A 48,890-nucleotide genomic window follows, 5' to 3' on the forward strand; every position below is an offset into this window, starting at 1 on the left:
GGTGTAGACATTCGATGAAGAGGCTTTCGCGCCGCCGGTTGTCCCGCCGGAAGCGGCTCCCCAGCCGTCATTTGTTCCTAACGTCTGCCGTCCCAGGTCAGCGGCATAGACGTCCGCAGGGATCATACATAAACAAACCGCCAGCATAAATAACATTTTTTTCATGAATTGAGCTCCTCCTGATTTTTCATTCCAATTTATTACAATTGAATTCTACCAAATCAGTTGAGAAACGGCACCGAAAATGTACAGCATGTGCCTTTCGGTTTTATTGCGGAAACCGCAAAAAAATCCCAAGGGACCGAAAACCCCTTGGGATCTGTTCAGCTTACGCCCATGATTTTACTTTTTCGTTATCCGTGACAAACAGAAGAACTTTTCCTTCATCTAAGCGCTTTTCAAATTGTGATGCTTCCTCTTCTGAAAAGCCGATTTCGTGAATTTTGTTGCGGAGCTCGTCGCCTTTTTTATTAAACATATTGCCGACCGCGTGTTTAATGCCCGTTTCTTTCGCTCCGATGGTATTGACATCAGTATTATCTGCCAGGCGGTCCGTTCTGTCGTCATCATGAGAAAGCACATATACGTCTTCTTTTGCGACACCCAATTGCTGAAGCTCTTTTACGTCCTGCATCAGTTTTTGATCATTTGTATATTCTCTTACTACCGGTTTCATTGATAAGTCCTCCCTTTTGTTTTTGTATATTGGATGTTTACCCGCTCAACCAAAGGTCAAACAAAAGAAAGAGAGTTCCGGGAAAAAACGGGCAGATTGTCGGTGGATATTTTCCGGCGGGACATGTTACAGTAGGGAAAGCTACATTTATCAGAAAAATAAAAATCTTCATGAGCCGATTAAGCAGGGAGGTGGTTCCTATTCATTACTTTTCACCGGAACAGCGATTTAACGCTTGGGTTGTCAGTGATTTAGTGAAGCAGGTATTCCGCCGGCATACCCGCTGCCCGGATGGAATAAAAGAGCTTACGGTCTTTGCTGAAGATACTTTTCATATTAATATCGATTTCGTTTTCTCTATCATTATCAATATCGGTGATATCGAATCCGTTCTGCCGAAAGAAATTGAAAATAAGCTGGGTTCTTATCTGACCGCGCTTCAGCCCGTCATTACCGCTGACATGCTTCATTCTTCAAAAACGAATGCCTATGAATATTTGGAACATGAGAAAAACACCGATGTGTACCGGTTATTCTTTTAAATACGCATATAAGGAAAGAAGGGCCCTGGCCCTTCTTTTTTTGTTGCCGGCGGACGGTTTGATTTTGTATTCGGGAAATGGTTCGTGTTACATTTGGAACAAACACTCATGTTGAAGGAGGATGCATCATGCCGAAAAATCAGCAGCAGATTCAATTGGCAAGACGCCCTAAAGGCGTTCCCGTCCATGACGATTTCCGCTTTGAAACGATTGCCGTTCCCGAACCGAAAGACGGCGAAGTGCTTGTGAAAACGAGTTATGTGTCCGTTGATCCGTACATGCGCGGACGGATGCAGGATACAAAATCATATGTAGAGCCGTTCGCTTTAGATGAAGCCATAACAGGCGGAGTGATTGCCGAAGTTCTGACAGACGGCGATAAGCTGAAAAAAGGAGATGTTGTGATCGGAAATCTCGCATGGCAGGAATATTCAGCCGTCAATGAGTCCGCCCTCCGCAAGTTGGATACGGATATCGCACCCGCCCAGGCGTATCTCGGCATTTTAGGGATGACCGGACTGACCGCTTACTTCGGGCTGCTCGATATCGGCCGTCCGAAAAAGGGCGAAACCGTCGTCGTTTCAGGGGCTGCGGGCGCCGTCGGCTCAACAGTCGGGCAGATTGCAAAAATCAAAGGCGCGCGGGTTGTCGGCATCGCCGGTTCTGACGAAAAAATCGCGTATCTGAAAGAGGAGCTTCAATTTGATGAAGCCATTAATTACAAAACGGCGGATGATATTCAAAAAGCGCTTGAACAGGCATGCCCTGACGGCGTCGATGTCTATTTTGACAATGTCGGCGGACCGATTTCAGATGCGGTGATAAACCTGCTGAATGAATTCGCCCGCATTCCGGTATGCGGAGCGATCTCTTCATATAATACCGAAAGTGAAGAGGAAGACATGGGCCCCCGCGTACAGCCGAAGCTGATCAAAACAAAAGCGCTGATGCAGGGATTCATCGTCGGTGATTATGCTGACCGCTTTTCCGAAGGCGCGAAACAATTGGCCGAATGGCTCAAGGACGGGAAGCTTCATTATGAAGAAACGATTACGGAAGGATTCAGCTATATTCCTGACGCGTTCCTCGGCCTGTTTAAAGGAGAAAACAAAGGCAAACAGATCATCAAAGTCAGTGATCTAAGTTAACATGATGATGAAAAAAGGAGGGCTTTGTCCCCTCCTTTTCTGCTTTTTCGCATCAGCCGCGAAGAATCAAAGTAAGAAAGCCGTCTTCATCAGGCTCCGTATCTTTCAAATTGAATCCCGCTGCTTGAAAGCAGGCTAAACTGATTTGATTGTCTTTTTTCGATGCTTGCCGCCCATTCCTACACGCTGGTAAACCCAGGATCAGTCAGCAGTTTTTGCAAGATCTGTTTTCCGTACCCTTGAAGCTGGTACAAAGGATTGACGATCAATCCGATATACGCCCGTTCCTCCACAAACTCTATAGAGACTATACCTGCCGGAAGCTGCCCGTCATATGCCATAATGACAGTATCGTCTTCATCTTTATTCAATCGTGCATACCACGCGTCTAATGGCAGCATCGCATCCATTCTCCGTCTGATGTTATCGTTCTTAAACCAGTGTTCGAGTATTTCCAGCCCACGTTCCTTCAATATTTGAAATCGGTCTATTGAACCCATCTTCCCACTCCCCCGCCTGAACCTTTTCTATTATTTCACAATAAAAAAGAAGGGCTTCCCGCCCTCCGTTTCTTATTTCTCAGATAATTTTCCGCCTGAATAAACGGCCTCTTTCAGCTCAATTCCGAGTGATTTGGCCATTTTTTTCAATTTGGATTCTTCCATCGGCGTGACAAGGCTGAGTACGGTTCCTTCTTTACCGGCCCGCCCCGTCCGGCCGGATCTGTGGATATATCCGTCTTCATTCGGGATGTCTGCGTGAATGACGTACGGAAGATCATCGATATCAAGTCCGCGCGCCGCTATGTCAGTCGCCAGAAGCAGCGGAAATTCTCCCCCTTCAAACGCTGATAATATCTTTGCCCGCTCCATTTTTTTCGCTTCTCCGTGCAGGATGCCGAGATCCACGTGATGATAGGCGAGTTTTTCCGCATAGACGCTTAAATTTCCGATATCTCTGACAAACACGAGCGCCTGCATGCCGTTCAGCCGTGACAGCTTTTGCAAAAGCTTTACTTTATCCCGCTGATCGCAGACGAGATATTGATGCGTGACGCGCGCTTTTTCCGCCGTATTCCGCTCCACTTTCAAAACGGCCGGTTCATGTGCGATGGCATTCAGCACCTCTTCTGTCTCCGGCTGCAGCGTAGCGGAAAAGCTTAAAAGCTGTCGGTCTTTCAGCGTCGTTTTAATGATTTTTTTCATCGTTTCGCGGTGTTCCTTCGTCACGAGCTGATCCGCTTCATCAAGAACGATCGTCTTGACTTCATGCATTTTCAGCTTTTTCGCCTGAATCAATTCGAGCACCCTGCCCGGTGTGCCTGCAATGATATGCGGTTTATTTTTGAGCTTCTCCACCTGCTTTTTCACGTTTGCCCCGCCGATCAAAGACAAAGCGCGAAGATCGGAGCCTTTTTTCCACTCCTGAATCACTTGAAAAATCTGCATCACAAGCTCGCGGGACGGCGCTAAAATGATCACTTGCGGATGTTTCTGTTCCGGGTTGATCCGCTCCAGAACCGGAAGCGTGTACGCCAATGTTTTTCCCGTTCCCGTCGGGGATTCGGCAATGACGTCTTTCCCTTCCATGATCACCTGAGCGGCTTTTTCCTGAATAACGGTCGGCTCCTGAAAGCCTGACGCCTCCCAGTTTTCGGCGATAAATGGTTGTGTATGCTGTAAAAATGGCCATGTTTGGGTCATGTCGTTCTCCTCAATTCTTAAAATCTACTCCATAGTATCTCAAATGCACGCGGCAAACGCAATTTTCTTTTTCCTTCCAAGCCTTTTAACAAACGGTCTCCTCCTTTATAATCATAAATGAGAAAGACACATGATAAAAAAAGCGTGTCTGATAACGATAGAGGTGTAATGATGAGTATTTTATCCGTAAAAGATTTAAGCCACGGCTTCGGTGACCGTGCGCTTTTTAACAATGTATCGTTCCGTCTTTTAAAAGGGGAACACGTCGGCTTAATCGGAGCAAACGGCGAAGGTAAATCAACGTTTATGAATATTATTACCGGAAAGCTTGAGCCTGATGAGGGTAAGGTTGAATGGGCGAAAAACGTGCGTGTCGGCTATCTCGATCAGCATACCGTGCTTGAAAAAGGAAAAACGATCCGCGACGTGCTGAAGGATGCGTTCCATTACTTATTTGCGATGGAAGAAGAAATGAACGAGATTTACAACAAAATGGGCGAAGCGGACCCTGATGAGCTTGAGCAGCTGCTTGAAGATGTCGGTGTCATTCAGGACGCCCTGACAAACAATGATTTCTACGTGATTGACAGCAAAGTTGAAGAAATCGCCCGCGGCCTCGGCCTGCAGGAAGTCGGCCTAGACCGCGACGTCACTGATTTAAGCGGCGGACAGCGGACGAAAGTGCTGCTCGCCAAACTGCTTTTGGAAAAGCCGGAAATCCTTCTGTTGGACGAACCGACGAACTACCTTGATGAACAGCATATTGAATGGCTGAAACGCTATTTGCAGGAATATGAAAATGCGTTCATCTTAATTTCCCATGACATTCCGTTTTTAAACAGCGTAATCAATTTGATTTATCATGTGGAAAATCAAGAGCTGACGCGTTATGTCGGTGATTATCATCAGTTTATGGAAGTCTACGAAGTGAAAAAACAGCAGCTCGAAGCCGCCTATAAAAAACAGCAGCAGGAAGTGGCTGAGCTGAAAGATTTCGTCGCCCGCAACAAAGCCCGCGTCAGCACGAGAAATATGGCGATGTCCCGTCAGAAAAAGCTTGATAAGATGGATATGATCGAACTGGCGGCCGAAAAACCGAAACCGGAATTCCATTTCAAGCCTGCGAGAACGTCAGGCAAGCTCATTTTTGAAACGAAGGACTTAGTCATCGGCTACGATACTCCGCTGTCACGCCCGCTCAATCTCAGAATGGAGCGCGGACAGAAAGTCGCCCTGTACGGCGCAAACGGCATCGGGAAAACGACGCTGTTAAAAAGCCTGCTCGGTGAAATCCAGCCGCTGGAAGGCACGGTGGAGCGCGGCGAGCATCAATACACGGGCTATTTCGAGCAGGAAGTGAAAGAAACCAATAACAATACGTGCATCGAAGAAGTGTGGAGCGAATTTCCTTCCTTTACCCAGTACGAAATCCGCGCCGCCCTCGCCAAATGCGGCCTGACGACCAAACACATTGAAAGCCGCGTCTCCGTTCTCAGCGGAGGAGAAAAAGCGAAGGTCAGACTGTGCAAGCTGATCAATTCAGAAACAAATCTACTTGTGCTTGACGAACCGACAAACCACCTGGATGTCGATGCGAAAGAAGAGCTGAAACGCGCGCTGAAAGAATACAAAGGCTCCATTCTGCTGATTTCCCACGAACCCGAGTTTTACATGGATATCGCGACGGAAACATGGAATTGTGAGTCTTGGACGACAAAAGTGCTGTAAACACAAAAAGGAACTCCCGCCCGTGCGGAAGTTCCTTTTTTTCTTAATGTCCGGCTTTTATTCCGGCGAGATGTTTGCGTCCCATGAGAAGGACAAGCATGCCTACAAAAACGACGATCCCGCCTACTGTATATGGAGTGCTTGCGGTGAAGTGTTCTGACAGCATTCCCGCAATCCACGGAGCGAGCGCACCGCCGATAAAGCGGACTGAGCTGTAGGCTGAAGACGCGATTGAACGTTCAACCGGCGCAGCACCCATCACAGCGGTTGTCATGATCGTATTCACCATACCGAGAACGGCACCGGCAACAACGATACATGTAATGATCAACGTCTGATGGTCAGTCCAGACCCCCATAATAACGAGAATGGCCGCAAAGGCGATAAAGAGAACGACGAGCGAACGCACTGTGCCCAGCGCTTTGTGCACGAGCGGCGCCGTAAAGACTGACGTAATTGCCAGGAATAACCCCCAGCCGAAGAAGACATATCCAAGGCCGTGTTCATCTAAATCCAGCACGAACGGAGAATAAGCAAGCAAAATAAAAAATCCAAAGTTGTATAAGAATGCAGATACTGCCATTGTCAAAAGGCCTTTATATTTGAGCGCCTTCATCGCATCAAACACACCGACGCGTTTCGCCGGTTTCGGCAGCTTCGGCAGCATGAGTGAAATCGCGCAAAGCGCTATAAACATCAGGACAGACACTCCGAAGAACGGAGCGCGCCATGAAAGGCTGCCTAGCTCTCCGCCGGCAAGCGGCCCGACGGAAATTCCCAGTCCGAGCGCGGCCTCATACAGAATAATCGCTTTGGCGCTGCCGCCGACAGATACCCCGACGATGACGGCAAGCGCGGTTGAAATAAAGAGAGCATTCCCAAGCCCCCAGCCGCCGCGATAGCCGACAAGCTGAGCGATTGAACTTGAGCTTCCGCCGAGAGCGGCAAACACGATGATAAAAATAAGTCCGAGAAGCAGCGTCCATTTTGCGCCGATCCGGCTGGAAATCGCGCCGGAGAAAAACATCATAAAACCGGTAACGAGCAAATAACTTGTAAATAACAGAGATACTTCACTAGGTGAAGCATGTAATTGTGCGGCGATCGCCGGAAGAATCGGATCGACAAGACCGATTCCCATAAAGGAAATCACACAGGCAAACGCAACCGCCCAAACGGCTTTCGGCTGGCTGAATAAGCCTGTTTTCTGTTGTGATGATGTATCCATTTGACCAAACCTCCTGTTTTATCCATTAAAAGAAACGCTATATCCATAGCGTTTACAGCAAAATCATTCGATTGATTGAATGGCGCGGTCAGCTTGTTCTTTCATTCCGTTAAGGCGCGTTTTAAAATGCTGAAATGTGCTGATCTTCTCATCAATCATCTCAAGCTGGTGGTTCAAAGCGTGCTGAATCTCTTCCAGCTTTTCTTTCCGTTCCTTCGGATCCAGTGACAACAAGTACCCCTCTTTGTTTAATTCCAGCTGACGGCTCATCTCCATAAACTGCTGAAGCTCCTGAAGGGAAAAACCGAGCACTTCTTTAGTGCTGGTGACTTTTTCGAGCTCCTCCATATCATCTTCAGAGTAAAGCCGGACGCCGCCTTCTGTCCGTTTAGGAGCAGGAATCAAACCAATCTCCTCGTAAAAACGAATGGTTCGTTTTGTCAATCCGCTTCGCTTGGCAACTTGATCAATCTTCATCCATTCCAAGGTGAATCCCCCTCTTGTCGTATCTGTTTCTATTATACACCATTTGAACCTTAACGTAAACGTAAACTTTTTATGCCGAATAAACTTGGCTTGGACGGAACCTTTGTCTTTAAAGCGCCGGGAGACATTTGTTTAAAACAAAAAGCCGGTATGACCCGCCTTCTTCTCGGGGGCCGTACCGGCTTTTCTTAATTCTCAAGTTCTTCAATCATCAGTGACAATTCGGTCCAGCGTTCCATCGCCGCTTCAAGCTCTTCAGCCGTTTTTGCCTGTTCGGCCATCAGTTCTTGTATCTTTCCGAAATCACTTCCCGCTTCAGCGATTTCCGCTTCCAGACGCTGATGCTTTTCTTCAAGGCCGGCGATTTTGTCTTCGATGCCGTCCCATTCGATCTGATCCTTGTACGAAAGCTTTTTGCGCTTTTTCTTCGGCTCTTCTTCCGCCTTTTTTTCTTCGGCCGGCTGTTTTACCGCCGTCTTCTTCGCTTTTGCTTGTTCCATGTATTCACTGTACGAACCTTGGAAACGGGAAATGATGCCGTGTCCTTCAAATACAATCAGGCGGTCCACGACGCGGTCAAGGAAATAGCGGTCATGGGATACGGTGATGACGACGCCCGGGAACTGTTCGATATAATCCTCGAGCACGCTTAATGTTTCTGTGTCCAGATCATTGGTCGGCTCATCTAAAAACAGCACATTCGGCTCCTGCATCAGTACATTCAGCAAGTACAGACGGCGTTTTTCCCCGCCCGACAGCTTTCTGATATATGTCTGCTGCATCGGACGCGGGAACAGAAAACGCTCAAGCATTTGTTCCGCGGTGATGACATCGCCTTCCGCCGTTTTGACGATTTCAGCTGTCTCTTTTATATATTCAATGACTTTCATATCGCCGTTCATTTCGCTGTGATCCTGGGTGTAGTAGCCGATCCGGACCGTCTGCCCGATGGTGATATTGCCGCTGTCAGGCTGAATTCTGCCGGCGAGGCTGTTTAAAAGTGTCGTTTTCCCGATTCCGTTCGGCCCGATGATGCCGATTCGTTCCCCCGGGATGACAAGCTCATTAAACTGGCTGATCAGCGCTTGGCCGTTATAGGTAATGGCGACGTTATCGGCTTCGATTACTTGTTTTCCGAGACGGTGGGAACCGATCGCGAAATCGAGTGATCCGGAGACTGCCGGCCCTTTTTGCTCCTTGAGCGCCTCCGCTCTGTCCACTCTCGCTTTTTGTTTCGTCGAGCGCGCTTTCGCTCCTCTTCTGAGCCACGCCAATTCGCGGCGCAGGAGGTTTTGGCGTTTTGTTTCTTTCTGCTCTGCCAGCGCCTCCCGTTCGGCCCGTTTTTCCAGGAATACTTCATAGTTTCCTTTATACGTATAAAGGCTGCCTCTCTCAAGCTCGTAAATTCTGTTCGTCACCCTGTTCAGAAAATATCTGTCGTGCGTGACAAGCATAACGGCGCCCGGATATTGCGATAAGTAGCCTTCCAGCCATTCAATCGTTTCATTGTCCAAGTGGTTTGTCGGTTCATCCAAAATGAGCAGGTCAGCCGGCTGGATGACGTTTTTCGCAATCGCGACGCGCTTTCTCTGGCCGCCGGACAGCTCGCTGACATCCTTCATCAGATCGGTGACGCCAAGTTTGGTTAAAACCGTTTTGGCTAACGTATTCGCCTCCCACGCATCATTCGCGTCCATTTGGGCCTGCGCATCAAGCAGGTGTTTCTGGCGCTGGCCATTTTCCGGTTCTTCATTCAGCGCCTGAAGCGCTTTTTCGTATTCTCTCATCGTTCTCATGACGGCTGATCCGCCGGAATAAATATGTTCAAGAACGGTTTGTCCGGCCGGAAGCTCAGGGTCCTGATGCAAAAACTCAATATGCACGTTTCCTGAAGCCGTAATCTCGCCTTCCTCCGTTGATTCAAGGCCGGCAATGGTTTTCAGAAGCGTAGACTTCCCCGTTCCGTTCGGGCCGATTAAACCGATTCTTTCATTCTCTTCAATATGAAAGGAGATATGGTCGAATAATGTCTTATCTCCGTATGTTTTATAAAGGTTTTCCGCTTTTATGATGCTCATGGTTCCTATCAATCCTCACGTAAGTTCATGTGTTCATTTTAAATCAGGCGCTGGAATAAAACTAGTAAAAGGACAGACAAATTTCTTGGAAGAGATCATTTTGTCCGAAGAATGTTTCCGCCTCTCCTTTTATACACTGGAGGGGAAGAGGTGATGACATGATCAGCGTCAGTTTGTGCGTTATCGTGAAAAATGAAGAGGAAGTGCTTGCGGGCTGTCTTGATTCCGTCAAAGACATTGCGGATGAAATTGTGATTGCTGATACGGGCTCGACCGACCGGACGAAAGAAATCGCGGCCCGTTATACGGATAAGATTTATGATTTTGAATGGATCGATCACTTTGCGGCCGCCCGTAATTTTGTGTTTTCGAAAGCGGAAATGGATTATATTCTGTGGCTGGACGCCGACGATATGCTGACGGAAAAGGACCGTGAAAAGCTGATTGAACTGAAGGCGTCGCTTTCAAAAGAGGTGGACGCGGTATCCATGTACTATCACGTCGGCTTTGATGATCGGGGAGAGGTCAGCTTCAGATACCGCCGCAACCGACTCGTCAAGCGTGAAAAAGGATTCCGCTGGATCGGAGCCGTGCATGAGTATCTTGAGGTATACGGAAACATCATAGAAACCGATATTGCCGTCACACACCGGAAATCCGAGAAAAAGCACTCGCCTCCCTCAGACCGCAACTTGAAGATTTATGAGAAAATGGCGGAAAACAGTGAAACGATGACACCGCGCGATTTGTTTTACTTCGCGAATGAATTAAAGGATCACGGCCAGTATCAGCGCGCCATCACGTATTATCACCATTTTCTTTCCACAAAACAGTGCTGGATCGAAGACGAGATCAGAACGTGCCAATATCTATCCGATTGCTACAGGGCGGTCGGCCATGAAGAGGCCGCCATGACGTCTCTCTTAAAATCATTTCTGATCGATTGTCCGCGGCCGGAGTTCTGCTGCAGGCTCGGCGACTATTTTGCGGAGAAACGGCAATACCGGCAGGGCGTGTTTTGGTATGAGCTCGCCCTATCCGCCAAAAGCAGTGATGCAGGCTTTACCCAGCTCGAATATTCCACCTGGTACCCCCATCTGCAGCTCTGCGTCTGCCACTGGCAGCTCGGCGACAGAGAAAAAGCGAAGATTCATAACGACAAAGCAGCCTCCTATCATCCGTCACATCCGAGTGTCCTGTATAATCAAAACGTCCTCGGCACATAACATCGAAAAAAAGAGCTGCCCCCGTATGAAGGGCAGCTCCTTTTTGATTACGCTGTCGGAATTCCTCCGCTTACACTGTAAATTTGGGATGTCACATAACTCGATTCTTCTGAGGCCAAAAAGACATAAATTCCTGCCAGCTCCGCCGGCTGTCCGGCACGCTGTAATGGAACGGCCGGTGTTTCCTTGCCGAATTTCGGAATGTTTTCACCGGGCTGTCCTCCTGAAATCTGCAGCGGTGTCCAGATCGGCCCCGGCGCTACCGAGTTGACTCTGATTCCTTTATTCGCCAGCTGCTTTCCTAGGCCGACGGTAAAACCGATAATGGCATGTTTCGTCGCGGCATAATCCAACAGCATCGGGCTTGGATTATACCCTTCTACGGACGTTGTCGTGATAATAGACGCGCCTTCCGGCAGATACGGAAGCGCGGCTTTGACGAGCCAATACAGCGAGAATACGTTGACTTCAAATGTTTGATAGATTTGTTCTGTAGTAAGATCGCTGATATCATCCACTGCCTGCTGTTTGCCGGCGACAAGAGCGAGCGTGTCAAGACCGCCAAGCTCTTGATACGCTTTTTCCGCCAATTCTCCGCAAAACGCTTCATCGCTTAAATCTCCCGGCAGCAGAACGGCTTTTCTTCCCTCTTTTTCAATTAACGCTTTCACTTCTTCTGCATCCGGCTGTTCCTCAGGCAGATAGTTAATGGCCACATCCGCCCCTTCCCGGGCATAAGCAATTGCGGCGGCCCGGCCGATACCTGAATCGCCGCCGGTGACGAGGGCTTTTCTTCCCTTCAGCTTGCCGGCTCCTTTATAGCTTGTTTCACCGCAGTCCGGCACAGGCTTCATCTCTTTCTGCAAACCGGGCGATTCTTGATATTGTTTTGGAAATTCATCATGATCATATTTCGTCAGCGGGTTGTGCAGATTTGCATCAGACATACAAGACTCTCCTTTATCATTGGTGATGTATTCGTATGTGTACCCCTTTAGCATGACGGATCAAACGTGTAAGTGCAGTTTCCGCTTGATAAAGGGAAAACAAAAAAGGAGCCCGTAAGCTCCCTTTTTTTATGATTCTCCGAGCACGTTTTCAGCCATTTTCGCTAAATGCTGGGCGCTTCCTGAAATCTCCTGCATCGTGGCAGAAATTTGTTCTACCGCCGCCGCTTGGCCGTCCGTGTTCTGGTTGATGGATTCAATTGAGTCCTCCAGCCCTTTCAGCAGGCTGTGGATTTTTTTCGTAATCTGGTCAATTTGGCCGACATTGTCTTTTGAATGAGTGGCAAGCTTGCGGATCTCATCCGCCACCACGGAAAAGCCCTTGCCGGATTCTCCTGCTCTCGCGGCTTCAATGGCCGCATTCAAACCGAGCAGATTGCTTTGATCCGAGATGCCCTTGACAGTGACGGAAATGTCGGCGATTTCTCCCGCGCTTTCACTGACTTGTTTCGCCTGAGCGGAAATTCCGGTCATCTGTGCTGAGAAACCGCTGATAGATTCTGAGATATCTGCGATCGCCGAAGCGGTCTGTTCCACGACGGCGGACAGGCTTTCAGCGACATCATGAAGCTTGGCTGATTTTTCAAGGCTCGTGCCGAGACCGACACCGCCGATGACTTTTCCGTTTTCATCATGAAGCGGAATCGCTCTGGCGATCAGCGGAAATCCGAACAGCTCTTTCGGCACCATGCTTGTCTTCTTCTGATTCATGCGGATCGCGTCTGTAATGATGTCCCCTTTTTGCAGCGGGTCTCCCGGCTTTACATTAAGAGAAAACGTTTTAGCCGGAATATTCACGATTAATTTTTCTGTATCATAAATTCCGATGGTGATGTCATCTTGGATCAGGCTGTTTAAAAAAGGCGCAACTTTGACAAAAGCGTCAAGCAGGCTGTGCGTTTGCTGCTCCGTCTGTATACTCATTTCTTTCACTCCTTCTTAATATGGGAATTGACGTTTTTCATGCTGAACCGAAATCCATTTCAGCGTGGTGAATTCTTCAAGACTCCATTCGCCATTCAGCCTGCCGAGACCTGATTGTTTCTCGCCGCCGAACGCGACATTCGGTTCATCATTAATGGTCGTATCGTTGACGTGAATCATGCCGGTTTCGATCCGCTTAGCAAACTCAACGCCCCGCTCCACGTTTGCCGTATGCACGGCTCCGCTTAAACCGAACGGTGTCGCGTTTGCGATGCTTACCGCTTCATCCTCCGTTTCAAACGGCATGATGCAGACGGCCGGTCCGAACAGCTCCTCCTTCGCGATGCTCATCTCAGGTTTCACATCTTTTAAAATGACGGGCTCAGCGACCGTTCCGCTGAATCGGCCGGACAGCACCGGAACCGCTCCCTCTTCTATCGCTTTTTCGACAGACCGTCTCAGACCTTCCGCCTGTCTCTCATTGATTAAAGGACCGATAACCGTATCAGGGTCCATCGGATCGCCGACTTTCAGCGATGACACTTTCGCTTCGTAAAGCTCTGTAAATTTGTCATATACAGATGTGTGAACGAGCACGCGGTTCGCCGACATACAGATCTGGCCTTGATGCGTAAACCGGCTGAATACGGCCGCATTGACGGCGTATTCAAGATCAGCATCCTCAAGCACGATCAGCGCGCTGTTTCCGCCAAGCTCCAACAGCGGTTTTTTAAAGTGTTTGACCGCAAGCTGTCCGATATAGCTGCCCACTCCGGTTGAGCCTGTAAATGAGATTATCCGCGGCACGGGATGCTCAACAAAGCTGTCGCCGATCTCCTCGATATCCGTCACGATGACATTCAGCAGCCCGTCCGGTACGCCGGCCGCTTCAAAAATTTTCGCGATAAGCGTTCCGCCGCAGATCGGCGTTTCTTCATGAGGCTTCAGCACGACGCCGTTCCCCGCGCCGAGTGCCGGCGCAACAGATTTCATCGAAAGGAAAAACGGGAAATTAAACGGGCTGATCACCCCCACGACTCCGGCGGGTATTCTGTACAGCCTGTTTTCTTTTCCGTCAATCGTGGACGGGAGAATTTTCCCTTCCATCCGCACCGGAAATGTTGCGGCTTCTTTTATCATATTTTTGACAAGTCCGATTTCAAACTCAGCCTTCAGCCGTGTTCCGCCAAGCTCCTCCATGATTAAGTAAATAATCGCTTCTTCGTGCTCTTCAATGAAAGAAACGGCTTTTTCCAAAATGGCCCGCTTTTTAAAAGGGTTTACTTTGTCCCATTCTTGTTTTGCAAGAGCCGCGGCGCGATATGCCGCATCCACGTCATCAGGCGTCGCTTTTCGGAATGAGGTGATGACTTTTTGAGTATAAGGATTTCTGTTTTCCAATACGTTCCGGCTGCTTCCATCCCTCCATCGGCCGCCGATAAACTGCTTATTTAGTTCTTCATATTGAAACATGTAAACATCTCCCTTTCACCGAAACTTGAAATTAGTTGATGAGTCATCTTTTGTATCGGTCTTAAGGTGAGAAAATTGAACTATTTCACAATAAAATTCCCTTTCCTTCCGTGCATCGACGCTTTTTAGCTTTGTCCTTTTAAAGTGGAAAATTCTTTAATTGACTGCGAGAAATTTCGACAATATAATACAAACGTCAGTGTATATAATGATAAGAATATTATGAATTTTCAGGAGGACCCATATGTCTTTACTATTTCGGAAAAAGCCGCTGGCCGACTTAAAGGCCCAGAGCAAACAGACCAGCCTGTCCCGCTCGTTAAGCGCTTTTGACTTGGTTTTGCTCGGAATCGGCTGTGTTGTCGGCACGGGGATTTTTGTGATTACCGGGACTGTGGCCGCGACAGGCGCAGGACCGGCTTTGATTCTGTCGTTTGTGCTCGCGGGCCTTGCCTGCGCGCTCGCCGCGTTTTGTTATGCGGAATTTTCTTCATCCATTCCGATTTCAGGCAGCGTATATACGTATTCATATGTCACTCTCGGTGAGTGTCTCGCGTTTTTAATCGGATGGGACTTAATGCTTGAATATGTTATCGCGCTCGCCGCCGTCGCAACCGGCTGGTCATCCTATTTCCAGTCGCTTCTTGCAGGCTTCGGGCTGCATATTCCGGAGGCGCTGACCGCCGCACCCGGCAGCAAAACGGGTGCCGTGTTCAACCTGCCGGCCGTTATCATTATTTTGGTCATTACCGCGATTGTTTCAAGGGGCGTGAAAGAAAGCACCCGCTTTAACAATGTCATTGTATTGATGAAAATTGCGATCATTCTGCTGTTTATCGTCGTCGGTTTCGGCTACGTGAAACCGGAAAACTGGTCTCCGTTTATACCGTTCGGAATGAAAGGCGTCATCACGAGCGCCGCGACCGTTTTCTTCGCGTATCTCGGATTTGATGCCGTGTCAAACGCGTCGGAAGAAGTGAAAAACCCGCAGAAATCAATGCCGGTCGGAATCATCGGCGCGCTTGCCATCTGCACCGTCCTTTACATTACGGTATCGCTTGTCCTGACGGGAATGCTTTCGTACACCAAGCTGAATGTCGGAGACCCTGTATCTTTCGCGCTCCAATTTGTCGGCCAGAACAAAATAGCAGGCATTATTTCCGTCGGCGCGATTATCGGGATTACAACGGTCATGCTCGCTCTGCTTTACGCTCAGGTGCGCCTTACATTTGCGATGAGCAGAGACGGCCTCTTGCCCCGCATGTTTTCCAAGGTTCACCCGCGTTTTAAAACACCGTTTCAAAACACATGGGTGACGGGGATCGTTGCCGCCGGGATCGCAGGTTTTATTGACCTGGGAACCTTGGCGCATCTCGTCAATATGGGAACCTTGGCGGCCTTTACGGTCATTGCGATCGCCGTCATCGTTTTAAGAAAGAAACATCCGGAGATCAAATCTTCCTTCCGTGTTCCTTTCGTGCCTTTTGTGCCGATCATCAGCGCATGCTTATGCCTGTATCTCGCAAGCAGCCTGCCGGGCGTGACATGGCTCGCCTTTGTCATCTGGATCGCCGCCGGGATCGTCGTTTATATGATGTATTCTAGAAAACACAGTTTGTTAAATAAATAAAAAGGGAGGCTCTTTTTTCTGTTTGAGAAAGAAGAGCCTTTTTTGCACTTGATAATTCATTCACCTTATGAATAATATGGTGTATGCTTCGTTTACATAAAAAGGAGGAGAATCACTTTGGCAATTGCCGCCCCGCTTAAAGAAAAACCTGTCCATCGTCCCGAGACAACCATGTATTCTATTTTGTTCATTATCGGGATCTGTCATCTGCTGAACGATTCACTGCAAGCGGTGATTCCGGCGATGTTTCCGATTTTGGAACGTTCCATGAATCTTACATTTACGCAGCTCGGAATTATCGCCTTTACGCTGAATATGGTGTCTTCCGTGATGCAGCCCGTCATCGGCTGGTATACGGATAAACGCCCGATGCCGTATGCTTTGCCGCTCGGACTCACCGCAAGCATGCTCGGCATTTTAGGTCTCGCGTTCGCCCCGTCTTTTCTGACGATTTTATGCTGTGTCTTTTTTATCGGCCTTGGCTCCGCCGTCTTTCATCCTGAAGGATCGCGTGTCGCTTACATGGCCGCCGGCGAAAAGCGCGGGTTGGCGCAATCAATTTACCAAGTCGGAGGGAATACCGGCCAGGCGATGGCGCCCTTGATTACCGCGCTGATTCTCGTTCCGCTCGGTCAATTCGGCTCTGTCTGGTTTACGCTAGTCGCCGCAATCGCTGTGCTGTTTCTCATTTATATCGCCAAATGGTATAAAGGCCGCCTGATTCATTTGCGCGCCGCAAGTAAAAAATCACCGGCCGCCGCTGTGCAGACCGTGATTACAAAACCGATTATTCTCGCCCTTATCATGATTATCTTCTTAATTTTCGCGCGCTCCTGGTATGTGAGCGCGATCGGCAACTTTTATACGTTCTATGCGATGAATGCCTATCATGTCAGCATTCAGCAGGCACAGAGCTACATCTTCGTCTTTTTATTTTTCGGAGCTGTCGGAACGTTTCTCGGCGGGCCGCTTGCAGACCGTTTCGGAAAGCGGAACGTCATCATCGTTTCCATGACGGCATCGGCTCCCTTGACGATTTTCCTTCCGTTTGCGGGACCTGTCATCGCCTATGGCGTACTGGCGCTGATCGGCGTTGTTCTGATGTCCAGCTTCTCCGTGACGGTTGTCTACGCGCAGGAGCTTGTTCCAGGCAAAATCGGAACGATGTCAGGGCTTACGGTCGGGCTCGCCTTCGGAATGGGCGCGATCGGAGCGGTTGCGCTCGGAGCTCTTATTGATTCAGCGGGATTGACGCCGACCATGACAGCCGTCGCCTTTCTGCCCGTTTTAGGTCTGCTCGCCTTTGTCCTGCCGAGCGACAAAACATTAAAAGAATGGCATTCATAAAAAAATCCCTGCCGAAAAGGCAGGGATTTTATGTTTCAACCGTATAAAAATGAGTGTCAGGAACCGCATATTTCGGAATAAACCCGTCTCTGAAATCAGGAAACGCTTTTTGAATTTCATCAATCCATTTTTTTACGTTTTTGATGTACGGGACGTAAATCATACTGACTGTCGCCTCGTCATCAATGTGATAGTACCAGCAGAGATTGAATTCGTTCTCCGTGACGAGCGTAAAGCCTGAAAAATGATAAAAAATCAGCGGGGTGTCATTGACATATACAGCCCCGTCGCGCAGGCTGACGTCATATTGCTCAATATTCCACAGCGCCGCATTCGCGCCGATCGACTCCGTGACATGAACGTGTTCAAACTGCGCGGGCCACTTTTCAACATACCTTTGGTCACCGTATGTCTTTTTTTCTTCATTCATCTCCACCGTACAATAGGAGATGCAATCCTGTCTCCACTGCCAGACCGCCCGGTACGCTTCCCCGGTATTCCGCGTGCCGACAAACCCGGTGTTGTACTGCCCCGTCAGCTTGTAATAAGACGCAAACCGTTCTGAATTGCGGTGATCCGTCAGAAAAAGGGAAGCATCCGGCTTTTCCGCAAACAGCTCGCCCGCATCTGAGAAGAAAAAGAGATCGGTGTCCAAATGGGCAAAATATTCGGCTTCATCATACTCCGTCATCACATGGAACAGAAAAGCCGGCTTCAGCGTCCAGCAATATTCATGAAACGTCCGGCCGCCCTTTGCTTCAAGCAGCTCCGGGTCCTCCATTTCATGGAGCTGAACCGCCGTGACATGTTCCCACGGCACCTGCTGAAGCAGTTCGTACGCTTTCTGATCGACACACAGCACATACAGATGAAAATCCCGGCAATGCTCATGGAGAGAATGAATCATCGGCATCAGTTTAAAGATATGCGTTCTGGAAACAATGGTTGAAAAATGATATTTACTCACCATATCACATCCAATTTATTTAAGATCCACATGCAGTAAATCAGCAGTCAGCGCTTTGAACGCCCTTGCAAAGTGCGTGACGCCCAGCTTTTTTTCCGCTTTTGCCAAAAGCTTTCCGACCTCCGGCAGCTGGAAGCTGTTCGCCGTGATCCGCGGGCTTTTCGTCTTCCAGTCCGGGTCAAGGTTGCGGTCTTTAACCGCGTGCAGCAGCTCGAGAAAAATGTGCAGCAGGCTTTCATATTTCTCATAATCAAGCAGCACCTCGATGTCTGCCATCATGCTGTTGGTTAACTCCGCATCAAACGGACCGTTAAACGCGAGGTGCACGTCAAGCGAATGAATGTCATTATACTTGTCGCACATGTACGCGATATTCGCCCTGATGTCATCAACGGAAGCGCAGTTGCTCGGATGCTCCTGATGGACGCTCATGATATCGCGCCGCAGCTGAAATCTCATTCCCGACTGATGAAGCCTGATGCCGAGATCATAATCTTCAAAGCCGTATCTGACAATGCCTTCATCAAACAGGCCGAGATCTTCCACGTGCTGCCTCTTAACTGATGAATTGTTCGTAATGAAAAAACGCCACGGCAGACGGTAGCCGTTCAAATCATCTCCGTATTTTCCCAAAATGCTTTTCAGCACCCGGATAAAGTCGGTATCTAAATCAAAGCATCTGTCAAGAAAGCTTCCGTCTCTGATGTCACTTTCATCAAGGAGCGCCTCTTTATCGCCCGGCAGCTCTTCATACAGTTCGGCGAGTTTTTCCTTATGCTCTTTTTCAAAACGGTCATAATAAAAGCTGTAAATCCGCTTCCAGAACATACCGCATACGACAAGATCGTCCCGGTTCTCATGAGCCTTGATATGCTTCGCCACCAAATCCTTTTCGGCAAGCATGTCGCTGTCATGGAAAATCAAAATATCGCCTCTGGCATTGCGGACCGCTTGATTCCGGCCGTAAGCGATCCCTCTGTTTTCTTTAATTCTTACAAAAATCAGCGGAAAATTCGCGCTGAATGATTCAAGCATGGATAAGGTTCCGTCTTCCGAACCGTTGTCAGCCACAATCACTTCGAACGGCTCTGTGCATTCCTGTTCATTCAGTGACAGCAGGCTGTTATAAAGCCTCTCCTTGGAATTATATGCGGGAACAATGACGCTTGCCTTCACTTTTCGTTCACTTCCTGTATATGATCATTTATTTGTTATCATCCTCAGATGCAAAGCCGCTGAACTCCGGGCAGACGGCGCTGACCGTCCCGATCACCCGCTTCAGAATGTCCTGATAAAGCTGATGGACAAACGGCAGGTCGGTCCGGTCCGTCTCATGAATCTGCCGAATGTCGCCGGCTGTGACGATCCGGTATCCGCTAAAATGATAGAAAATCAGCGGATTTCCGTCTTCGAGCACAAGACGCCCGTCCTTCCATGAAAACGTGTGGCGGCCGTAATTCCAATGGCCGATATTCACGCCGGGCGTGGTGATGTCACACACATTCGGGAACAGGCCGGACATGTAATCCAAGTAGCCTTGATCTCCGAATTTTCCTTCGCCCGGCGCATTTTTGCATTCTTCCAGGCAGCGTTCTTTCCACCATCTGAGACAATCTGTGCCGGCACTGTCGGTTTTGAAGCTGAGAAAACCGGAATTATACCGGCCTAAAAGACGCTGCAGCATGTCGATCTCCTGTTTTTCAAATGAGGGAATGACGATATCGCCCCGTGACAGAAGCACCGAACAATCCGGCTGATTGTCAAAAATCGCGCGCGGATCAGCGAAGAAAAACAAATCGGCATCAATGTACGTGACACGCTCTAATTCCGGATGTCCGTCCAGCACGAATTCGAGAAATACCGGCTTCACCGTCCAGCAGTATTCGCTCTGATTCCTCGTCCGCTTCAGTTCAAGGAGCTCCTCATTTTCCAGTGCGGACACCTGAATCAAGGTGACATTATCCGGCCGCATTGCCTGAAGCACGTCATAGGTGTCTTGATCCATACACAAAGTAAAAATGGGGGCGTCCGCCTGAACCGCTTTCAATGAGCCGAACAAAGCGATAGCCTGATACAGCCTTCCTTTTGATAAAACTGTGCAATATGCGCTTGTCACGTCTTTCTCTCACCTCTGTTTCTGTTACTTTTGAAAAAAGGCTTTATACCATTCGATCGTTTTTTCCAATCCTTCATCAATGGTATGCGCGGGCGTCCAATTCAGAAGCTTCCTCGCCTTTTCCGCTGATAAATATTGGTGCTTGATTTCGTGGCTTCCCTGGTTGAGCACTTTCGGCTTGAGGTCACTGTCCATGGCCTTAAGAATTTTTTCTACAAGTTCCAGCACCGTCAGCTGAATCTCATTGCTGAAGTTGAACGCTTCTCCCGCAAGATTGAGCTCCTCCATCTTTTCCGCCAGCAAAAGGTATGCCTCGACCGCATCCTCGATGTAAAAATAATCACGGATAAATGTGCCGTCGCTGCGGATTTCCGGCGCTTCACCGTTCAGCACGAGCTGAATCGTCTGCGGAATAATCCGGTTGAAGTTCAAATCCCCGCCGCCGTACAAGTTGCCGCAGCGCGTAATACAGACCGGAAGTCCGTACGTATTAAAATATGTGTGGCTTAACAAATCGGCACAGCTTTTTGATACGTCATACGGATGTTTGCCCTGAAGAGGCATGTTTTCATCGTACGGCAGTGTCGGCTGGTCGCCGTACGCTTTATCACTGGACGCGACGATCACCCGTTTGATGAGCGGATGCCTGCGGCACGCTTCAAGGATGTTCCATGTTCCGAGAATATTGGCTTCAAATGTGGAAATCGGATTGCGGTTTGCGACGCCGACGATCGCCTGAGCGGCTAAATGAAAGACCGTGTCAATTTCATATTCGCCCAGCGCCCGCTCAATCACATCCAGATCTTCAAGCGCGCCGTGCACGATATTCATTTGCTTCACTTGTTCTCCCTGATACAGGTTCGACTTGGGCACAGTGTCACGGACAAGTCCCGTCACATTAGCCCCCTGATCGATCAGTTCCTTCACCAAGCTGCTTCCTAAAAGACCTGTACATCCCGTCACAAACACATTTTTATTTTTCCAGAAACTCAAACTTGATCACCATACCTTCCATACATGTTGTCCCCGGTCCCACATCTTGTTGATTTCCAGCAGGTTTTTATACGTATCGATCGCCGTCCAGAAACCGTAATGCCGGTATACCGCCAATTCGCCGTCCTTTGCCAGCTCCTTCAGCGGTTCTTCTTCAAACATGACGTCCCTGTCTTTCGGCAGATAATCAAATACCTTCGGGCTGAGCACGAAAAATCCGCCGTTGATGATGCCGTCACTTGAGGTTTTTTCAGAAAAGCTTTTCGCCATACCGTCTTCAACCGTCAGCGTTCCGAATTGCGAGGTCTTTTCTATACCGGTGACGGTCGCCGCAGCCCCTTTTGATTGATGATAGCTGATCAGATGAAACAGGTTGATGTTCGCCAGTCCGTCCCCGTACGTCATAAGAAAGGTTTCATCACCGATGATGTCCTTCGCCTGTAAAAGCCGCCCCGCTGTCTGCGTGTGTTCCCCCGTGTCTAAAAAAGTGATTTTCCACGGCTCGGATGTTCCCAATATCCGCACTTCTCCGGTAGAGCTGTCCAGCGTCATGCTGTGATTCTTCCAGTCATAATCTAAGAAATATTCCTTAATCATCTCTCCTTTGAAACCAAGAAGCAGGATAAATTCGTTCACGCCATAGTATTGATAGAGTTTCATAATATGCCATAGAATCGGTTTGCCGCCTATCATGGCGAGCGGTTTGGGACGTTCATTGGTGATTTCGCTCATTCTCGTTCCTTTTCCGCCGCAGAGAATGACTGCTTTCATCTCTACCCCTCTTCTCTGTGAATATTGGATTCGAAACCGCCCGTATAAGAGAAACCAACCCGATAATTTGTCCGATTCTCTATCACCGGTTTCAAAATCTACTGTAAGATATGAGAGATTGGCGCCCTTTGTGACCAAAAGCTCTCTCTTTTTTCAGATTGGTGAAGATACACACAAAAAAAGAGCCTCACGGAAATTCCGTAAGGCTCTTTCTATTATTTATTATCCTGATTCAGCTTTTCTTTGCCGTAATGATATTTAGACGGATCAACCGGCGTAAAGTCGCTCAATTTGTGGAATCTGAGCAAGTCTTTGTACATCACGCTGTCAGACAGCTTCAGCTGCTCTGTGACTCTGGCTTTCAGGTTTTTCGTTTCCTGATTGCCTTTCAGTTCTTTTCCTGTCTTCGTATCGTATACGACATTGGAGATGGAAGTATATTTCGGCGTGACGTAATCTCCGTTACGGAACGTCACCGTATCATCATGGTCTTTCGAGAAGAGATCGGTGCCGAAATTAATATATTTCTTAGAATCGATGCCTTCCAAGTGAAGGATCGTCGGCACAACGTCCATTTCACCGCCGTACGTATGGTTCACCCCGCCTTTTTTGCCGGGGATGCGAAGCATAAGCGGCACACGCTGATTCTGCGCGTTTTGATAAGGCGTAATTTCTTTGCCGAGAATTTCTTTCATCGCGCGGTTATGGTTTTCAGAGATTCCGTAATGGTCTCCGTAAAGCATAATCACCGAGTTGTCATATAAACCGGATGACTTCAGATCTTTAAAGAACTGTTCAAGCGCTTCGTCAAGATAACGCGCCGTCTGGAAATAGTCATCCACAGTCGCGTCGCCCGTTTTCGCTTTTTCGATCGTTGCGTCTTTTTCATCAAGCGTAAACGGATAATGGTTCGTCAGCGTGAGCAAATGCGCGTAGAACGGCTGTTTCAGCGACTGAAGCTTCGGTATAGATTCTTTGAAGAACGGTTTATCCTTCAGTCCCATATTGACAAGGTTGTCATCAGACATATCGTATGTGCTGGCGTCAAAGAATTTATCGTAGCCGATATGTTTGTAAATCTGGTCACGGTTCCAGAATGATTTGTAGTCACCGTGTAAAACGGCGCTTGTATAGCCCTCACTTTGGTCAAGGATGGCAGGAAGCGATTGATACGTGTTTTCCCCTTTTGTCACGAAGGCTGATCCTTCAGGCAGTCCGAACAGACTGTTATCCATCATCAGCTCGGCGTCAGATGTTTTACCTTGGCCCGTTTGGTGGAAAAAGTTATCAAAGTACGTCATGTCCTCTCCGCCGCGGGCGAGTTTATTCAGGAACGGCGTGACTTCTTTTCCGTCAAGTTTGTAATTGATCAAAAATGATTGGAAGCTCTCCAGGTGAATCTTAATGATGTTCTTGCCTTTGGCCTTGCCGAAATACTCGGCGTTCGGCTTCGCATAATGCGACGATGTATAGTTTTCAACGCTCGTCAGGTCATCACTGCTGGCATATGCACGCTGTGATTCCGTCTGCGCCGTCTGTACGCCGTCATAAATCGTGTAATTATAAAGGCCTAAGTATTTTACAATGTAATTGCGGTCAAACGTTCTTGTCAGCAGCTCCGGGCGGTCCTCTTCGGCAATCGCCAGGTTCACGAAGAACAACACAATACCCGTCACGATAATTAATGACGTATACCGTTTTTTCAGCTTGAATTCCTTCAGCTCACGTCTCCACACCAGAAGCGCGATTAAAATAATAATATCAACAAAGTATAAAATATCATGGCCGGACATAATGCTGAAGATGCCGTCTCCCATATTTCCGACATTACCGGATTGCTTTAAGTTCGGGAATGTCAAGAAATCATCGAAGAATCGATAGAATAGGATATTGGCATACAAAATAAACGTCATGATGAAATCAATAATCACCATGATAATCGCTGATTTGCGGCCTTTCGCAAACAATGCCAGTCCTAAAAAGAAAATGGCGCTTGAGAACGGATTGATCACAAGCAGAAACTGCTGCGTCGGACCCTTCACCCCAAGGTTGAATTCAGCATGATAGGCTAAATACGTTTTGGCCCAAAACAAAATAATAGCCAGTACAAAAAAACTAAGTCTGTAAGAAAATAATTTCTTCATGGCAACCTCTACTTTCCTAAACACTTTAAATCTGTATTCTTACTTTTTGCTTCAATTCCTGCTTTCCAAGCAAAACGAAAGCATCACACAGCCCCATAAACACACCATTTTAAAAAACGATATATTTATCATTCGTGTCATGCCCATTGAACATCTTATCCCGCCAGCCATTAGACGCAGGATATCCGTTCTTCGTTTCACATTTTTTTCTGGCATTAAAAGGTACCGTATCAGACCCGGTCTGAAAATAGGAGATACCAAATATAAGAATAACACAAACTTCTAAAAACGAAAAATGAATATCAAAGACAGCCGCCCAACAGGCGGGCTGAAGTTATTGTATGCAAAGGGACTGAAAAACTTGAAGGTTTTTTTTGTGAGGTAAAAAAAGGACCGGAGTCATCCAGTCCTTTCCCTGTCAAATTATCGCTTAGACCCTAAAGATATACAAAAATGCTTTCTTCACGTATACCTTTTGTTTTTTATAATCCAACCATGCAGCAGAGCTGGCATTTGTGACTGCTTAAACTGTTCTCCAACACTGGTCCTTAAGGCGTCTTGCAAATTTCTGTTTCTCATTAGCGAAAAAAATTGTGAACTGGTTTCATCAAACCCGCCAATAAAGGAATTAGCTCCGTTTTTTTTCTGTTCAATAACGAGTTTTTTTCATACTTTTTAAATTGAGCCTCGACATACAGTTTTAGTTTTTCACTAATCATTTCCCGCTCTCCTTTTAGTCCCAGCTGCGTTTTAATATCTTAATTCTCACGGAGGTTTAATTTCTCGCCATTTTAATGTAATGTCTGTATCCAATTAGAGAAACTATAAATCCTAGTATTGTATAGCCCAGTACAACAAATGTTACCCATACTAGACTTTCTCCTCCAGATATCGTCGAGACCGATTGAATTAACCCTTGATGCGCCCAGTACTGAGGAAAGAGCATTCCAATAGTTTGAAGATAGCTTGGCAATTGATCATAAGGAGTCCATAAACCACATACAACAGCGGTACCTAATGCAATCACATTTGTCATGACCAAGCCGGTATTTTCAGTCTTTGCAAAGACTGAAATAGCAACTCCCCAGGATGTAACTAGTAAAGATATCAACACAACAACCCACAAATACGCCGGAAAATTATTAATTTCAATATCGTACAGAAATATTCCCAGAACGGAAAGGAGAAGAATTTGCATAAAAGTTATGACTAAAAAAGGGATGCTTTTTCCTAAGAAGAAGTTATAAGGCTTTAAAGGAGTACTTGCCAGTCTTGATACAATTCCTTTTTCCCGATCCTTTACAAAACTTATAACGATGGAGATAATAATGAATGTTGAAAAGAATACGCTCATGCCGGTTACAGATTGAGAAGCTACTAAAGTTTTGTTTGCACTGTCTGTCGTAAATAGCTCAATCAGCAATATGATGGACACAATGGGTAATATAATCGTCCAAAAAAACAGAGACTTATCCTTTAACTGTTTTAGCGTTTCAATTTGAGCGAGCGGTAACATGATAAATTCCCCCTTTATTCTTCATCACGCAAATCAGTGCCGGTAAGTTTAAAGAATACATCTTCTAATTTTGGCTTATATAAAAACAACTGATGAGGCACAATATTGTTTTCCTTACTGACCCTAATTAAGCGCTCCATGGTTTCTAAAGGTTCTTTGGTTTTTATTATCAACCCTGAATTAACGACTGAAAACTCAAAACCATGGCTCTTTATTAATTCAGGAGACAATGAGGAGTTAAACATAATAGATGATTCTTCATGTCGTTTAAGCAGTTCATTTATTTCTCCTTCATCGATAATTTGCCCTCTGTCGATAAAAGCTACATAGTCACAAAGAGTTTCAATCTCTTCCATGTAATGACTCACATAAATAATGGTTTTACCGGCTTTTTTGAGTCGATTTACGATTTTAAAAATGTAGCGGCGTGATTGCGGGTCCACACCTACCGTCGGCTCATCTAGAATAATTAAGTCTGGATCGTGCATTAATGCACACCCGATATTTAAACGGCGCTTCATTCCTCCAGAAAAGTTCTCCACAACGTCGTTTGCCCTTTCTAACAACCCGATATCTTCTAACAGTTTTTTTGTTGTTTGCTTTAGTTTTAAGCCATTCAGCCTGTGTAACTTTCCGAAAAATTCCATATTGGTTTTTGCGGTTAATTTTTCTTCAAGGCTGATATCCTGCGGAACATAACCCAGCCTGCCATTTTCCTTGCCGACAAATTCAACCTTACCGTCATATTCGCGGATGATGCGCGAGATGATCTTAATTAAGGTAGATTTGCCGGATCCGTTCGGTCCAACAAGTCCATAGCAGACTCCTTTCGGAATTGTTAAAGCAACATTGTCCAAAGCCAGAGTCGTGCCATAGCGCTTACTTATATGTTCAACTTGCAGCATTTACACCATGCCCCCACTGTTATTTATTTTAAATATGGATTCAATCGTATTAATGTACTCCTTGTAGGCTGCTTTCCCTTCTTTCGTGATCTGAACAATAGTCTTCGGCTTTTTGGATACGAACTTCTTGGTTAGTTCTATATAAGCTGCATCTTCTAACTTTTTCAGATGCGAACCTAAATTCCCATCTGTGATGTCTAATGACTTTTTCAGGAAAGTAAAATCACATTGATCATAAGTCATCAATAAACTCATAATTCCCAACCGCACTTTGGCATGTATTAAATCATTGATATTGTTAACATTACTCATTTCCTTGCCCTTTTCTTTTCAAAATCATTCCTGTAAGTAATAGGCTGCCTCCGCCAATAAATGCAAAAACAATATTCATTGCATCAGGAAATAGGCAGAATGTAAGCATACCGAGTATGCTCAGCCAAAATCCCATAACAAAAATCTCTTTTGTTAACACGATGCCTAAGAATATGTACATAATAGACACCATTAAAACAATCAAAAACGATAGAAATTCTCCTGTTCGCGGCAATAATCCCATTAAAAACAGGAAAACAAAAATGCATACCACTAATATGAATCCAATCCAAGCATATTTTAATTGATTCTTTAAGAAAGTGGGCATAGGATCAAATTGTTTCTGCTTAAGATATGTCTTCAAAGTCAGTATCCATCCTAATACTGCCAGTATTAACCAGACACAAGCAAGGACTACAGAAAGTACCTTAAATAAAGAAACGGAATACGCAATAATCCATATACAGCCCCAAATAATGAAATATGGACTGGTTTGCCTTGAGTACTCAGTCTTGTAATTCGTCAAGACTTTGATATGAGATAAGTTTTCAGCTATCTCTGATTCACGAAAATTCTGATTTGACATAAGACAGGCTCCTCTTTTCGCAAAGTACTTTGTGAAACAGAGTATATTCTAATTCCATATATTTGTAAAGAGGTTTTATCCAAAATAGGCGCAACTATTTAGTCTTGGGAACAGCAGATGGGACTCTTTGCGCCGGTATGCTTCCATTACAGCATGAGACGTCCTTTATATAAGCATCCTAATAAAAAAGAGAAGCCTGCTGATCTTCAACTCAATAGATAGCATGCAATGGCTGTCTGAATTTCTGGCTAACGGAGGAACATATGGTAAAACTTTTAAGCCACACTTCTGATGACAATTTCTGCAGGTTTTAGAAATGACCAAAATAGAAGGTCCGGGAGTCAAGCAGGGAAGATATCTTGACCAGGTGTGGTTGGACAAGCCGAATGTATATCGATTGGAAAGCAATTCATTTTATTGAAGGAAAAAGGACTGGAGTCATCCAGTCCTTTTCATCACATTGGTCAAATCCCCGCCCAAACATCTTTTGCGTAAATGCCTTTTGTCTGGAGGTCCAAAAGCCATTCTTGCGCTTGCCGTTCGTCTGTTTCGTGGACCGACTGATACGCTTTTTGCAGCGTTGCCTCTACATCGGGCGCCATTTTGCTGCCGTCGCCGCATACGTAGAGGTGCCCTCCCCGGCCGAGGATGGAAATTAAAGCGCCGGCGTCTTTCGCCATTAAGTGCTGCACATACGTTTTCGGTACGCCTTCTTTGCGGGAGAAAGCCGTATGAAGCGTCACGATTCCGTCTTTTTCATAAGCTTCAAGCTCGTCACGGTAAATAAAATCATGATCGTTTCTGCATCCGAAATACAGATGAGCCTCCCCCAGCTCTTTTCCTTCTTTTTTTAACGCCGCCCGAGCCTGCAGAAATCCGCGAAACGGGGCGACTCCTGTGCCGGGACCGACCATAATAATCGGTTTTTCCGGATCTTCCGGCAGCCGGAATCGTGTTTCCGGAGTGCGGACAAACATTACGATACCATCCTCAGGGCGGCGGTCCGCTAAATAATTCGAAGCGACTCCGCGATACTCACCCAAACCGCTCCGGGCGGGGCCTCGAACGACACCGACGGTAATTGAGGCCTGCCCGGGATGTTTCCGCGGCGAACTTGAAATCGAATAATACCGCGGCTTCAGCGGGCGCAAAAGCTCCAGAAATCGCTCAAACGGAAGTTCACACGCTTCATATTTTTCAAGGAGATCGAGCATCGAGACGCGCGATGTTAAGATTTGCTCCTGATAGACGCCCTCCTCAAGAAAATCTTCCAATTCCCGTTTGTGCGGCGGACAGACCGTATAAGCGGCCATTTCCCGGATTTGGGCCCTTGATGCCGCTTCCTGCAATTCGACACAGCTGCTCAGAAGATCATGCAGCCTGACCGGCCGATCGAGCGGGAGATGAGCCGCGCTCTGTCCGCTGGCCGTCAGCAGCACTTGATCATTCCCGTTCAGATTGAACCGGCGGAGAACACGGCTGACCTGCTCTTTGCTGTTTACCGGCAGCACGCCGAGATGATCCCCTTCATGATAGGCAGCCTCTTTCGGCAGAGTGATTTCGATATGCCTTGTGCTCCGGCCGCTTTCCGGCGCCTGAAGTTCCCTGTTTTCCGCAACGGATGCGTAAACCGCTTCATACGTCTTTGCCAAAGGAGACCCGCCAAGCCCGCTGACAAATTGAAGGCCCAGCGCACTTCGCTCTTTTTCGGCATTTTCATTCAGCTTGAGACCGAATGCCTTCATGGCGTCCGTCCACATGCTTTTTTTCCATTCATCAAGATTTCCTTCAAAATCGCCGCTGACGTCCCCTTCACCCCGGGAGGAGAAGCGTTCCGCCCCTTTTTCGGCAAGCTTCTCATCAATCAGTCTCGGTACAGCCTGATATGTCGCCGCCCAGTTATGATCACCGCAGCCGAAGACGGCATATCGGACGCCTTCCAGTTCCCCGGGTTTGACTTCTTCAAGCCATTGAACGAATTGTCCCGCGTTGCTCGGAGGCTTTCCGTTATAAGAGGACGTAATGATCAAGAGAGCTCCTTCTTTCGGCAATTTTCCGATCCGGTCATTTAAAGGCGCCGTTTCAGTCCGGACGCCGTGCATCCCGGCAGTATCGGCAAGTTCCCGCGCCACGCCTTCTGCGGTTCCCGTATCTGAGCCGTACAAAATCAGAAGCGGTCGGTTATCAAGCCCGATAATGGATGCGCCTTTTGTTTCCCGTTTTTCTTTTTCGACGTCTTCCGCCGCTTTTTCAGCCGCCGGGAGAGCTGCCGCAACGGCTCCTTTGTTTCTCGGCCGCACCCGGATATGAAAGTCGCCGGGCTTGATCGTCAGGGTCTGTTTAATATCGAGCTCATAATCGGTGTGATCGATAAAGGTAAAATGCTGCAGAATCATTCCCAGAACAAGAGTTGCTTCATGCAGGGCGAACTGCATACCGATACACGCCCTCTGACCGTTTCCGAACGGCTTGTACGCATGGTGAGGCACTTGACCAGGATGTTCAAACCGCTCCGGATAAAATTCCTCCGCATTGTCTCCCCACGCGTCTTTATCACGGTGAAGCTGGGGAATTAAGACGGAAATTCTGTCTTTCGGCGTGATCGGATATTTCCCGCCGATCACCGTATCCTCTTTCGCATAAAGGCTGAACGCAGGCGCGGTCGGCCATAAGCGCAATGACTCCTGCAATATCATCCGGATATAACTAAGCTCCAGTACTTGTTTATAAGAAGGAACGGGATCGGTCAAAACCCGATCGGCTTCTTCATAGGCTTTTTCCAAAACACGGGGATGTTTCAGCAGAAAGTAGATGGCAAAGGAAAGCAGGCCGCTGGTCGTTTCGTGGCCGGCAATTAAAAACGTGATGATTTGAAACCGGATATTTTCATCATCAAGTTTTTCGCCCGTTTCCGGGTCTTCCACATTCAGCATTCTGGCCAGCAGATCCTTTTCATCCCGTCCGCCTGACCGGCGCTCTGCGATAATACTGTCTACTAACGAAAACATCGCCTGAATGTCATGATGAAATTGGCGCTTCGTCCTGATCATGAGCTTATCCTGAACATCAAGGCGCTGCATTTGGTGCATCGCTTCATCAAGGGCGCGCACCATGCTGTTGATAAACGGATGAGGCGTTTCCCTGTAATAGCTGTTAAACCGATAGTTAAAGCCGCAAAGCCCGATCGTATCGAGCGTCAGGCGGGTCATATCAGCAGGCACATCAACGGCCTCATCCGGGTTCAGCCTAGCCCATTTTTGAATCAGCTGCACCGCGATATCAGTCATCATCGCATGATAATCTTTCATCGCGCGCTGGCTGAAGGTCGGCATCAGAATATTATGCGCCTTTCGCCAGTTAGGCTCATGCGTCCAGCTTGTAAACAGCCCGTCACCGGCAAACGCCCGGACTTTCTCCAAAGCCCCCTCAATGCTTTTATCGAACCGCTCTTCATCACAAACCTCTTTCACCAGTTCATGGCCGGACACGACGATAATGGCGCCCGCCGGCGTATGCAGCTGAAAAATAGGCCCCTGCTCGTTTGCCAGTTTGATCAGCGACATTGTAGGCTTGTCTTTATCAAGCAAAGGGAGATTGCCGAGCGGACCGAATGTCTTCGGCTGCGGAATCGGACCTGTTTCCTTCATGAATAACACCCTTTCTTACACATTGATGCGTTCCTTCCAACTACAGTGCCCTTTTCACCGGCCGATTATCCGCCGTTACGGATCAATCCCCGGATTGACGATCAATAACGGTTTTTTCTATACTGGAGAGGCTTGTCAAATACAGAAATAAGGTGAGTTCACATATGGATTTTGAAATCAAGTTTTTATCGTTTTATGTCATTCAAGTGGAAGGAAAAGACGAACAGGCAAATAAACAGTTCAAACATTTCCAGACCCTTGACACGGAAGAATTTGAAGAAAGCGAGCTGAAGGATTTTCTTGACGGGGAATTGAAGAAAATCGTCAAACGGAAAGCCGAACGGCATCCGCAATCCGAGCAGGTCCCCACAAAAATCGGCCATTTTATCACGGAGCCGGGCCATGAGCTTGATTCAAATCCGAATTACAACCTTTTCAACCGCGCCAGACTTGCGGATACGAAGGAAGCATTTATCGAGGCAAGCGAGCAGTTCGTCCGTACTTATCTTGACACGAGCGCCGTGCGCGGCGGTGTTTTTATCGTGGCATCGGCCGTTCCGCGCAAATATTTTGAGGACAAATTCGTCTTTATGATGAAATGCGATTTCGAGCCGAAGGTCGCCCGCATCTCAGACGCCTCGTCTCTCATTAAAAAGGTCGAAATGGCCATCACGACAAAAAACATGAAAAGCATTCAATATCCGTATATGCCGGAAGAAGGCATGACGGAAGAGCATGAGCTGAAAATCCACCAAGCCTCGCACGCCCGTTATTTCGAAGATTTTCTCAAATTTGTCGAATATGGCGAATCGATGCCGGAAATCATGAAAAACCAAGTCATGAACATGGTGCAGGAGCACGTGTATGAAACTTTTGAAGAAAACAGCGAAGAGCTTCAGCAGTTTGAGCACGACATTGAAATTTGGGAAGCGAGTGAAAAGCGGGAAATTCAGGAGCGCCTCGACACCCATCAAGTCATCGAGGCATCCGCGCAGATCATTGAACACACGCCGGAAGCCGAGCTGAAAATGAAAGTCGGAGAAACAGAGATTAAAGGATTACTGGCTGATTTCGGCGAATCCATCCATCTCGCAAAAGTGAACGGGCGCTATGTCGCGCTCATTGAGGCGGAGACGATCTCGTTTGAAAAAGGCAGTTCGCCGGTGGAGTTTCACAAGCCTGAGGGGCTGCATGAGGTGATTGAGCGGATACGGAATAAATCTGAACAAGACTGACAAAAGTCCAGACGCCATGTTCTGGACTTTCTTTATTTAATAAGGCTCTTTGAGCAATCGATAGCATTCACCGATGATGTCTTGGACGCCGGGCGTTCCCTTTATCTCGCGGCGGACGATTTCAGATGAGAGATTCTGCACCTGTAATGCCCGCTCCGCCCGTCTTTCAAAGTATGATTGACATGCAGTTTCATGGTTTTCGTGCTTTTGCAGTTCTTCACTAAGCACAATCGCGTCTTCAATCGCCATCGCCGCTCCCTGCGCCAATGTCGGCGCTCCTGCATGGACGGCATCCCCGCCCAGAACGACGCGGCCTCTGTGCCACGGTTCTTTGACCGCCATCTGCTCAATCTTATGAAACAAAACGGGATATTCCTTTGACATATTCTCTGTCACAAACTTCACTCCCGGAATTCCGCGCAGCAAGTCTCTCACCCGTTCAAAACGTGTGTCCTCGTCATCCCTGAAGTCAGCGTCATACGGCCGGATGATAAATACATATCCTGTTTTTTCAGAGAGCGGCACGACCCCGACCTGCGTCTGCCCTTTTTTATACATCAGTGTCGAATCATGAAATATCGGCTCGGGAAAAGAAATGTAAAATCTGTGCGCTCCCATGCCTAGATACTCTGTTTTCACTTCCCTTTGCAGCATTTGATCGCGGACAGCGGAGCGGATGCCGTCAAAGCCGGCGAGAATGTCAGCCGTCATCGCGGCTCCGTCTCCACAATGCACCGTTATTTCATCTGCCGTTTCTTCGTAAGACACGACTTTTTTACCGGGCAGAATTGTGACCCCCGCCGCTTCAGCATGCTTTTTGAGGATATCGTTTAACGTTTGCCGCAATATATTATTCCGCCCCGGCAATGAATCATCTAAAAACGCCTCACTCACTTTAAACTGCAGCGTTCCGTTTTCATCATGCTGCTTCAGCCATTCCGTTTGAAAGCCGTGTTGGCAGCATTCATCATACACACCGATTTCCCGAAGCACCCGAAGCGCATTTTGAGGCTGAAGAATGCCCGCTCCGCTTTTTCGCATGTCGGACGCCGCCTCGCAAAGGGTCACTTCAAAACCCGCTCTGCCGAGAGAAATCGCTGCGGACAGGCCGCCGATCCCTCCGCCCGCTATGATGATCTTTTTCACTTCATGGTTCATCACGATACCGCCTTCTCTATTTATTTATCATTCATTAACTATTAGCCACCTTACTATACAGGCTGAAAAACTGTCAATCTTTATAGGTTGCCTTTTGAATCCGGCAAGCTTATACTTTGAACCACTAAAATAGTACGGAGGCTTACAAAAATGGAGTTGAGACATTTGCCGGATTACTCGCAGATTGCCGGACGCGCTGAGATTTACGCCGATATGGATGCTGAATCATTGAAAACATTTTTGACGTTATTTGATATGTCTAAAAAAATGAATCAGGTCATGGAGCATTATTTCTCAAGTCACGGATTGTCCGAAGGGAAATTCAAAATTTTAATGTTTCTGTTTGACGCACCCGGCCACAGCCTGAGTCCGACGGAGCTGGCGAAAAAATCCAATGTCACCAAAGCGACCATCACCGGATTGATCGACGGACTCGCACGGGACGGCTTTGTAAACCGCAGCCGGCATACCGGTGACAGACGAAAAATCAGCATCGAACTTACAAGGGAAGGAAAAGAAAAGCTGATGCTGTTTCTTCCCGGCCACTTCTCCAACATTTCAGCAGTCATGGAAAGCTTCACTGCTGGAGAAAAAGCGGAATTGACAAAAATGCTTGAAGTTTTATTTGATAAGCTTTTGCTGTTTTCCGGAGACAGAACATAAAGTAGTATCGTAAAAACAAAGGCAAATTTCTATGAGATAGAAATTGAAGTAAAAAGATGAGGGTTATAAAAAAACAGCCTGCACATTTGTTTGTTCAGGCTGTTTCAGAAGAAATAATTTTAAAATTACTTTCTCTTCACTATAAATGCAGGTGTTTTAATGCTGGAAGTTACATTTGTATATCGATTTTTAGTCTTCAACCTCACTCTCACACTATTTGATCCTTTTTTTAACGATTTTTGATTTGAGAGTTTAAATACTTTTTTAGGTGTTGAGTGACTGAAAGAACCTTTCTTTGTTTCATTAGCCACCCATTTTGAACCGTTCCAAACATCAATTGTCATGGAATAATCAAATGTTGCGATTGTCCCGCCCCCATATGATGCTACACAATCAATAGAAGTAGCTTTTGCAGAATAAGAATCCGCATCGGTACAAACTCTCAATACATATGTTGCATAATCTGTACTACAAGGCATAATATCCTTCCCCTTTCAAATTTTTTGAAACAGGTTTGTTATTATGACAAACCCTCCGTTCACTTCTAGCTGGCAAACGTATGACAAAGGGGATCTCATGGCTTATGAGATTAAAAATTCAAAACTCTTAGAATTAACAAAAGGCGCCCCTCTTAGCAGGGCGCCTTTTTCGCGCGGTTAATCATCACTGTTTAAAATCCCGAAAAACCGAAGCAGGTTGATAAACAAGTTGATAAAGTCGATATAAAGCGTCAATGCCATCAAAGGAATCAGGTCAGCCGTGATGTCCCGGTGCTTGATCTGGTTCAGATCGTATAAGATGTACATTGAAAACACAATCGTTCCGATGACGGAATACGCCATCATGGCGGCGGAATTCAGCGGGCTGAAAATATTAAAGATCCCCACTGCGAGAAGCGCGATAAGAGCGACAAGCAAGAAGGACCATAAAAACGACAAGTCCTTTTTCGTTTTAGCGCCGATCGTGCCGAGCACCGCAAAAATCAAAAACGAAGAACCGAATGCCTCCAATACGACATAGGCTCCGGCTGCGGACGCATAATGGCTGATGATCGGAAACAGCGTCATTCCGGAAATAAAAGCGAATGAAAAGACAAACACATATCCGACGGCTTTTTTTCGGCGCAGCCAAAATGCGGCGATGATCATGATGACCTCCAAGACCGACAGCGGCAGCATCAATGCCGGCGGAATGAACTGGCCCGTATACAGGCCGATTGTCGCAACTAACAGTGTAAACACAAATACCGTTATAATGCGCTGCATAATAGATTGTTTGCTCTCATAAGCAGCAGTTTGCATGTCAAAAGTCCTCCCAAAAAATGATCGTGATAGGTCTATTATAAATAAAATGGGAGAAATTTGCATGATTTTAAGAAGATTTTAAGGATGTCAGGCCTGACGTTTTGCTGCGCACTCCTGCATATCCATGAAATCATGCAGTTTTTTCGTCAATCCGCCGTGCCCGAATCGGATATTCCCCTTCTGCCCCGGCGTTTTCACGAAATCAAGGAATGCCAGCACATAAATACGCCTGACAGGAATCGGAATGACGCCCGCATCATAAAACCAGCCATCAATTGTATTGAGCACGCCTTTATTTATGCCGTATTGCTTCGTGCACCAATGCAGAAAGCGCACTTCGGGCAGGTGCAGATACCGGCTCTCCCGGAAAGGAACAGTTGAATGCTTCATATGTCGCCTCCTGTCATTGGCTGTTTTTTAAGATTGTTTTACTTCTTTGCTCTTCAGGGAAAATCGATATTTCTCCACCTTATCAATTTGTGTCACTTGGGAATTATGAACCGTAATCTGAACAGTCCCGAAATCGAGCGTTTCCAGCGCACTGATAATCTTTTCGATCACATGCGGATCTACGTTTCCTTTGGACGTCATCATGCTCCCCCTTTATGTCTGGCCGTTCGTCTTTTGACAATGAGTGTTTTAATTCATACTATTCTGATAAGAAATATATAATTATACTATTATGTTTTCATTCAGAAATCAACAGCATTTACACAATTTTCGGATATGTTTTCTTTGCGAAAACTTTCACTTCCTTCGCTTTGACATAAACCGTGTCGCCGACGCCCGCCCCCAAGGCGTCATATTGCTCTTTTGAGAGCTCAATCTCCAAGTGCTGGCCTGTGTCGGTACGGACGGCTTCCAATCTGACGGACGGTCCGATGGCGCGGATATGAGCCGTCTTTGCTTCAAATGAATGCAGACCGGACGGTTTTTTTTCTACGGTAAAATGGTGCGGCCTCACATAAGCGATCCCCTTGTCCTGATCAGCATGCCCGACAGGTATTGCTGCGTTTCCGGTGATCAGCTTTCCTTCCTCCACTCTTCCTTCAAATACGTTGACACTGCCGAGAAAGTCGTACACAAACGGATTTGCGGGGTGATCATACACCTCCTGCGGCGTTCCGATCTGTTCAATCGCACCTTCATTCATAATGACGATGCGGTCGGCCACATCAAGCGCTTCTTCCTGGTCGTGAGTGACGAAAATACTTGTCATGCCGAATTCATTATGAAGCCGTCTGAGCCATTGCCTTAACTCTTTTCTTACTTTGGCGTCAAGCGCGCCGAACGGTTCATCCAACAGCAGAATGTTCGGTTCTACGGCCAAGGCGCGTGCGAGGGCGGCTCTTTGTCTCTGTCCGCCTGACAGCTGCGAGGGATAGCGCTTTTCATAAGGTTCCAGTTTCACAAGCGCCAGAAGCTCTCTCACCTTTTCGGCAATTTCCTTTTTGGCGGGACGCTGCTTTCGCGGACGGACTTTTAATCCGTAGGCGACATTTTCAAAAATCGTCATCTTGCTGAATAACGCATAGTGCTGAAACACAAAACCGACATGTCTGCTTTTTACATGCGTATCCGTCACATCTTGTTTTCCGAACAGGACACGTCCCCCATCCGCCTGCTCGAGGCCGGCAATGACTCTCAATAATGACGTTTTGCCTGAGCCTGACGGGCCGAGAAGCGCAACCAGCTCGCCATTATTGACGTGAAGATTGATATCCCGCAATGCCTGATAGTTTCCGTAATGCTTAGAAATAGTGTCGATCGTAATCTCCATAATGACTCCTTCCTCATCCGGCTTTGACAGAACGATAACCGGCTTTCCATTCAATGATGTTTTTCAAAAACAGTGTCGCAATCGCAAAAACCGACATGACGGAGGCCGCCGCAAAAGCGGCCGTAAACTGATATTCGTTGTACAAAATTTCGATATGAAGCGGGAGCGTGTTGGTAACACCCCTGATATGACCGGAAACGACTGATACGGCGCCGAATTCGCCGATTGTTCGGGCCGCGCTCAAAATCACCCCGTAGATCAGCCCCCATTTGATATTAGGAAGCGTCACATGCCAGAACGTTCTCCAGCCACCAGCACCAAGGGTGACGGACGCTTCTTCTTCAGCATTTCCCAAGCTTTGCATAAGCGGTATTAATTCCCGGGCAATGAAAGGGAGCGTCACAAACAAGGATGCAAGCACGATTCCCGGGACTGCGAAGACGATTTTTATCTGGTGATCAAGTAAAAATGGACCAAGCCAGCCGTGAAGCCCGAACAAAAGGACAAAGATTAAGCCCGCGATTACCGGAGACACGGCAAACGGCAGATCAATCAGTGTCAAAAACAGACTTTTCCCCCTGAATTCATATTTGGTCACAGCCCACGCCGCGGCGACGCCGAACAGCGTATTCAGCGGAACCGTGATGAAAACGACGAGGAGCGTCAATTTCATCGCGGCAAGGGAATCCGGATGCGTGACAAAGAGGATATATGCTTCCGCTCCCTTTTTAAAAGCTTCAATAAATATAAATGCAAGCGGCATGATTAAAAATATGGACAAAAAGAGCAGGACCGCTGAGATCAGCACCCATTTCACAACGGGTGATTCCCGCATCTCCCGCTTTGGCACGGCTGTTTTCGCTGTTTCCAGCTGCATGGCATATCCCCTACCTTCCTGCGTATTTTCTCGCGGTGAGCCATTGCAATCCATTGATGATGAATAAAATGAAAAATGTGATGACAAGCATGACTGCCGCAACAGCTGTTGCCCCGGCATAATCGTATTGCTCTAATTTCGTCATAATGATCAGCGGGGAAATCTCGGTTTTAAACGGCATATTGCCCGCGATAAATACAACAGAACCATACTCCCCGAGGGCGCGGGCAAAAGATAATGCGAAACCCGATATAATAGAAGGAAAAAGCTCCGGCAGAATGACCTTTTGGAAGGTTTTCCATTTCGAAGCTCCAAGTGACGCAGATGCTTCTTCCGTTTCCTTTTGGAGATTTTCTAAGACGGGCTGAACCATCCTGACGACAAAAGGCAGCCCGATAAACGTCAATGCGATGACAATGCCGATCGGTGTAAAGGAAATACGGAAAGGAAACAGCTGTCCGATCCAGCCGTCCGGTGAATACATTGCCGTTAATGTAATGCCTGCGACGGCGGTCGGCAGCGCAAACGGCAGATCAACCAGGCCGTCAGCCAGCCTTTTCCCCGGAAAGTCATATCTCGTCAGCACCCAGGCGATGACAACGCCGAAAACCGCATTGATCAAAGCGGCGCAGCCCGCCGTCAAGAAGCTCAGCCGATAGGAAGCCGCGGCCCTCGGCTCAGAAATGATATGCCAGACGTCCCCGGGCCCCATTGACATCGTATGAAAAAACACCATGGACAGCGGCACGATAACCAAAACGGCCATATATAAAAATGTAAATCCCATCGTTAATCCGAACCCCGGAATCACGGACGGTTTTGTTTTTTTGAAAAGTAACGTTCTCATACTCGTTTCCTCTTTCTATTTCTCATAGATGCTGTCAAAGGTTCCGCCGTCATTGAAATGGGTTTCCTGCGCTTTTTTCCAGCCGCCGAATTCCTTTTCGACCGTCACCGTTTTAATCTGCGGGAATTGTTTTTCATACTTTTTCAGAACCTCTTTATCGCGGGGCCGGTAAAAATTCTTCGCGGCGATCTCCTGCCCTTTTTTGCTGTAGAGGTAGGACAAATATGCTTCAGCCGCTTTTTTTGTTCCTTTTTTATCGGCGGTTTTGTCGACAACAGAGACAGGAGGCTCAGCCAGAATGCTGATTGAAGGATTGACAATCTCATATTTCTCCTTGCCGAATTCCTTCAGTGTGAGATAGGCCTCATTTTCCCAGGCGATCAGCACATCCCCCATCCCTCTTTCTGTAAAACTGGTCGTGGCTCCGCGCGCCCCTGAATCAAGCACTTCCACATTGCCGTAGAGGTCTTTCATAAACTGTTTGATTTTCGTGTCGTCATGATGATACGTTTCATCGGCATATGCCCATGCCGCTAAATAGTTCCATCTGGCTCCGCCCGATGTTTTCGGATTGGGCGTAATGACCGAAACGTCCTTTTTCACCAAGTCAGCCCAATCAGTGATGTGTTTCGGATTCCCTTTTCTGACTAAGAATACGATGGTTGACGTGTAAGGAGTTGATTGATCCGGCAGACGTGACTGCCAGTTTTGATCAATGAGTCGGGCTTTTTCTGCTATCGAATCAATGTCATAACCTAAAGCAAGCGTTACGACATCAGCGTCGAGTCCGTCTATTACGGATCTGGCCTGCTTCCCCGAACCTCCGTGCGACTGCTGAACGGTTACATCTTGACCCGTTTTCTTTTTCCAGTAGGAAGAAAAGGCCTGATTATACTCTTTATACAGCTCCCGTGTCGGATCATACGATACATTCAGCAGCTGAACGGTCTTTCCGTCTGATGACGCGCTGCCGGACTCAGATTGACAGGCTGACAGCGCCCCTGCCAATAAGATCAATACTAAAAATGCCGCTGTTTTTTTCATGTGCCTGATTTCTCCTCTCTTTTTCCGCATAAAAAAAGGCATATTATCCCCTTTCAAAAAAGGGAAATAATATGCCTTCAGTTGACTGATGGGCAATTATACCGGTATCAGATTTGGGCAGAACGGCCAGCTTTCGTTTGTGTACGATCAGCTATTTGTGCCGGTTCGATGTGTATAAGAATAATTCAAACTATCCCTAGCTGTCAACTAAGTTTTAGAATATTTAAATTGTTTTCCGCTGACAAAAAAAGCGCCCCGCCTCTGGCCGGAGCACCTTTTTTCTATGCTTTTGCTTCCTCGATCACACATGTGACACCCATGCTGGCGAGCGCCTGCTCCAGGGAGCCGTAAGTTTGATACTCTGAAAAATCAAGTCCCAATTGGATAGAAGTCTGTGCCACATCAGGCCGAATGCCGGAAAACACGGTTCTGATGCCGAGGAGAAATAACGTTTTCGACAGCATATACAATTGCTGCGCCACCATCGTATCGACAATGGGCACACCGGACAGATCAATCACAAGGTTTGTGATCCGTTTGGCGACACAGTTTTCCGGCACCGACTCCAAAATCACACGCGCCCGTCTTGTATCAATCGCGCCGATAAGCGGCAGAGTGCCGATCGTATCCGCGATCAAAATAACCGGACAGCTCAATTCGGAAATAAGCTCCTGCTGAGATGACAGCCTCGCGATCATTAATTTCTGAAACTGTTCAGTAAAATCCGTCATCAGCTGATCAAACGAGCCGTTGACAATGTAATTCCAGCGGCGGGCATCCTCATTTGTTACAATGTCCTGATGCTCATCCATAAAACGGGTGACCGCCTCCCAAAAGACAGTTCTTGAATTGCCGATCGCCTCAACGACCTCATGAACCTCCGCGTCTTGCTCCACTCTGCTTTTCGCTACCTGTGCGGCCCATTTTTCTTTATTATGCTGAAAAACGGCCGGATCTTCCAAAAAAGCGCTTGCGATGACCGTGTTTGTAAAGGTATGCTGCTCGATCAGCAGCCGTTTCATTTCCTCACTTAATTGATCCGCAGAATAAAAACGCCCTCTCAGCTTCCGTCTCAGTTTAAGCCATTTTTCCGTCAGCTCTGCCGAATGTGTAATAATATAATCATGAAGTAATTGGTCTTTGTTCACTGCCGTCTCCTCTTTCAAGAATATGTACTTTTGTCTAAATTATAAATCGGAATCGCCAATCGCACTAGAGAAATTAAAAAAAGCCGGCACATTAAAGCTTTTGATTGCTTTTTTCGGCAGGAGGATACACTATAAAAGAAATGAAACAGGAGGTCAGTATGATGATCAAAAAAATCGCGACAGTTGCCGTATACACTGATGATCAGCAAAAAGCGAAAACATTCTGGACGGAAAAAGCGGGGTTTGAAACCGTCGCCGAGCATCCGATGGGACCGGGCGCCTTCTGGCTTGAGGTAGCGCCCAAAGGGGCCGCCACTCATTTGGTTATTTATCCGAAATCGATGATGAAAGGGGCCGAGCATATGAAGGCTTCTATCGTATTTGAGTGTGAAGATGTCTTTGCCGCATACGAACAGATGAAAAAGAACGGCATCACCTTTTTAGATGAACCGAAACAAATGGAATGGGGCAGCTTCGTGCAATTTAAAGATGAGGATGGTCATGTCTTTCTCCTGAAATCGTAATCCGTCAGGCATCTCAATTGACTTTGAGAATCATTTTCATTTAAAATATTGGATAAAGCGTGAAAATGATTGGAGAGCTGCCAGATGTTTGTGCAAATCAGAAAAATGACCGTAAAAGAAGGACATGCCGACAAAGTAATCGAACGCTTCAGTTCAGAAGGCGTGATTGAAAAGCAGGAAGGTTTGATAGACGTAACGGTTCTGGAAAAAAAAGTCCGCCGCGGTGATGAAGAAGTCGTCGTGTTAATCCGCTGGGAGTCTGAAGACCATTGGAAACAATGGGAAAAAAGCGAAGACCACATCGCGGCCCACAAAGCAAACCAAGGCAAGCCGAAACCTGATTATATGCTTGGAACGGATGTCGGTATGTATCATGTCAGAGCCGTTAAAACAGGCGTACACGAAAAATAATAAAGAGCATTTGCCCCAGGGCAATGCTCTTTTTATTTTTTCTCCTCATACGGCAGGACAAACAGCGGTTTATCGGGCTTCCATTCCGCATACAGCACGTCCTCCGTTTTTTTGATGTTCAGCTTTTTCAGCTCCTGATTCAGCTGCTTTTCTTCCAGCCCGGCTTCTTTCAGATTTTCATACAGCACTTCGCCGTCAATAATCAGCGTGACCGGCAAAGAGACCTGCTTCGGCTTTATTTGCATGTCGCCGTTTTTCGTCGTGTCATATTGGAATTTCGGCAGGACGCTGACCATCCCGTTTGTTTCTAAAATTGCGTACTCCGCTTCCTGTATGGAAAAGCAATTCGCCTGTCTGAGAAGGCTTTGCAATTGATTAATGTCCAGCTTATTCTTTTTCAGCACATCATATTTCAGTTTTCCTTTATGTATGATAATACTCGGCTCGCCTTCCAACAGCTTTCTGGAGCTTTTTACTTTCTGCGTAATCAGTTCGATGAGATAAATTAAAACCCCCCATAACAGAGAAGCAAAAATGATTTCAATAATCCTGACGCCTTTATCATACACCGCATTTCCGACCAGTTCGCCGAGGATGAGCGCGGAAATAAAATCAAACGGCGTAATTTGCGAGAATTGAGTTTTTCCAAGCAATTTTAAAATCACAAATAAAATACCCAAGCCGCATACTAACTCCCAAGCCACTGTAAGTAAATGTCCCATATTCGCACCTTCTTCTTAAAAGTCATTACCATTATGGACATCCGCCTGTTTTCTATACAGCGGCCGGCAATACACAAAAAAACGCAGCCGAGGCTGCGTTTTTTTCACTTCTGCTTACTGTTTTTGATTCGATCTGACGACCCGTAAGCACACCTCAGCGGCATAACCGGCTACCGCTCCGGAACCCGCAAACATCGCGGCAAGCCCCAAGCCCATTCCTTCCCAGCCGCCGACACCGAAAATGCTGTAAACAACCGTACCGAAAGCAGTCAGGCCCAGCACCGCCAAAAGGCACTCAGGCCACATCTTTTTCGGCCATTTCTTACGGAGCACAGCCGATACGGCAAAGTTAAGACAAAATGCGGCCAGACAGATCAGATAAAAAAACCCCATGTCTTTTGCACCTCCGTCATGAGGAGCTTTTTATTTGCTCACCTTTTTTTCAAACAAATGATAACCCGGCGCGAGTCCTTTTGATTCGTACCCCATTCCGCTGTAAAACGACTGAAGCGCCTTGTTTTCAGCCACGCAGTCGAGCCGGATTTTCGTTTTTCCCGGACAAGACACACCCGTCTCCGCCCAAGTCATGATTGTCCGGCCGAGCCCCGCGCCTGCAAACCGCCTGTTAATCGCCAGCCGGTGGAGATATACGGACTCCTCATGTCCTTCATCGCCCCATAGACGTCTGTCCCACCCGCTTGCTTCGGGAAGCAGCATGACGACGCCTGCCAGCTCTTCATTCTGCCTGAATAAAAAAACATACCCTTTGGCGATCGCCTCCCGCATATTGTGGGTATCTTCCCCTTGCAGAAGGCCGCTCCACTGGTTCGACCCTTTATCGCGAAGCCATTCTGCCGCTTGCACGAGCAGATCCATAACCTCTTCTTCATCATCCTTCCGGGCGGAGGTGACCCGGAATGCCCCCGCCTTCTCCTCCGTAATCGTAAATGGTGTCATAAAATCCTCCTGTAATCAGAATATTCGACACCTTTATTATAGACCAAACGCAGAAAGGAAAAAAACAGCCGTCATGTTTGAGGGCCGTTTAAAAAATTTTCTTCTTATCACGTTCTTCTTTTAAAATCTCAACCGCTTCCCTGAAACGCATAGAGTGAACGATTTCACGCTCACGCAGAAAACGGAGTGAATCATTCAGGTCAGGATCATCGGAAATATCAATAATCCATTGATACGTCGCTCTCGCCTTTTCTTCAGCCGCAATATCCTCATATAAATCAGCAATCGGATCTCCCTTCGCCTGTATGTAAGACGCTGTGAACGGAACTCCGGCCGCATTGTGATAAAACAGCGCGCTGTCATGGTTGACGTAATGATCACTGAGCCCTGCATCACGCAGCTGCTCCGGTGTCGCATCTTTTGTCAGCTTATAAATCATCGTCGCAATCATTTCTAAATGCGCAAACTCCTCCGTGCCGATATCCGTCAGCAGGCCGATCACCTTATCAGGAATCGTGTAGCGCTGGTTTAAGTACCGGAGCGCTGCGGCCAATTCGCCGTCCGCCCCGCCGTATTGTTCAATGAGAAACTTAGCCAGCATCGGGTTGCATGTACTCACTTTAACCGGATACTGCAGCTTTTTTTCATATACCCACATTTACAGATCCCTCCTTATACTTGCCATGGCCAAGGACCGCGGCCCCAGTCCCATTGAGCGCCGGCCTGACTCACGCCGAATTGCAGAAGCGGTCCGTACTCAGGTTCAAACCGTTTTCTCAGCTGCCTTGAGTACCGGGAATATTCATGAAACTGCTGAAGCGCGAGACGGTCATGGGGATGCGTATCCAGATAAAGCGTCAGCTCCACCAAGACAAAGTCCGCCGCCTGAATTTGCTCCAGCAGCCGATAGTATTCATCATCAATCTTTTTCGCCATATTCGATTCCCCCCCGATAAGGATTATCATAGAAATCGTAAAGATCCTTCCAAAGGGTTCCTTTTCTCAATGCCTCCATCGGAGAAAACTGCTCCAAGTGATACGGCTGAAACCGCATATAAAGATGCGGCGGCGTTCTGTAGTATTTTCTTCCGATCGGCGGGCAGGGATCAAACCGGCTGTGGAAGGGTTTATAGGATTTGACCGGTGTAAACGGCTGATTTTCTTTCATTACGATCCTCCTTTCCTAAACACATGACCTTAATAGGTATGAATCCGTATCAACATTTATGCCCTGTAAGAAAATAAAAAAGCCCGTTAAAAACGGACTCAATGCGGCTCATCTGGAATTTGAAGTAAAAAAATCATAATGAAAAATCTGATTGAAAGCGCTGATAATGTTTCAATGTATATTCCGTAAGTCGTCGATCATATTCAGGATATTCATATCTCAATAAAACAGCCACTGACGTTGAATATGCTCTGAAGAGATCCTGGCAGTCAAACAATGCCTTCCACACGCTTTCATACGTATTGCCGACATAAGTATTCAGCAGAATTTCCCAATCTTTCGCATTCATGTAATGTTGAATATACTTATAATTCTTCCCTACACTTAATGAAAACTGATTCTCTATCCCGATATTCCACGCAATCATACGCAAAACATTAGGCCTTAAAATGTCATTCATATGATCCAGCGCAAACAGTATTTCTTTACGCATTAATCCTTTAATCACATAGGTTGAAACCATCCAAAATTCATTGCAGCAATCATCAAACTCTCTGGGGGTCGGTTTCTTTATATGATATTGTTCATCACTCGCAATCATCTTACTGTTGATTCGGTCATCCTTGTCTAATACTATTTCCGCCAAACCATCACTCTGTGTAAAATAATTCTCTGTTTGACTCAGAGGGATCAAAGTTAAGTCGATTTTATGATGATCTTTAAAAAGCATGAGATAGGAGAACCAGTCTCCGAGTTCCGGAGGGAAAAGTTCCATATCTTCAGGTTTTTGCATCATCATTCTTTCGCCAAACTGATCCAGCCAGCTTTCGTCAGATGTGAAAGAGTCCATATCGGTCACAAAATAAGAAATATCATAGTCTTGAAATTTGTCTCTCGGTACATTTTTATTGGTTCTTGATCCCTCTAAAGTGACAAGACGGATTCTCTCGTCCTTCATCGCAATATCAAGAATCAATTTCATCATTTCGTCTTCACTTCTCACATGTAAAACCTCCCGATAAAGAGTTTTTACAGATCATGCTTTTCAGTTTATAAACAACTTGCTCATGATTTACAGAAATGTCATATGTACTTGATGATTTTGCTCCAATCGTAACACAGCTGCAAGAACATGAGAAGAGCACTCTTGCTGTTCCAAGAGTGCTTTTCCCGAATGGTCAGATAAATTGGCTGTCCCGATGATGATGATGATGATGGAACGGGTAGCCGCCGTAACCGCCAAAACCGCCGTAACCGCCAAAACCGTATCCCGGGTAGCCGTAGCCTCCGCCGAAACCGTATCCCGGATATCCTCCGAAGCCGCCGTAGCCACCGTAGCCTCCGTAACCTCCGTAGCCGCCAAAACCGTACCCCGGGTAGCCTCCGTAGCCTCCATAGCCGCCGCCGTAAATCGGTCTTCTTTCATTCATGATTTATCGCTCCTTCACATAGGTTACAGTCCAGTTTATGACATGCGGAAGGAAACGTATGGGCATCCGCCCAGTTTTGGTGAAATAATCAATAATTGCTTACGGAGAAATACGATACAGGCCGGCCGCATAAGCAAAATAAAAAGGCCGGAACTTATGCCGTCCCGGCCTTTTTGTCTTTATTCGCCTAAATCCACATTGTGATAAACCTGCTGTACGTCTTCGAGGTCTTCCAGCACATCGATCAGCTTTTCAAATTGAGCTTTCGCATCTTCCGGAAGCTCGACTTCATTTTGCGCAAGCATCGTCAGCTCCGCAACCGTGAACTCTTCAACGCCGGCATTTTTGAATGCCTCCTGTACGGCATGGAATTGATCAGGCTCGGCATACACGATAACACTGTCATCCTCTTCTAAAATATCGCGCACGTCCACATCAGCTTCCATCAGCAATTCCAGCGCTTCATCCGCCGTCTTGCCTTCAACGCCGATAACGGCGGTCGCATCAAACATGTAAGCGACAGACCCGCTCACACCCATATTTCCGCCGTTTTTCCCGAATGCGGCGCGCACTTCAGGCGCCGTGCGGTTTACATTATTCGTTAACGCATCAACGATGATCATTGAACCGTTCGGCCCGAAACCTTCGTAACGCAGCTCGTCAAAGTTCTCCTCCGCGCCGCCTTTCGCCTTTTCAATCGCACGCTCAATAATATTTTTCGGCACACTGTACGTCTTTGCGCGTTCAAGCACCACTTTTAACGCCTGGTTCGATTCCGGATCTGGCTCGCCTTGTTTTGCCGCCACATAAATCTCACGGCCGAACTTCGCGTAAATCCGGCTCGTATTTGCGTCCTTTGATGCTTTCTTTTCTTTAATATTGTTCCACTTACGGCCCATTTTGTTCCACTCTCTTTCACGAATTGAATCTGTATGATAAATACTCTGCTTCTATTATACCTCAGCGGTTGGGTTGTTTCGAGTGTAAGACATTAGAAAAAACAGGCACGCTTAAAATCACCGGAGCGCAGTAAGCCGAATTTGAGGATTATTGTACAAAACATAAAAAAGCCCCCCTTCATACAGGAAGGAAGTCGCAAGCCAAAAGATTCATTTTATTCTTATTACCTATTTCCTACACTGTATATCCTGACTCACGTGGTAAAATTTTGATATCGAACAAAAGAAAGGATATGGTCATGAAAGTTTTCGAAGCAACCACCCTCCTGGCCGCCGCCAAACAGCGCGCGGGTGAATACAAAAAACTGCGCGGCCAGATGGTTAATCTGAAAAAAGCGTTTCAAGGCATGGCTGATCTTGGTGACAATGATTTCTCAGGCCGGGGCGCAAATAACATCAAAGCTTTTTTCAAGGACCACGCCGGCGTCACAGACAGCTGGCTTGATCTGATCGACATGAAAATCGCATTTCTCACAAGCCTTCCCGGTAAGGTCGAAGATGCCGGACTTTCCAATTCGCATGTGGAGGAATCATTTCTGGAGCATGAGCTCACCCACGCCCTCAGTAAATCAAAGGCGATGATGGAAGAGCAGAAAAAGGACATGCGCTCCATCCTCGGTGAGATCGATGACATCATCTCGCTTGATCTGTTTTCAACGGAAAGCACAGATCAGAAGCTTTCTTCAGCTGACAAAAAAAGAAGCGAAACGATACATAACTCGGCAAGCTTGATCACGATCTAACGAAAGAATACGCAGAAACCGAAGCGAACGAACAGTTCATCCAAGCTGACTTCCAGCAGCTTCAAAATGCCACGGGCAAAGGAAAAAGCGCCACGCCGCTTCACTACAACGCCAAGGCGTACCGTGAAAGCGACATCCATAAGAAAAAAGGCGAGATTGCAAGACATTCGGATGCTTATTTGACGATTAAAAAGGAAGAGGCGAAAGAGCGTGAAATCAAGGATCTGAAGAAAAAGCTGGCCGATGGTGTCACCGATCCGGATGAGTATTTGGAAATCGCGAAGAAGATCGGCTATGAAAACCTTGAACCCGCTCAGGTGGAATATGTGATGCAGCTTGAACAAGCAAAACAGCTCGAAGAAGTCGGAGAAACGGCTTGGGATATCGTCAAAGGAATAGGCGTCGGCCTTTATGATGTGGGAAAAGACACCATAACAGGCGTCAAAGATCTCGCTGTCGGCGCATGGGATTTTTACCATCTCTCCGATGAACAAAAAGTCGCTAAAACCATATCGGCTGTATTGAACACACCCTCCTACGCAAAAATCATATGGACAAACCTGGCGGATTCGTGGAATGATAAAATGGTTAACGGGGATGCGTATTCAAGATCACATTACATCACCTACGCCATCGGGAGCATCGTCGGACTAAAAGGTTCCGGCTCAGCTGTAAAAGTATCAAGCAAGCTCGCCAAAACAGGTGCCGCCAAAGTGGATAACGTCTTGGAAGCCGGTGAAAAAGCGGCTGCAAAACATGTAAAAACC

General features: G+C 47.1%; 49 protein-coding genes and 2 pseudogenes (1 of these 51 only partly in view). 11 read left to right on the top strand and 40 right to left on the bottom strand.

The window, feature by feature from the left end:
- Positions 1–165, bottom strand: the 5' portion of a protein-coding gene (locus ACWJJ4_RS17365; protein ID WP_033574969.1) for a pectate lyase family protein. It extends 1,101 nt beyond the left edge of the window; the window shows 165 of its 1,266 coding nt (coding positions 1–165); it begins with the start codon at positions 163–165; the stop codon falls past the left edge of the window.
- Between the two features lie 163 nt (positions 166–328).
- The gene (locus ACWJJ4_RS17370; RefSeq protein WP_003155650.1) at positions 329–676 is read right to left on the bottom strand and encodes a general stress protein; all 348 of its coding nucleotides are present in this window, start codon (positions 674–676) and stop codon (positions 329–331) included.
- Between the two features lie 191 nt (positions 677–867).
- Between ACWJJ4_RS17370 and ACWJJ4_RS17375 the strand changes: the two genes are divergently transcribed.
- On the top strand, positions 868–1,218 hold the full coding sequence (locus ACWJJ4_RS17375) for a DUF3212 family protein (RefSeq protein WP_050515827.1): 351 nt from the start codon (positions 868–870) through the stop codon (positions 1,216–1,218).
- A gap of 128 nt (positions 1,219–1,346) precedes the next feature.
- Positions 1,347–2,366, top strand: coding sequence for an NADP-dependent oxidoreductase (locus ACWJJ4_RS17380; protein ID WP_317461770.1), 1,020 nt, complete (start codon positions 1,347–1,349; stop codon positions 2,364–2,366).
- Between the two features lie 52 nt (positions 2,367–2,418).
- Here ACWJJ4_RS17380 and ACWJJ4_RS17385 read toward each other — a convergent pair.
- Together ACWJJ4_RS17385 and ACWJJ4_RS17390 are read right to left on the bottom strand one after the other, a co-directional pair.
- A pseudogene (locus tag ACWJJ4_RS17385) lies at positions 2,419–2,866 on the bottom strand (GNAT family N-acetyltransferase).
- Between the two features lie 72 nt (positions 2,867–2,938).
- Positions 2,939–4,069: a DEAD/DEAH box helicase gene (locus ACWJJ4_RS17390; RefSeq protein WP_003155655.1), complete on the bottom strand. Its 1,131-nt coding sequence runs from the start codon at positions 4,067–4,069 to the stop codon at positions 2,939–2,941.
- Between the two features lie 171 nt (positions 4,070–4,240).
- Here ACWJJ4_RS17390 and ACWJJ4_RS17395 point away from each other — a divergent pair, with 171 nt between their 5' ends.
- The gene (locus ACWJJ4_RS17395) at positions 4,241–5,797 is read left to right on the top strand and encodes an ABC-F family ATP-binding cassette domain-containing protein (protein WP_003155656.1); all 1,557 of its coding nucleotides are present in this window, start codon (positions 4,241–4,243) and stop codon (positions 5,795–5,797) included.
- A 43-nt stretch (positions 5,798–5,840) separates the two neighbouring features.
- Here the strand turns inward: ACWJJ4_RS17395 and ACWJJ4_RS17400 are convergent, their stop codons facing one another.
- The 3 genes from ACWJJ4_RS17400 to ACWJJ4_RS17410 all read right to left on the bottom strand — a co-directional run bounded on the left by ACWJJ4_RS17400 (position 5,841) and on the right by ACWJJ4_RS17410 (position 9,589).
- Positions 5,841–7,025: an MFS transporter gene (locus tag ACWJJ4_RS17400; RefSeq protein WP_317859688.1), complete on the bottom strand. Its 1,185-nt coding sequence runs from the start codon at positions 7,023–7,025 to the stop codon at positions 5,841–5,843.
- Between the two features lie 63 nt (positions 7,026–7,088).
- Complete coding sequence (locus tag ACWJJ4_RS17405; protein WP_017419084.1) at positions 7,089–7,511, bottom strand: MerR family transcriptional regulator; 423 nt, start codon at positions 7,509–7,511, stop codon at positions 7,089–7,091.
- Positions 7,512–7,699: 188 nt separating this feature from the next.
- Positions 7,700–9,589, bottom strand: a complete 1,890-nt coding sequence (locus ACWJJ4_RS17410; RefSeq protein WP_070081491.1) for an ABC-F family ATP-binding cassette domain-containing protein — start codon at positions 9,587–9,589, stop codon at positions 7,700–7,702.
- 158 nt (positions 9,590–9,747) lie between these two features.
- Between ACWJJ4_RS17410 and ACWJJ4_RS17415 the strand changes: the two genes are divergently transcribed.
- Positions 9,748–10,815 (top strand): glycosyltransferase, encoded by a 1,068-nt coding sequence (locus ACWJJ4_RS17415; protein ID WP_025649929.1) that lies wholly within the window; start codon positions 9,748–9,750, stop codon positions 10,813–10,815.
- 47 nt (positions 10,816–10,862) lie between these two features.
- Here the strand turns inward: ACWJJ4_RS17415 and ACWJJ4_RS17420 are convergent, their stop codons facing one another.
- From ACWJJ4_RS17420 to ACWJJ4_RS17430, 3 genes are all read right to left on the bottom strand, one after another.
- Positions 10,863–11,762 carry an SDR family oxidoreductase gene (locus ACWJJ4_RS17420; protein WP_454021832.1) on the bottom strand — a complete coding sequence of 300 codons (900 nt, stop codon included), beginning with the start codon at positions 11,760–11,762 and terminating at the stop codon, positions 10,863–10,865.
- A gap of 129 nt (positions 11,763–11,891) precedes the next feature.
- A complete protein-coding gene (locus ACWJJ4_RS17425; RefSeq protein WP_003155664.1) occupies positions 11,892–12,746 on the bottom strand; it encodes a methyl-accepting chemotaxis protein in 855 nt (284 codons plus the stop codon).
- Between the two features lie 15 nt (positions 12,747–12,761).
- Positions 12,762–14,219, bottom strand: coding sequence for an aldehyde dehydrogenase family protein (locus tag ACWJJ4_RS17430; protein ID WP_454021833.1), 1,458 nt, complete (start codon positions 14,217–14,219; stop codon positions 12,762–12,764).
- A 244-nt stretch (positions 14,220–14,463) separates the two neighbouring features.
- Here ACWJJ4_RS17430 and ACWJJ4_RS17435 point away from each other — a divergent pair, with 244 nt between their 5' ends.
- Both ACWJJ4_RS17435 and ACWJJ4_RS17440 read left to right on the top strand, forming a co-directional pair.
- Positions 14,464–15,849, top strand: a complete 1,386-nt coding sequence (locus tag ACWJJ4_RS17435) for an amino acid permease (protein ID WP_454021834.1) — start codon at positions 14,464–14,466, stop codon at positions 15,847–15,849.
- 117 nt (positions 15,850–15,966) lie between these two features.
- A complete protein-coding gene (locus tag ACWJJ4_RS17440) occupies positions 15,967–17,196 on the top strand; it encodes an MFS transporter (protein ID WP_003155670.1) in 1,230 nt (409 codons plus the stop codon).
- Between the two features lie 28 nt (positions 17,197–17,224).
- On the opposite strand, the gene ACWJJ4_RS17445 is transcribed toward ACWJJ4_RS17440, so the two are convergent.
- The 11 genes from ACWJJ4_RS17445 to ACWJJ4_RS17495 form a co-directional block, all read right to left on the bottom strand.
- Complete coding sequence (locus ACWJJ4_RS17445; protein ID WP_102422890.1) at positions 17,225–18,163, bottom strand: hypothetical protein; 939 nt, start codon at positions 18,161–18,163, stop codon at positions 17,225–17,227.
- A 15-nt stretch (positions 18,164–18,178) separates the two neighbouring features.
- Complete coding sequence (locus tag ACWJJ4_RS17450; RefSeq protein ID WP_454021835.1) at positions 18,179–19,339, bottom strand: glycosyltransferase; 1,161 nt, start codon at positions 19,337–19,339, stop codon at positions 18,179–18,181.
- Positions 19,340–19,367: 28 nt separating this feature from the next.
- Positions 19,368–20,279, bottom strand: a complete 912-nt coding sequence (locus ACWJJ4_RS17455; protein ID WP_070081488.1) for a putative nucleotide-diphospho-sugar transferase — start codon at positions 20,277–20,279, stop codon at positions 19,368–19,370.
- 24 nt (positions 20,280–20,303) lie between these two features.
- On the bottom strand, positions 20,304–21,272 hold the full coding sequence (locus ACWJJ4_RS17460; RefSeq protein WP_063637010.1) for a GDP-mannose 4,6-dehydratase: 969 nt from the start codon (positions 21,270–21,272) through the stop codon (positions 20,304–20,306).
- 6 nt (positions 21,273–21,278) lie between these two features.
- Positions 21,279–22,043, bottom strand: coding sequence for a glucose-1-phosphate cytidylyltransferase (locus ACWJJ4_RS17465; protein ID WP_003155676.1), 765 nt, complete (start codon positions 22,041–22,043; stop codon positions 21,279–21,281).
- Positions 22,044–22,258: 215 nt separating this feature from the next.
- Positions 22,259–24,187, bottom strand: a complete 1,929-nt coding sequence (locus tag ACWJJ4_RS17470) for an LTA synthase family protein (protein ID WP_003155677.1) — start codon at positions 24,185–24,187, stop codon at positions 22,259–22,261.
- 775 nt (positions 24,188–24,962) lie between these two features.
- Positions 24,963–25,703 (bottom strand): ABC transporter permease, encoded by a 741-nt coding sequence (locus ACWJJ4_RS17475; RefSeq protein ID WP_077721926.1) that lies wholly within the window; start codon positions 25,701–25,703, stop codon positions 24,963–24,965.
- Between the two features lie 14 nt (positions 25,704–25,717).
- On the bottom strand, positions 25,718–26,608 hold the full coding sequence (locus ACWJJ4_RS17480; RefSeq protein WP_167859962.1) for an ABC transporter ATP-binding protein: 891 nt from the start codon (positions 26,606–26,608) through the stop codon (positions 25,718–25,720).
- Positions 26,609–26,920 carry a winged helix-turn-helix domain-containing protein gene (locus ACWJJ4_RS17485; protein WP_007609957.1) on the bottom strand — a complete coding sequence of 104 codons (312 nt, stop codon included), beginning with the start codon at positions 26,918–26,920 and terminating at the stop codon, positions 26,609–26,611.
- The gene (locus ACWJJ4_RS17490) at positions 26,913–27,506 is read right to left on the bottom strand and encodes a hypothetical protein (protein WP_077721924.1); all 594 of its coding nucleotides are present in this window, start codon (positions 27,504–27,506) and stop codon (positions 26,913–26,915) included. Before ACWJJ4_RS17490 ends, ACWJJ4_RS17485 begins: the two co-directional genes overlap by 8 nt.
- Before the next feature lie 464 nt (positions 27,507–27,970).
- On the bottom strand, positions 27,971–31,153 hold the full coding sequence (locus ACWJJ4_RS17495; protein ID WP_454021836.1) for a bifunctional cytochrome P450/NADPH--P450 reductase: 3,183 nt from the start codon (positions 31,151–31,153) through the stop codon (positions 27,971–27,973).
- Positions 31,154–31,317: 164 nt separating this feature from the next.
- Here ACWJJ4_RS17495 and ACWJJ4_RS17500 point away from each other — a divergent pair, with 164 nt between their 5' ends.
- Entirely contained in the window at positions 31,318–32,388 is a 1,071-nt protein-coding gene (locus ACWJJ4_RS17500) for a DUF3900 domain-containing protein (protein ID WP_007408944.1), read from the top strand.
- Between the two features lie 36 nt (positions 32,389–32,424).
- Here the strand turns inward: ACWJJ4_RS17500 and ACWJJ4_RS17505 are convergent, their stop codons facing one another.
- Entirely contained in the window at positions 32,425–33,546 is a 1,122-nt protein-coding gene (locus tag ACWJJ4_RS17505) for an FAD-dependent oxidoreductase (protein WP_454021842.1), read from the bottom strand.
- A gap of 150 nt (positions 33,547–33,696) precedes the next feature.
- On the opposite strand from ACWJJ4_RS17505, the gene ACWJJ4_RS17510 reads away from it, so the two are divergent.
- The gene (locus ACWJJ4_RS17510) at positions 33,697–34,209 is read left to right on the top strand and encodes a MarR family winged helix-turn-helix transcriptional regulator (protein WP_146276298.1); all 513 of its coding nucleotides are present in this window, start codon (positions 33,697–33,699) and stop codon (positions 34,207–34,209) included.
- A 125-nt stretch (positions 34,210–34,334) separates the two neighbouring features.
- Here ACWJJ4_RS17510 and ACWJJ4_RS17515 read toward each other — a convergent pair whose 3' ends face one another.
- The 9 genes from ACWJJ4_RS17515 to ACWJJ4_RS17555 all read right to left on the bottom strand — a co-directional run bounded on the left by ACWJJ4_RS17515 (position 34,335) and on the right by ACWJJ4_RS17555 (position 41,209).
- Positions 34,335–34,688, bottom strand: a complete 354-nt coding sequence (locus ACWJJ4_RS17515) for a hypothetical protein (protein ID WP_015416996.1) — start codon at positions 34,686–34,688, stop codon at positions 34,335–34,337.
- Positions 34,689–34,865: 177 nt separating this feature from the next.
- Positions 34,866–35,510, bottom strand: a complete 645-nt coding sequence (locus tag ACWJJ4_RS17520; RefSeq protein WP_070081484.1) for a Bax inhibitor-1/YccA family protein — start codon at positions 35,508–35,510, stop codon at positions 34,866–34,868.
- A 90-nt stretch (positions 35,511–35,600) separates the two neighbouring features.
- Positions 35,601–35,903: a hypothetical protein gene (locus tag ACWJJ4_RS17525; protein WP_146283738.1), complete on the bottom strand. Its 303-nt coding sequence runs from the start codon at positions 35,901–35,903 to the stop codon at positions 35,601–35,603.
- 27 nt (positions 35,904–35,930) lie between these two features.
- Positions 35,931–36,104, bottom strand: coding sequence for a YezD family protein (locus tag ACWJJ4_RS17530; RefSeq protein ID WP_003155693.1), 174 nt, complete (start codon positions 36,102–36,104; stop codon positions 35,931–35,933).
- 118 nt (positions 36,105–36,222) lie between these two features.
- Positions 36,223–37,293, bottom strand: coding sequence for a sulfate/molybdate ABC transporter ATP-binding protein (locus ACWJJ4_RS17535; RefSeq protein ID WP_102422895.1), 1,071 nt, complete (start codon positions 37,291–37,293; stop codon positions 36,223–36,225).
- Between the two features lie 13 nt (positions 37,294–37,306).
- Complete coding sequence (gene cysW, locus ACWJJ4_RS17540) at positions 37,307–38,170, bottom strand: sulfate ABC transporter permease subunit CysW (RefSeq protein ID WP_454021837.1); 864 nt, start codon at positions 38,168–38,170, stop codon at positions 37,307–37,309.
- Between the two features lie 10 nt (positions 38,171–38,180).
- The gene (gene cysT, locus ACWJJ4_RS17545) at positions 38,181–39,017 is read right to left on the bottom strand and encodes a sulfate ABC transporter permease subunit CysT (protein WP_060674487.1); all 837 of its coding nucleotides are present in this window, start codon (positions 39,015–39,017) and stop codon (positions 38,181–38,183) included.
- A gap of 15 nt (positions 39,018–39,032) precedes the next feature.
- Positions 39,033–40,061 (bottom strand): sulfate ABC transporter substrate-binding protein, encoded by a 1,029-nt coding sequence (locus ACWJJ4_RS17550; protein ID WP_063174337.1) that lies wholly within the window; start codon positions 40,059–40,061, stop codon positions 39,033–39,035.
- A 281-nt stretch (positions 40,062–40,342) separates the two neighbouring features.
- Positions 40,343–41,209, bottom strand: coding sequence for an STAS domain-containing protein (locus ACWJJ4_RS17555; protein WP_063174331.1), 867 nt, complete (start codon positions 41,207–41,209; stop codon positions 40,343–40,345).
- Positions 41,210–41,370: 161 nt separating this feature from the next.
- On the opposite strand from ACWJJ4_RS17555, the gene ACWJJ4_RS17560 reads away from it, so the two are divergent.
- Entirely contained in the window at positions 41,371–41,733 is a 363-nt protein-coding gene (locus ACWJJ4_RS17560) for a VOC family protein (protein ID WP_007408938.1), read from the top strand.
- A gap of 84 nt (positions 41,734–41,817) precedes the next feature.
- The gene (gene hmoA / locus ACWJJ4_RS17565; RefSeq protein WP_003155696.1) at positions 41,818–42,144 is read left to right on the top strand and encodes a heme-degrading oxygenase HmoA; all 327 of its coding nucleotides are present in this window, start codon (positions 41,818–41,820) and stop codon (positions 42,142–42,144) included.
- Positions 42,145–42,176: 32 nt separating this feature from the next.
- On the opposite strand, the gene ACWJJ4_RS17570 is transcribed toward hmoA, so the two are convergent.
- The 9 genes from ACWJJ4_RS17570 to ACWJJ4_RS17610 all read right to left on the bottom strand — a co-directional run bounded on the left by ACWJJ4_RS17570 (position 42,177) and on the right by ACWJJ4_RS17610 (position 47,320).
- Positions 42,177–42,866 carry a YetF domain-containing protein gene (locus ACWJJ4_RS17570; RefSeq protein WP_024084984.1) on the bottom strand — a complete coding sequence of 230 codons (690 nt, stop codon included), beginning with the start codon at positions 42,864–42,866 and terminating at the stop codon, positions 42,177–42,179.
- A 114-nt stretch (positions 42,867–42,980) separates the two neighbouring features.
- Positions 42,981–43,259: a YesK-like family protein gene (locus tag ACWJJ4_RS17575; protein WP_454021838.1), complete on the bottom strand. Its 279-nt coding sequence runs from the start codon at positions 43,257–43,259 to the stop codon at positions 42,981–42,983.
- 30 nt (positions 43,260–43,289) lie between these two features.
- Positions 43,290–43,823: a GNAT family N-acetyltransferase gene (locus tag ACWJJ4_RS17580; RefSeq protein WP_060674483.1), complete on the bottom strand. Its 534-nt coding sequence runs from the start codon at positions 43,821–43,823 to the stop codon at positions 43,290–43,292.
- A gap of 88 nt (positions 43,824–43,911) precedes the next feature.
- On the bottom strand, positions 43,912–44,481 hold the full coding sequence (gene cotJC / locus ACWJJ4_RS17585; RefSeq protein WP_003155700.1) for a spore coat protein CotJC: 570 nt from the start codon (positions 44,479–44,481) through the stop codon (positions 43,912–43,914).
- 14 nt (positions 44,482–44,495) lie between these two features.
- Entirely contained in the window at positions 44,496–44,759 is a 264-nt protein-coding gene (gene cotJB, locus ACWJJ4_RS17590; protein WP_003155702.1) for a spore coat protein CotJB, read from the bottom strand.
- Positions 44,743–44,991: a spore coat-associated protein CotJA gene (gene cotJA, locus ACWJJ4_RS17595; protein ID WP_003155704.1), complete on the bottom strand. Its 249-nt coding sequence runs from the start codon at positions 44,989–44,991 to the stop codon at positions 44,743–44,745. Before cotJA ends, cotJB begins: the two co-directional genes overlap by 17 nt.
- 133 nt (positions 44,992–45,124) lie before the next feature.
- Entirely contained in the window at positions 45,125–45,994 is an 870-nt protein-coding gene (ant(6), locus tag ACWJJ4_RS17600) for an aminoglycoside 6-adenylyltransferase (RefSeq protein WP_413354069.1), read from the bottom strand.
- Positions 45,995–46,169: 175 nt separating this feature from the next.
- Complete coding sequence (locus ACWJJ4_RS17605; protein WP_454021839.1) at positions 46,170–46,421, bottom strand: spore coat protein; 252 nt, start codon at positions 46,419–46,421, stop codon at positions 46,170–46,172.
- 179 nt (positions 46,422–46,600) lie between these two features.
- Positions 46,601–47,320 (bottom strand): YebC/PmpR family DNA-binding transcriptional regulator, encoded by a 720-nt coding sequence (locus ACWJJ4_RS17610; protein ID WP_003155709.1) that lies wholly within the window; start codon positions 47,318–47,320, stop codon positions 46,601–46,603.
- A gap of 299 nt (positions 47,321–47,619) precedes the next feature.
- Between ACWJJ4_RS17610 and ACWJJ4_RS17615 the strand changes: the two are divergent.
- Positions 47,620–48,890, top strand: a pseudogene (locus tag ACWJJ4_RS17615) (ribonuclease YeeF family protein); the annotation flags it as partial.

This window comes from Bacillus sp. JK62 (genome assembly GCF_053663455.1).

Bases quoted from the DNA above. Each gene is read 5' to 3' on its own strand.
- ACWJJ4_RS17490 (WP_077721924.1), bottom strand. From the start codon at position 27,506: ATGTCAAATCAGAATTTTCGTGAATCAGAGATAGCTGAAAACTTATCT.
- ACWJJ4_RS17535 (WP_102422895.1), bottom strand. From the start codon at position 37,293: ATGGAGATTACGATCGACACTATTTCTAAGCATTACGGAAACTATCAG.
- cotJA (WP_003155704.1), bottom strand. From the start codon at position 44,991: ATGAAAGAAAATCAGCCGTTTACACCGGTCAAATCCTATAAACCCTTC.
- ACWJJ4_RS17525 (WP_146283738.1), bottom strand. From the start codon at position 35,903: ATGAAGCATTCAACTGTTCCTTTCCGGGAGAGCCGGTATCTGCACCTG.
- ACWJJ4_RS17395 (WP_003155656.1), top strand. From the start codon at position 4,241: ATGAGTATTTTATCCGTAAAAGATTTAAGCCACGGCTTCGGTGACCGT.
- ACWJJ4_RS17520 (WP_070081484.1), bottom strand. From the start codon at position 35,510: ATGCAAACTGCTGCTTATGAGAGCAAACAATCTATTATGCAGCGCATT.
- cotJC (WP_003155700.1), bottom strand. From the start codon at position 44,481: ATGTGGGTATATGAAAAAAAGCTGCAGTATCCGGTTAAAGTGAGTACA.
- ACWJJ4_RS17485 (WP_007609957.1), bottom strand. From the start codon at position 26,920: ATGAGTAATGTTAACAATATCAATGATTTAATACATGCCAAAGTGCGG.
- ACWJJ4_RS17390 (WP_003155655.1), bottom strand. From the start codon at position 4,069: ATGACCCAAACATGGCCATTTTTACAGCATACACAACCATTTATCGCC.
- ACWJJ4_RS17410 (WP_070081491.1), bottom strand. From the start codon at position 9,589: ATGAGCATCATAAAAGCGGAAAACCTTTATAAAACATACGGAGATAAG.
- cysT (WP_060674487.1), bottom strand. From the start codon at position 39,017: ATGAGAACGTTACTTTTCAAAAAAACAAAACCGTCCGTGATTCCGGGG.
- ACWJJ4_RS17570 (WP_024084984.1), bottom strand. From the start codon at position 42,866: ATGGGACATTTACTTACAGTGGCTTGGGAGTTAGTATGCGGCTTGGGT.
- ACWJJ4_RS17420 (WP_454021832.1), bottom strand. From the start codon at position 11,762: ATGTCTGATGCAAATCTGCACAACCCGCTGACGAAATATGATCATGAT.
- cotJB (WP_003155702.1), bottom strand. From the start codon at position 44,759: ATGGCGAAAAAGATTGATGATGAATACTATCGGCTGCTGGAGCAAATT.
- ACWJJ4_RS17505 (WP_454021842.1), bottom strand. From the start codon at position 33,546: ATGAACCATGAAGTGAAAAAGATCATCATAGCGGGCGGAGGGATCGGC.
- ACWJJ4_RS17380 (WP_317461770.1), top strand. From the start codon at position 1,347: ATGCCGAAAAATCAGCAGCAGATTCAATTGGCAAGACGCCCTAAAGGC.
- ACWJJ4_RS17495 (WP_454021836.1), bottom strand. From the start codon at position 31,153: ATGAAGGAAACAGGTCCGATTCCGCAGCCGAAGACATTCGGTCCGCTC.
- ACWJJ4_RS17400 (WP_317859688.1), bottom strand. From the start codon at position 7,025: ATGGATACATCATCACAACAGAAAACAGGCTTATTCAGCCAGCCGAAA.
- ACWJJ4_RS17605 (WP_454021839.1), bottom strand. From the start codon at position 46,421: ATGAATGAAAGAAGACCGATTTACGGCGGCGGCTATGGAGGCTACGGA.
- ACWJJ4_RS17415 (WP_025649929.1), top strand. From the start codon at position 9,748: ATGATCAGCGTCAGTTTGTGCGTTATCGTGAAAAATGAAGAGGAAGTG.
- ACWJJ4_RS17510 (WP_146276298.1), top strand. From the start codon at position 33,697: ATGGAGTTGAGACATTTGCCGGATTACTCGCAGATTGCCGGACGCGCT.
- ACWJJ4_RS17515 (WP_015416996.1), bottom strand. From the start codon at position 34,688: ATGCCTTGTAGTACAGATTATGCAACATATGTATTGAGAGTTTGTACC.
- ACWJJ4_RS17530 (WP_003155693.1), bottom strand. From the start codon at position 36,104: ATGACGTCCAAAGGAAACGTAGATCCGCATGTGATCGAAAAGATTATC.
- ACWJJ4_RS17430 (WP_454021833.1), bottom strand. From the start codon at position 14,219: ATGTTTCAATATGAAGAACTAAATAAGCAGTTTATCGGCGGCCGATGG.
- ACWJJ4_RS17470 (WP_003155677.1), bottom strand. From the start codon at position 24,187: ATGAAGAAATTATTTTCTTACAGACTTAGTTTTTTTGTACTGGCTATT.
- ACWJJ4_RS17500 (WP_007408944.1), top strand. From the start codon at position 31,318: ATGGATTTTGAAATCAAGTTTTTATCGTTTTATGTCATTCAAGTGGAA.
- hmoA (WP_003155696.1), top strand. From the start codon at position 41,818: ATGTTTGTGCAAATCAGAAAAATGACCGTAAAAGAAGGACATGCCGAC.
- ACWJJ4_RS17575 (WP_454021838.1), bottom strand. From the start codon at position 43,259: ATGGGGTTTTTTTATCTGATCTGTCTGGCCGCATTTTGTCTTAACTTT.
- ACWJJ4_RS17465 (WP_003155676.1), bottom strand. From the start codon at position 22,043: ATGAAAGCAGTCATTCTCTGCGGCGGAAAAGGAACGAGAATGAGCGAA.
- ACWJJ4_RS17550 (WP_063174337.1), bottom strand. From the start codon at position 40,061: ATGAAAAAAACAGCGGCATTTTTAGTATTGATCTTATTGGCAGGGGCG.
- cysW (WP_454021837.1), bottom strand. From the start codon at position 38,170: ATGCAGCTGGAAACAGCGAAAACAGCCGTGCCAAAGCGGGAGATGCGG.
- ACWJJ4_RS17610 (WP_003155709.1), bottom strand. From the start codon at position 47,320: ATGGGCCGTAAGTGGAACAATATTAAAGAAAAGAAAGCATCAAAGGAC.
- ACWJJ4_RS17480 (WP_167859962.1), bottom strand. From the start codon at position 26,608: ATGCTGCAAGTTGAACATATAAGTAAGCGCTATGGCACGACTCTGGCT.
- ACWJJ4_RS17560 (WP_007408938.1), top strand. From the start codon at position 41,371: ATGATCAAAAAAATCGCGACAGTTGCCGTATACACTGATGATCAGCAA.
- ACWJJ4_RS17425 (WP_003155664.1), bottom strand. From the start codon at position 12,746: ATGAGTATACAGACGGAGCAGCAAACGCACAGCCTGCTTGACGCTTTT.
- ACWJJ4_RS17475 (WP_077721926.1), bottom strand. From the start codon at position 25,703: ATGTTACCGCTCGCTCAAATTGAAACGCTAAAACAGTTAAAGGATAAG.
- ACWJJ4_RS17370 (WP_003155650.1), bottom strand. From the start codon at position 676: ATGAAACCGGTAGTAAGAGAATATACAAATGATCAAAAACTGATGCAG.
- ACWJJ4_RS17580 (WP_060674483.1), bottom strand. From the start codon at position 43,823: ATGACACCATTTACGATTACGGAGGAGAAGGCGGGGGCATTCCGGGTC.
- ACWJJ4_RS17435 (WP_454021834.1), top strand. From the start codon at position 14,464: ATGTCTTTACTATTTCGGAAAAAGCCGCTGGCCGACTTAAAGGCCCAG.